The organism is Streptomyces sp. NPDC037290 (assembly GCF_055603245.1).
The window spans coordinates 396804-449337 of the sequence record NZ_JBVJVZ010000006.1; the positions used below are offsets into that span (position 1 = coordinate 396804).

At 70.2% G+C, this 52534-nt stretch carries 48 protein-coding genes and 1 pseudogene; 16 read left to right on the plus strand and 33 right to left on the minus strand.

Translation table 11 applies throughout. The features are described 5' to 3' along the window. Positions 1-129 precede the first annotated feature (129 nt). The gene (locus ACZ7HQ_RS23680) at positions 130-2469 is read right to left on the minus strand and encodes a transglycosylase domain-containing protein (protein ID WP_470993231.1); all 2340 of its coding nucleotides are present in this window, start codon (positions 2467-2469) and stop codon (positions 130-132) included. Between the two features lie 229 nt (positions 2470-2698). Here ACZ7HQ_RS23680 and ACZ7HQ_RS23685 point away from each other — a divergent pair, with 229 nt between their 5' ends. The 5 genes from ACZ7HQ_RS23685 to ACZ7HQ_RS23705 all read left to right on the plus strand — a co-directional run bounded on the left by ACZ7HQ_RS23685 (position 2699) and on the right by ACZ7HQ_RS23705 (position 7575). Then, positions 2699-3634 carry an SPFH domain-containing protein gene (locus ACZ7HQ_RS23685; RefSeq protein WP_470993234.1) on the plus strand — a complete coding sequence of 312 codons (936 nt, stop codon included), beginning with the start codon at positions 2699-2701 and terminating at the stop codon, positions 3632-3634. Continuing rightward, positions 3631-3882, plus strand: a complete 252-nt coding sequence (locus ACZ7HQ_RS23690) for a type II toxin-antitoxin system antitoxin (protein ID WP_470993237.1) — start codon at positions 3631-3633, stop codon at positions 3880-3882. The genes ACZ7HQ_RS23685 and ACZ7HQ_RS23690 overlap by 4 nt, the downstream gene beginning before the upstream one ends. Before the next feature lie 143 nt (positions 3883-4025). Then, a complete protein-coding gene (locus ACZ7HQ_RS23695) occupies positions 4026-4550 on the plus strand; it encodes a PadR family transcriptional regulator (protein WP_470993240.1) in 525 nt (174 codons plus the stop codon). Continuing rightward, positions 4547-5236 (plus strand): ABC transporter ATP-binding protein, encoded by a 690-nt coding sequence (locus ACZ7HQ_RS23700; protein ID WP_470993243.1) that lies wholly within the window; start codon positions 4547-4549, stop codon positions 5234-5236. Before ACZ7HQ_RS23695 ends, ACZ7HQ_RS23700 begins: the two co-directional genes overlap by 4 nt. After that, complete coding sequence (locus tag ACZ7HQ_RS23705) at positions 5233-7575, plus strand: ABC transporter permease (protein WP_470993246.1); 2343 nt, start codon at positions 5233-5235, stop codon at positions 7573-7575. Before ACZ7HQ_RS23700 ends, ACZ7HQ_RS23705 begins: the two co-directional genes overlap by 4 nt. Before the next feature lie 88 nt (positions 7576-7663). Here the strand turns inward: ACZ7HQ_RS23705 and ACZ7HQ_RS23710 are convergent, their stop codons facing one another. Continuing rightward, positions 7664-8611: a LysR substrate-binding domain-containing protein gene (locus tag ACZ7HQ_RS23710; RefSeq protein WP_470993589.1), complete on the minus strand. Its 948-nt coding sequence runs from the start codon at positions 8609-8611 to the stop codon at positions 7664-7666. A 139-nt stretch (positions 8612-8750) separates the two neighbouring features. Between ACZ7HQ_RS23710 and ACZ7HQ_RS23715 the strand changes: the two genes are divergently transcribed. The 3 genes from ACZ7HQ_RS23715 to ACZ7HQ_RS23725 all read left to right on the plus strand — a co-directional run bounded on the left by ACZ7HQ_RS23715 (position 8751) and on the right by ACZ7HQ_RS23725 (position 10411). After that, entirely contained in the window at positions 8751-9305 is a 555-nt protein-coding gene (locus ACZ7HQ_RS23715; protein WP_470993249.1) for a peroxiredoxin, read from the plus strand. Between the two features lie 3 nt (positions 9306-9308). Next, positions 9309-9842: an alkyl hydroperoxide reductase gene (locus ACZ7HQ_RS23720; RefSeq protein WP_363217436.1), complete on the plus strand. Its 534-nt coding sequence runs from the start codon at positions 9309-9311 to the stop codon at positions 9840-9842. 116 nt (positions 9843-9958) lie between these two features. Then, positions 9959-10411, plus strand: a complete 453-nt coding sequence (locus ACZ7HQ_RS23725; protein ID WP_470993252.1) for a hypothetical protein — start codon at positions 9959-9961, stop codon at positions 10409-10411. Between the two features lie 89 nt (positions 10412-10500). On the opposite strand, the gene ACZ7HQ_RS23730 is transcribed toward ACZ7HQ_RS23725, so the two are convergent. The 6 genes and pseudogenes from ACZ7HQ_RS23730 to ACZ7HQ_RS23755 form a co-directional block, all read right to left on the minus strand. Next, complete coding sequence (locus ACZ7HQ_RS23730) at positions 10501-11841, minus strand: AI-2E family transporter (RefSeq protein WP_470993256.1); 1341 nt, start codon at positions 11839-11841, stop codon at positions 10501-10503. 142 nt (positions 11842-11983) lie between these two features. Further along, entirely contained in the window at positions 11984-12685 is a 702-nt protein-coding gene (locus tag ACZ7HQ_RS23735) for an aggregation-promoting factor C-terminal-like domain-containing protein (RefSeq protein ID WP_470993259.1), read from the minus strand. Between the two features lie 399 nt (positions 12686-13084). Next, positions 13085-14410 carry a PhoH family protein gene (locus ACZ7HQ_RS23740; protein ID WP_470993262.1) on the minus strand — a complete coding sequence of 442 codons (1326 nt, stop codon included), beginning with the start codon at positions 14408-14410 and terminating at the stop codon, positions 13085-13087. Between the two features lie 397 nt (positions 14411-14807). Continuing rightward, the gene (locus ACZ7HQ_RS23745) at positions 14808-15581 is read right to left on the minus strand and encodes an isoprenyl transferase (protein WP_470993265.1); all 774 of its coding nucleotides are present in this window, start codon (positions 15579-15581) and stop codon (positions 14808-14810) included. 666 nt (positions 15582-16247) lie between these two features. Further along, a complete protein-coding gene (locus ACZ7HQ_RS23750) occupies positions 16248-17030 on the minus strand; it encodes a methyltransferase domain-containing protein (RefSeq protein WP_470993268.1) in 783 nt (260 codons plus the stop codon). A 29-nt stretch (positions 17031-17059) separates the two neighbouring features. Beyond that, positions 17060-17742: pseudogene (locus ACZ7HQ_RS23755) on the minus strand (LLM class flavin-dependent oxidoreductase). 125 nt (positions 17743-17867) lie between these two features. Between ACZ7HQ_RS23755 and ACZ7HQ_RS23760 the strand changes: the two are divergent. Then, positions 17868-18242, plus strand: a complete 375-nt coding sequence (locus ACZ7HQ_RS23760; protein WP_470993271.1) for a DUF192 domain-containing protein — start codon at positions 17868-17870, stop codon at positions 18240-18242. A 67-nt stretch (positions 18243-18309) separates the two neighbouring features. Here ACZ7HQ_RS23760 and ACZ7HQ_RS23765 read toward each other — a convergent pair whose 3' ends face one another. The 15 genes from ACZ7HQ_RS23765 to ACZ7HQ_RS23835 form a co-directional block, all read right to left on the minus strand. Then, a complete protein-coding gene (locus ACZ7HQ_RS23765) occupies positions 18310-19077 on the minus strand; it encodes an alpha/beta hydrolase family protein (RefSeq protein WP_470993274.1) in 768 nt (255 codons plus the stop codon). Positions 19078-19262: 185 nt separating this feature from the next. Continuing rightward, complete coding sequence (locus ACZ7HQ_RS23770) at positions 19263-19874, minus strand: OmpA family protein (protein ID WP_470993277.1); 612 nt, start codon at positions 19872-19874, stop codon at positions 19263-19265. Between the two features lie 7 nt (positions 19875-19881). Next, positions 19882-20463 carry a hypothetical protein gene (locus ACZ7HQ_RS23775; RefSeq protein ID WP_470993279.1) on the minus strand — a complete coding sequence of 194 codons (582 nt, stop codon included), beginning with the start codon at positions 20461-20463 and terminating at the stop codon, positions 19882-19884. 16 nt (positions 20464-20479) lie between these two features. Further along, the gene (locus ACZ7HQ_RS23780; protein ID WP_470993591.1) at positions 20480-21070 is read right to left on the minus strand and encodes a pilus assembly protein TadG-related protein; all 591 of its coding nucleotides are present in this window, start codon (positions 21068-21070) and stop codon (positions 20480-20482) included. Beyond that, on the minus strand, positions 21067-21264 hold the full coding sequence (locus ACZ7HQ_RS23785) for a Flp family type IVb pilin (protein WP_470993593.1): 198 nt from the start codon (positions 21262-21264) through the stop codon (positions 21067-21069). The genes ACZ7HQ_RS23780 and ACZ7HQ_RS23785 overlap by 4 nt, the downstream gene beginning before the upstream one ends. Positions 21265-21389: 125 nt before the next feature. After that, positions 21390-22142, minus strand: a complete 753-nt coding sequence (locus tag ACZ7HQ_RS23790; protein ID WP_470993282.1) for a response regulator — start codon at positions 22140-22142, stop codon at positions 21390-21392. An 11-nt stretch (positions 22143-22153) separates the two neighbouring features. Then, positions 22154-23539 (minus strand): sensor histidine kinase, encoded by a 1386-nt coding sequence (locus ACZ7HQ_RS23795; protein WP_470993285.1) that lies wholly within the window; start codon positions 23537-23539, stop codon positions 22154-22156. A 13-nt stretch (positions 23540-23552) separates the two neighbouring features. After that, positions 23553-24440 (minus strand): DUF5936 domain-containing protein, encoded by an 888-nt coding sequence (locus ACZ7HQ_RS23800; RefSeq protein WP_470993288.1) that lies wholly within the window; start codon positions 24438-24440, stop codon positions 23553-23555. A gap of 13 nt (positions 24441-24453) precedes the next feature. Continuing rightward, positions 24454-25398 (minus strand): type II secretion system F family protein, encoded by a 945-nt coding sequence (locus ACZ7HQ_RS23805; RefSeq protein ID WP_470993291.1) that lies wholly within the window; start codon positions 25396-25398, stop codon positions 24454-24456. Between the two features lie 5 nt (positions 25399-25403). Next, positions 25404-26741: a CpaF family protein gene (locus tag ACZ7HQ_RS23810; RefSeq protein ID WP_470993294.1), complete on the minus strand. Its 1338-nt coding sequence runs from the start codon at positions 26739-26741 to the stop codon at positions 25404-25406. A gap of 16 nt (positions 26742-26757) precedes the next feature. Then, a complete protein-coding gene (locus ACZ7HQ_RS23815) occupies positions 26758-27099 on the minus strand; it encodes a TadE/TadG family type IV pilus assembly protein (protein ID WP_470993297.1) in 342 nt (113 codons plus the stop codon). A 1-nt stretch (position 27100) separates the two neighbouring features. After that, complete coding sequence (locus tag ACZ7HQ_RS23820) at positions 27101-27481, minus strand: TadE family protein (RefSeq protein WP_470993299.1); 381 nt, start codon at positions 27479-27481, stop codon at positions 27101-27103. Positions 27482-27488: 7 nt separating this feature from the next. After that, the gene (locus tag ACZ7HQ_RS23825) at positions 27489-28721 is read right to left on the minus strand and encodes an AAA family ATPase (protein WP_470993302.1); all 1233 of its coding nucleotides are present in this window, start codon (positions 28719-28721) and stop codon (positions 27489-27491) included. 12 nt (positions 28722-28733) lie between these two features. Then, on the minus strand, positions 28734-29441 hold the full coding sequence (cpaB, locus tag ACZ7HQ_RS23830; protein WP_470993306.1) for a Flp pilus assembly protein CpaB: 708 nt from the start codon (positions 29439-29441) through the stop codon (positions 28734-28736). 59 nt (positions 29442-29500) lie between these two features. Then, on the minus strand, positions 29501-30385 hold the full coding sequence (locus ACZ7HQ_RS23835) for a hypothetical protein (protein ID WP_470993309.1): 885 nt from the start codon (positions 30383-30385) through the stop codon (positions 29501-29503). 323 nt (positions 30386-30708) lie between these two features. On the opposite strand from ACZ7HQ_RS23835, the gene ACZ7HQ_RS23840 reads away from it, so the two are divergent. The 4 genes from ACZ7HQ_RS23840 (at position 30709) to ACZ7HQ_RS23855 (ending at position 39249) form a co-directional block, all read left to right on the plus strand. Further along, positions 30709-32436 (plus strand): chitinase, encoded by a 1728-nt coding sequence (locus tag ACZ7HQ_RS23840; RefSeq protein ID WP_470993311.1) that lies wholly within the window; start codon positions 30709-30711, stop codon positions 32434-32436. A 648-nt stretch (positions 32437-33084) separates the two neighbouring features. Further along, positions 33085-33735 (plus strand): hypothetical protein, encoded by a 651-nt coding sequence (locus tag ACZ7HQ_RS23845; RefSeq protein WP_470993314.1) that lies wholly within the window; start codon positions 33085-33087, stop codon positions 33733-33735. Further along, complete coding sequence (locus tag ACZ7HQ_RS23850; RefSeq protein WP_470993317.1) at positions 33735-38396, plus strand: putative T7SS-secreted protein; 4662 nt, start codon at positions 33735-33737, stop codon at positions 38394-38396. Before ACZ7HQ_RS23845 ends, ACZ7HQ_RS23850 begins: the two co-directional genes overlap by 1 nt. 565 nt (positions 38397-38961) lie before the next feature. Continuing rightward, positions 38962-39249 carry a hypothetical protein gene (locus ACZ7HQ_RS23855; RefSeq protein ID WP_470993320.1) on the plus strand — a complete coding sequence of 96 codons (288 nt, stop codon included), beginning with the start codon at positions 38962-38964 and terminating at the stop codon, positions 39247-39249. A gap of 79 nt (positions 39250-39328) precedes the next feature. Here ACZ7HQ_RS23855 and ACZ7HQ_RS23860 read toward each other — a convergent pair whose 3' ends face one another. After that, on the minus strand, positions 39329-40225 hold the full coding sequence (locus ACZ7HQ_RS23860; RefSeq protein ID WP_470993323.1) for a hypothetical protein: 897 nt from the start codon (positions 40223-40225) through the stop codon (positions 39329-39331). Beyond that, positions 40225-40650 carry an ATP-binding protein gene (locus ACZ7HQ_RS23865; RefSeq protein WP_470993326.1) on the minus strand — a complete coding sequence of 142 codons (426 nt, stop codon included), beginning with the start codon at positions 40648-40650 and terminating at the stop codon, positions 40225-40227. The genes ACZ7HQ_RS23860 and ACZ7HQ_RS23865 overlap by 1 nt, the downstream gene beginning before the upstream one ends. A gap of 170 nt (positions 40651-40820) precedes the next feature. On the opposite strand from ACZ7HQ_RS23865, the gene ACZ7HQ_RS23870 reads away from it, so the two are divergent. Beyond that, a complete protein-coding gene (locus tag ACZ7HQ_RS23870; protein ID WP_470993329.1) occupies positions 40821-41672 on the plus strand; it encodes a helix-turn-helix domain-containing protein in 852 nt (283 codons plus the stop codon). An 8-nt stretch (positions 41673-41680) separates the two neighbouring features. Beyond that, positions 41681-41884: a DUF397 domain-containing protein gene (locus ACZ7HQ_RS23875; protein WP_470993332.1), complete on the plus strand. Its 204-nt coding sequence runs from the start codon at positions 41681-41683 to the stop codon at positions 41882-41884. A gap of 52 nt (positions 41885-41936) precedes the next feature. Here the strand turns inward: ACZ7HQ_RS23875 and ACZ7HQ_RS23880 are convergent, their stop codons facing one another. Then, positions 41937-43463 carry a GMC family oxidoreductase gene (locus tag ACZ7HQ_RS23880; protein ID WP_470993335.1) on the minus strand — a complete coding sequence of 509 codons (1527 nt, stop codon included), beginning with the start codon at positions 43461-43463 and terminating at the stop codon, positions 41937-41939. A gap of 273 nt (positions 43464-43736) precedes the next feature. Continuing rightward, on the minus strand, positions 43737-44996 hold the full coding sequence (locus tag ACZ7HQ_RS23885; protein ID WP_470993338.1) for an MFS transporter: 1260 nt from the start codon (positions 44994-44996) through the stop codon (positions 43737-43739). Between the two features lie 153 nt (positions 44997-45149). Here ACZ7HQ_RS23885 and ACZ7HQ_RS23890 point away from each other — a divergent pair, with 153 nt between their 5' ends. After that, entirely contained in the window at positions 45150-45755 is a 606-nt protein-coding gene (locus ACZ7HQ_RS23890) for a CGNR zinc finger domain-containing protein (protein WP_470993341.1), read from the plus strand. Here ACZ7HQ_RS23890 and ACZ7HQ_RS23895 read toward each other — a convergent pair. The 6 genes from ACZ7HQ_RS23895 to ACZ7HQ_RS23920 all read right to left on the minus strand — a co-directional run bounded on the left by ACZ7HQ_RS23895 (position 45739) and on the right by ACZ7HQ_RS23920 (position 52321). After that, positions 45739-46776: a Gfo/Idh/MocA family protein gene (locus tag ACZ7HQ_RS23895; RefSeq protein ID WP_470993344.1), complete on the minus strand. Its 1038-nt coding sequence runs from the start codon at positions 46774-46776 to the stop codon at positions 45739-45741. The genes ACZ7HQ_RS23890 and ACZ7HQ_RS23895 overlap by 17 nt on opposite strands. Beyond that, positions 46766-47272 carry a flavin reductase family protein gene (locus ACZ7HQ_RS23900; protein WP_470993347.1) on the minus strand — a complete coding sequence of 169 codons (507 nt, stop codon included), beginning with the start codon at positions 47270-47272 and terminating at the stop codon, positions 46766-46768. Before ACZ7HQ_RS23900 ends, ACZ7HQ_RS23895 begins: the two co-directional genes overlap by 11 nt. Positions 47273-47321: 49 nt before the next feature. Beyond that, entirely contained in the window at positions 47322-48245 is a 924-nt protein-coding gene (locus tag ACZ7HQ_RS23905; RefSeq protein WP_470993349.1) for a UTP--glucose-1-phosphate uridylyltransferase, read from the minus strand. 47 nt (positions 48246-48292) lie between these two features. After that, positions 48293-49810 (minus strand): alpha,alpha-trehalose-phosphate synthase (UDP-forming), encoded by a 1518-nt coding sequence (locus ACZ7HQ_RS23910; RefSeq protein ID WP_470993352.1) that lies wholly within the window; start codon positions 49808-49810, stop codon positions 48293-48295. 139 nt (positions 49811-49949) lie between these two features. Further along, the gene (locus tag ACZ7HQ_RS23915) at positions 49950-51041 is read right to left on the minus strand and encodes a zinc-dependent alcohol dehydrogenase (protein WP_470993354.1); all 1092 of its coding nucleotides are present in this window, start codon (positions 51039-51041) and stop codon (positions 49950-49952) included. Positions 51042-51109: 68 nt separating this feature from the next. Then, positions 51110-52321, minus strand: coding sequence for an acyl-CoA dehydrogenase family protein (locus ACZ7HQ_RS23920; protein WP_470993357.1), 1212 nt, complete (start codon positions 52319-52321; stop codon positions 51110-51112). Positions 52322-52534: the final 213 nt, after the last annotated feature.

Genomic DNA, 52534 nt, shown 5'->3' on the forward strand with positions numbered 1-52534 from the left:
TCTCCTCCCCCCCTCCCGACAAACCCCCCCCCCCCCCCCCCCCCCCCCCCCCACCCCCCACCCCCCCCCCCCCCCACAAAAAAGACAAACCCCCCCGCGGCCCCCCCCCCCCCCCTTCGCTTGTGTGCCCTACTGTCCGCCGACGTCCAGCGGGTCCTGCGGGGTGGTGTCGTCGGAGGGTCCGCTCGGGGGCGGCGACGACGACTGGCTCGGCGACGGTGACGACGACGAGTGGCTCGGCGGCGGTGACGAGGACGCGTGGCTCGGCGACGGCGACGACGAGTGGCTCGGCGACGGCGACGACGACTGGCTCGGCGACGGCGACGACGACTGGCTCGGCGACGGCGACGACTGCGTGGGCTGGACGGCCGCGCCCTGTGTGGTGTCCAGCTCGAACTCGGCCTTGTCCGTCACGCCGAAGGTGTACGCGGCCCAGATCTGTGCCGGGTAGCCGCCACCGTTGACGCGGCCGGGGCTGCCGGTCGAGTCGAGCAGGCCTGCCGCGCCGGTCAGGGAGACATGGGCCCTGGTCTTCGGGTCCTCGCCGAACAGGCCGACGGAGGTGACCAGGTCGGGCGTGTAGCCGGTGAACCAGGCGGACCTGTCCTCGTCGGAGGTACCGGTCTTGCCGGCGACCTGCTGGCCGTCGCGCAGCGGGTTGTCGGCCACGTGCTGCTTCGCCGTACCGTCGTCGACCACGCCGGTGAGGACGGAGGTCACCGTGTCGGCGGCGGTCCTGCTGATCACCGAGCCGCCGACCGGGTCGGGCAGCTGCAGCGGACGGCCCTGCCACTCCGCGGACTTGATGATGCTCGGGGTCACCTTGTCGCCGTGGTTGGCCAAGGTGGCGTAGATGCCGGCCATCTCCAGCGGGCTCGCCCCCATGGAGCCCAGCGTCTGGGCGGGCACGGCCTGCATGCCCTTGGTGTCCATGCCCAGCTGCTTGGCCGTGTCCATCACCTTGCTCATCCCGACGTCCATGCCCATCTGCGCGAAGACGGAGTTGACGGAGTTGTTCATCGCCTGCTGGACGGTGATGGGGCCGTAGTTGTGGTGGTCCTCGTTCGGCGGGCCGAAGCCGACCTTGCTGCCGTGGTCGACGACCTGACGGCCGCTGGTGCCGTCGTACATCGTGTTGGCCGTGATCGGCTTGCCGTCCTGGGTGGTCGCGCCGTTCTGCAGCGCGGCGGCCAGGATGACCGGCTTGAACGTCGAGGCCGGCTGGTAGTCCTTGCGGGTGGCGTTGTTGTAGTAGTGCCGGTAGTAGTCCTGGCCGCCGTAGAGCGCGACGATCTTGCCGGTCTTCGGGTCGACCGAGACGGCTCCCCCCTGCACGGCTCCGTCGACCTTGCGCCGCTTCGCGTCGAGCTTGCCGGTCAGCTGGCTCTTGACGGCCTTCTCCAGCGCGGCCTGCTTCTTCCGGTCGATGTTGAGGGTGATCGTCCAGCCCTTGCCGATGACCGCGTTCTCGGCCTCGGACTGGCTCAGGCCCTGCTGCGCCATGAGCTGCTGCTCGAGCTGCTGGTTGGCGAGGTCGACCAGGTAGCCCTTCTGTCCGCCGAGGCCGGCGGCGGCCCTGGGCTCCTTGATCTTGGGGAAGTGCAGGCCGTCGCGCTCGGACTTGGACAGCCAGCCCTCCTGGACCATGTTGTCCAGGACGTAGTTCCAGCGCGCCGTCACCAGCCGCTTGCCGGTGTCGGTGGCGACGGCCCAGTCGTACTGGCTGGGCGCCTGGAGCAGCGCGGCGAGATAGGCGCCCTGCTGGACCGACAGTTTCTCGGCGTCGGTGTGGAAGTACGCCTGGGCCGCGGCCTGGATGCCGTAGGCGTCGCGGCCGTAGTAGCTGGTGTTGATGTAGCCCGCGAGGATGTCGTCCTTGGACTGCTCGCGGTCCACCTTCAGGGAGATGACCAGTTCCTTCAGCTTGCGCGTGACGGTCTGGTCCTGGTTGAGGTAGTAGTTCTTGACGTACTGCTGGGTGATCGTGGAACCACCTTGCTTGCCCTTGCCGGACAGCGTGTTGAGCAGGGCGCGGGCGGTGCCTTTGAAGTCGACGCCGGCGTCGTGGTAGAAGCTCTTGTTCTCCGCGGCGACGAAGGTCAGCTGGACCTTGCGGGGCACCTTGGAGAGGTCCACGATCTCGCGGTTGACGTCGCCCTTGCGGGTCAGGGTCGTCCCGTCGCTGAACTTGTAGACGTTGCTCTGTTTTCCGGCGTCGATGTTGGCCGCGGGGACGTCCACGTACAGGTACAGCCCGATGAAGCCCGCGATCATCAGCAGACAGAACCCGAAGAACGTGCCGAGGATCTTCTTCCAGGTGAAGAGCCGGCGTATGAGGCTCTTCCTGGCGGGGGGTGTGCCACCGGGACCGGTGCCGGCCGCCCCTGCCGTGGGCGCGGAACGGCGGCGCTTGGTCGCCGCGCGGCGGCCACCGCGCTGTCGCGCTCGTCTCTCTTCCGCTCGTCCCATGGGTCCCTACGCTCGCTTCCGTCTCGGGGTCAGCTCCGAAAGCTAACACTCGCCTATATGACAAAGGGCGTCCGATCCGCTCTTTTACGGACGTGAGAATCAGCACCTGCCCCTAGGGAACCGACGGCTGTGGAGGTCACAGGGTTGCTTCGACCGCAAAAAGTGATATCACTTAGCTAGAAGCAAGCTAGGCCCGCCGCAGCGGGCCTCATGAGAAACGGGGACCACCATGTCCGCTCACCACCCGGCCGCCACCGCCGACGTACCCGAGATGCCCGCGCCACGGGTGCGGGAGTTCACCGCCCACAGCATCGGCGGCGGGCTCGCCCTGCTGCTCGGGCTCGCCGGGCTCGGCGCCGGCGCCGCGCTGTTCGCCGCCGCCGCGGCGGTCACCGCCCCCGGCGCCAAGGCCGGGCTCGTCGTCGCCGGCGTCGTCGTCTTCCTCGCCGCCGTCATCGCCATGCGCGGCCTGAACACGGTCGCGCCCGGCGAGGCCCGCGTCGTCCAGCTCTTCGGGCGGTACCGGGGCACGATCCGGCAGGACGGCCTGCGCTGGGTGAACCCCTTCACCTCGCGCACGCGCATCTCCACGCGGGTGCGCAACCACGAGACGGCCGTCCTGAAGGTCAACGACGCCTACGGCAACCCGATCGAGCTGGCCGCGGTCGTCGTCTGGAAGGTCCAGGACACCGCGCAGGCCACCTTCGAGGTGGACGACTTCACCGAGTTCGTGGCCACGCAGACCGAGACGGCCGTACGGCACATCGCGATCGAGTACCCCTACGACGCCCACGACGAGGACGACCTGTCGCTGCGCGGCAACGCCGAGGAGATCACCGAGAAGCTGGCCGTCGAGCTGCAGGTGCGCGTGGAGGCGGCCGGAGTCGAGATCATCGAGTCCCGCTTCACGCATCTCGCGTACGCTCCCGAGATCGCCTCGGCGATGCTCCAGCGGCAGCAGGCGGGCGCGGTCGTGGCCGCGCGGCGCCAGATCGTGGACGGAGCGGTCGGCATGGTGGAGGCGGCGCTCGGCCGGATCGCCGAGGCGGACATCGTGGAACTGGACGAGGAGCGCAAGGCGGCGATGGTGTCCAACCTGATGGTGGTGCTCTGCGGCGACCGTGCCCCGCAGCCGGTCCTCAACACCGGGACCCTCTACCAGTGACGGACCCTTCCGAGGCTCCGAAGCGACGGCCGCAGCAGCGCAAGCAGGTGCTGCTGCGGCTGGACCCGACGGTGTACGAGGCACTGGCCCGCTGGGCCGGTGACGAGCTGCGGTCGGCCAACGCGCAGATCGAGTTCCTCCTCAGGAAGGCGCTGGCCGAGGCGGGACGGCTGCCGAAGGAGACGGGCCCGCTGCCGCGACGGGGCCGGCCGCCCGGGGGCTCCGGCCCCCGGCCCCCGTCGGTCTGACCCGCCCCCTCTCGCAGCCGGAGGGGCCGTCTTCGTTACCGAACCATGACAATGGCCCTCCACCTGCACGGCCGTACCCCCCGCCATGATCCCCACACTCCGTGTATACATCCCGGGTATACACCGTGTGTAGAGTGCTCTGCATGTCCATCGGTCACACCCTCCTGGGACTCCTGGAGTCCGGCCCGCGCCATGGCTACGACCTCAAGCGGGCCTTCGACGAGAAGTTCGGTCACGACCGGCCGCTGCACTACGGCCAGGTCTACTCCACGATGTCCCGGCTGCTGAAGCACGGCCTCGTCGAGGTCGACGGGGTCGAGGCGGGCGACGGCCCCGAGCGGAAGCGGTACGCCATCACCGGCGCGGGCATCACCGACGTCGACCGCTGGCTCGGCACGCCGGAGAAGCCGGAGGAGTACCTGCAGTCGACCCTGTACACCAAGGTCGTCCTCGCCCTCCTCACCCACCGCGACGCCTCCCTCATCCTCGACACCCAGCGCGCCGAGCACCTGCGCAGCATGCGGATCCTCACCGACCGCAAGCGCAAGGGCGACCTCGCGGACCAGCTGATCTGCGACCACGCGCTGTTCCACCTGGAGGCCGACCTGCGCTGGCTGGAACTGACCGCCGCGCGCCTCGACAAGCTCCGCGCGGAGGTGACCAGGTGACCGCTCCCGCCGGCTCCCTCCTCACCGCAGACGACCTGCGCAAGTCCTACGGCCCCACGGTCGCGCTCGACGGCGCCGAGTTCTCCATTCACCCCGGCGAGGTCGTCGCCGTGATGGGTCCCTCCGGCTCGGGCAAGTCGACGCTGCTGCACTGCCTCGCCGGCATCGTGCCGCCCGACTCCGGCTCCATCACGTACGCCGGCCGGGAACTGGCCGGCATGAGCGACACCGAGCGCAGCGCGCTGCGCCGCAGCGAGTTCGGGTTCGTCTTCCAGTTCGGCCAGCTCGTCCCGGAGCTGACCTGCGTGGAGAACGTGGCGCTGCCGCTCCGGCTGAACGGCACCTCCCGCAAGCAGGCCGAGCGGACCGCGCTCACCTGGATGGAACGCCTGGAGGTGCACGACCTCAAGGACAAGCGGCCCGGCGAGGTCTCCGGCGGCCAGGGGCAGCGGGTCGCCGTGGCGCGGGCCCTGGTCACGGCTCCCCGGGTGGTGTTCGCCGACGAGCCGACCGGCGCCCTCGACTCCCTCAACGGCGAGCGTGTGATGGAGCTGCTGACGGACGCGGCCCGCTCCACCAACGCCGCCGTGGTCCTGGTCACGCACGAGGCCCGGGTGGCCGCCTACTCCGACCGCGAGATCGTCGTACGCGACGGCAAGTCCCGCGACATGGAGCGCGCCATATGAACGTCAGGCAGTGGTCCAGGGACCTCGGCATGGGCGTCCGGTTCGCCTTCACCGGCGGGCGCGAGGGCTGGATCCGGGTACTGCTGACGGCGGTCGGCGTGGGGCTGGGCGTGGCCCTGCTGCTGCTGACGACCGCGATCCCGAACGCGCTGACCGTGCGGCAACAGCGCGACGACGCCCGCCAGGACTACACCTACGGCCCGTACCGGCCGAAGGCCGCGAACACCCTGGTGGTCTCCGACATCGACACGTCGTACCGGGGCAGCGACGTGCGCGGCCGGCTGGTGGAGCCGGAGGGGCCGCGGGCACCGCTCGCACCCGGCCTGGCGAAGTACCCGGCTCCGGGCGACATGGTCGTCTCCCCCGCGCTGAAGGAGCTCCTCGGCTCCGACGCCGGCAAGCTGCTGCGCGAGCGGCTGCCGTACCGGATCGTCGGCACGATCGGCGAGTCCGGACTCATCGGCTCGCACGATCTCGCCTACTACGCCGGCGCGAAGGACCTGGCCCCGCACATCAACGGCTGGCAGACGGCCCGTATCACCCACTTCGGACCGCCGCAGGCGGTCCAGCACGACAAGGCGGACCCCGTCCTGCTCCTGCTGGTGCTGGTCGTCTTCGTGGTGCTGCTGACGCCGGTCGCCGTGTTCATCGCCACGGCCGTACGGTTCGGTGGCGAGCGGCGCGACCGCAGGCTGGCCGCACTGCGGCTGGTGGGCTCCGACAGCCGGATGACCCGGCGGATCGCCGCGGGCGAGGCGCTCGCCGGCTCCCTGGTCGGACTGGTCTTCGGCACCTTCTTCTTCCTGCTCGGCCGTCAGCTGGCGGGCTCGGTGGAGATCGTGGGCATCAGCGTGTTCCCCAGCTACCTCAACCCCTCCGTGGCACTGGCCGCCCTGGTCGCGGTCGCCGTTCCGGCGGCGGCGGTGCTGGTCACGCTGTTCGCGTTGCGAGGGGTGGTCATCGAGCCGCTGGGCGTGGTCCGTACGGCCAAGCCCAGGCGCCGCCGGCTGTGGTGGCGGCTGCTGCTGCCGCTGGGCGGACTGGCGTGCCTCGCACCGATGATGGGACAGGGGCGGAACAACGGCGACTTCAACGAGTACCAGGTGGTCGCCGGCATCCTGCTGCTGCTCATCGGTCTGACCGCGCTGCTTCCGTGGGCCGTCGAGGCGGCGGTGGCCCGGCTCGGGCGCGGCGGGGTGGCCTGGCAACTGGCGGTACGACGGCTGCAGTTGAGCAGCGGTTCGGCGGCCCGCATGGTGAACGGCATCGCGGTCGCGGTGGCCGGGGCGATCGCGCTGCAGATGCTGTTCGCGGGCGTCCAGGGTGACTACACCAAGTCCACCGCGCAGGACACCGACCATGTGCAGATGCAGGTCAACCTGCCGCGAGGGCTGCCCTTCATCCCGGCCGCCGAGAAGTTCGGCACGACCAAGGGCGTACGGAAGGTCACGGCGCTGGGCAGCACCGACCTGGGCGACCGGCGCTGGACCTCCGGCAAGGGACCGGAGAACACCGTCGGCCTCACCGTCGGCACCTGCGCCGCGCTGCGTTCGGTGGCCCGGCTGCCCTCCTGTCACGACGGGGACGTCTTCGCGGCGACCGGCGGGGAGCGGGACGCCGACGTGGCGAAGCTCGCCCGGCCGGGCCGCACCCTCCACGTCAACGCGAGCGACGGGCTGTTCGACGGCCCGGATGTCCGGTGGACCGTGCCGGGCGGGCTGAAGCGTGCCCGCGCGATCACCAGCCCGAACGGGATCAAGGAGAGCGGCGTGCTGATGACACCGGGCGCCATGTCCGGCCGGGTCAGCGGCGCGCTGAACGGAGCGCTGTACCTCTCGCTGGACGAGTCGGTGTCCGACGTGCGCGAGTACGTCCGCAACACGGCTGCGGGAATCGACCCGTTCGCGGACTCGATGGTGTACGCGGCCACCGACCGGTCGCCGCAGTTCGACTCCATCCGCACCGGAACGTTCGCGGGCGCCGTCTGTGTGCTGGCGCTGATCGGTGTGAGCCTGCTGGTCTCCCAGCTGGAGCAGCTGCGCGAGCGCAGGAAGCTGCTGTCGGCGCTGGTCGCCTTCGGTACCCGGCGGCGCACCCTTGGCATGTCGGTGTTCTGGCAGACGGCGATCCCGATCACCCTGGGTCTGCTGCTCGCCTCGGCCATCGGGCTGACGCTGGGCGCGGTCCTGCTGCAGATGGCGGGCGTGACGGTGGGCGTGGACTGGCCGAGCGTGCTGTCGATGACGGCCGTCGGCGCGGCGGTGGTCCTCACGGTCACCGTGCTGAGCCTGCCGCCGCTGCTGCGGCTGATGCGGCCGGAGGGCCTGCGGACGGAGTAGGCGGCCCGGCCGCGCGGCCCGGGAACCACCCTTGTCCGGCGGATCAGGCCGGCTCCGGGCATCGGCGCCGGTTCGTAACGAAGCACTACTAGTCGGCGGCGTCCAGGACCCGCACCGGCAGGACCCGCAGGGCGTCCCGCAACGCCACGGCCAGCTCCGCGTACTCCGCGGAGCGCGCCGCGCCCGCCCGCATCGCGAGGGCGACCCGGCGGCTCGGCGCCGGCTCGGCGAAGGACCCGGTGAGGAGCTGACTGCTGCGGGTGGTCTCCAGCTTCAGCGCGGTACGCGGCAGCAGCGTGCAGCCGAGGCCGCCGGCCACCAGCTGGACCAGCGTGGACAGCCCTGCGGCCGTCGTGGTCACCGGGGCGTCCGCGCGGCCGGCCTCCCGGCAGATGTCCAGGGCCTGGTCGCGCAGGCAGTGGCCCTCGTCCAGGAGCAGCAGGTTCAGCTCCTTCAGCGCCTCGCGCGGAATGCCCTCGCGGCCGCCGAGCCAGTGGTCGAGTGGGGTGACGAGCACGAAGTCCTCGTCGAACAGCGGGAGTTCGACCACCCCGGGCACGCCGAGCGGGACCGCCAGCAACAGCAGGTCGAGCCGGCCGGAACCCAGGCCGTCGATGAGGCTCGCGGTCTGCTCCTCGTGGACCTGGAGGTCGAGGTGCGGATAGCGCTCGTGGACGAGCCGCAGCACGGTCGGCAGCAGATACGGCGCGACCGTGGGGATCACCCCGAGGCGCAGCACACCGGTGAAGGGCGCCCGGACCGCCTCGGCCTCCTCCAGCAGCGCCCCGACCGCGTCCAGCACCGCCTTCGCCCGCAGGGCGAGACGCTCGCCGGCGGGCGAGAGCAGTACCTTGCGCGTCGTACGCTCGAGGAGGGTCACGCCGAGGCTCTCCTCCAGCGCCGAGACCGCGCCGGACAGGGCGGGCTGGCTCATGCCGATGGCGGCCGCCGCGTCCCGGAAGTGCAGGTGTTCGGCGACGGCGGCGAAGGCCCGCAGCTGGGCGAGGCTGGGCTGCCTCCGCTTGCCGTTACTCATGGTCACTGATAACTACCTCCGATCAACATGACCGAGTGTAGCTATTTCCCTAATCAATGCACCCTGTGCCAACATCAGATAAGTCCAACCCAAGGGAAACGCCCCCAAAAAGGGCTTTTCTTCGCTGCAAGGAGAGCGTGTGCTCACTGTCGGTGACAAGTTCCCCGAGTTCGAACTGACCGCCTGCGTCTCGCTGGAGAAGGGCAAGGAGTTCGAGCAGATCCACCACAAGTCCTACGAGGGCAAGTGGCTGGTCGTGTTCGCCTGGCCGAAGGACTTCACCTTCGTCTGCCCGACCGAGATCGCCGCGTTCGGGAAGCTGAACGACGAGTTCGCCGACCGCGACGCCCAGATCCTCGGCTTCTCCGGTGACTCCGAGTTCGTCCACCACGCCTGGCGCAAGGACCACCCGGACCTGACCGACCTGCCGTTCCCGATGCTGGCCGACTCCAAGCACGAGCTGATGCGCGACCTGGGCATCGAGGGCGAGGACGGCTTCGCGCAGCGCGCCGTCTTCATCGTCGACCCGAACCACGAGATCCAGTTCACGATGGTCACCGCCGGTTCCGTGGGCCGTAACCCCAAGGAGGTCCTGCGGGTCCTGGACGCCCTGCAGACCGACGAGCTGTGCCCGTGCAACTGGAGCAAGGGCGAGGACACCCTGGACCCGGTCGCGCTGCTGGCTGGTGAGTGACCCATGTCGCTCGACTCGCTGAAGTCCCGCGTCCCGGACTACGCCAAGGACCTGAAGCTCAACCTGGGCTCGGTCATCGGCAACTCCGAGCTGCCCGCGCAGCAGCTGTGGGGCACGGTGCTGGCGACCGCCATCGCCTCCCGTTCCCCGATCGTGCTGCGTGAGCTGGAGCCGGAGGCGAAGGCGAACCTGACGCCGGAGGCGTACACCGCGGCGAAGTCCGCGGCCGCCATCATGGCGATGAACAACGTCTTCTACCGGACGCGCCACCTGCTGTCGGACCACGAGTACGGCACCCTGCGCGCGGGCCTGCGGATGAACGTCATCGGCAACCCGGGTGTGGAGAAGGTCGACTTCGAGCTGTGGTCGTTCGCGGTGTCCGCGATCAACGGCTGTGGCCTGTGCCTGGACTCGCACGAGCAGGTGCTGCGCAAGGCCGGCGTGGAGCGCGAGGTCGTCCAGGAGGCCTTCAAGATCGCCTCGGTGATCCAGGCGGTCGGCGTCACCCTCGACGCAGAGGCCGTGCTGGCCGAGTAGCCCGACGCGGCGCATCGCGACGGCCCCCTGCCCATCCGCCGGGCAGGGGGCCGTCGTCCGTCTTCTGAGTATCCGTACTCAGGTCCTGCGACCCCCGGTTGCGGAAGGCTGCGGGAATGGACACTCCCCGCACGGAACCAGGATCCGTGCTCCCGCGTGTGACGGGCGCGGCCGCCACCGGAGCGCTGCTGGCCACCGGCGCCGACCGCTACCTCTCGTGGGCCATCCACCGCAACGACCTCGAGTGCGAGACGGTGGACACCCTCTGCTTCACCTGGTGGGGCCTGACGGCCGTTCCCCTGGTCCTCGCCGTCTCCGCGGTCGTCCTGAGCGTGGTGTACAAGCGGCTCGGCATCCGGCCACGGAGCATCATCGTCCCGCCCACGATCCTGCTGGGGGTACTCCCCCTCTCGGCAGCCGAGGCGCTCTCCGGCCGGCCGGCCGTCACCCTCACCGGCGGAATGTGGACATGCGCCCTCGCCCTCGCCGCGTGGCGCCGGCACCGCATGCCGGCGTTCGCGGTCTCCGCCGCCCTGCTGCTCGCCGCCATGATCGTTCTCTACGGATGAGCACGCGCCGGGCGCGGCGGCAACCGACGACAACACCGCAGATGGGCGTGCCATGCCCCGCGACTCCGGCATGATCCGCCGGACAGGCCCTACGCGCCCGCGTTCTCGTCCGCGGTGGCCGCACCCGGCTCGCCGGTGGTCTCGTCCACCGGTGCGGCCCCGGTCTTCTGCCGCTGCAGCTCCTCCGAGTACTGCCGCAGATACCCGACCACCGTGTTCGCCACCGCCACCAGCGGTACGGCCACCACCGCGCCGCCGATGCCGGCCACCATACCGCCGGCCGCGACCGTGAGGACCACCGCCAGCGGGTGGACGCGGACGGCCCGGCCCAGGATGAACGGCTGCAGGACATGGCCCTCGATCTGCTGCACCGCGAGGACCACCACCAGGGTCATGACGGCCGTGAAGACGCCCTGGGTCACCAGCGCCACGATCACCGCGAGCGCGCCCGAGGCGACCGCGCCGACCAGCGGGATGAAGGAGAACAGGAAGATGAAGACGGCCAGCGGGACGGCCATCGGCACGTTGAGGAAGTAGATGCCGATACCGATGAAGATGGCGTCTATCAGAGCGACCAGGACCGTGCCGCGGACGTAGGCGGTCAGGGTGAGCCAGGCGCGCGGGCCGGCACCGGCCACGCCCGGGCGGGCCGCGGAGGGCACCAGCTTCAGGAACCACTCCCAGATGCGCTTGCCGTCGTAGAGCAGGAACAGCGTCGAGAAGAACACCAGCAGGATGCCGGTGAGGGCCTCGATGATGACCTGAACGCCCTCCAGGCCCGCGGACGTTATCTGGTCGGCGTTGGCGCCGATCGCCTCGCGGAGGTTCTTGGCGATCTGGTTGATCTGCTTGTCGGTGACGTGGAACGGGCTCTTCAGCAGCCAGTCGCGCAGGTCGTCGATGCCGGACTGGATCTGGTTGGAGAGCGTGTCGATGTTCTCCATGACCTGCCAGGTCACGAACCAGCCCATCAGCCCTATGACGACGAACCCGCTGATCGCGGTGAGCGCCGTGGCCGGGCCGCGCGGCACTCCGCGCCGGGTGAGCCGGGCGACCGTCGGCTGCAGCAGCGCGGTCACGAGCAGGGCGATGACGAAGGCGAACACCACCAGCTGGACGGCGCTGATGACGCGCATCAGGACCCAGACGGTGCCGGCGAGGACCAGCAGCCGCCAGCCGGCCTCGGCGGCGACCCGTACGCCCCAGGGCACGGCCTCGGCGGGGTCGGGGCGGGGGCCGGCCGGGGGCGCGGTCCTGCGGGCGGGCGGTGCGGGGGGCGCGTCGGCTGCGGGGGTGGCGGGTTCCGGCGGGGTGTCCGAGGGATCGGGGGCGTGCTCGCGCTCCACCTCGGCACGGCGCTCGTCCAGGCGCTCGCTCATCTCGGTGAGACCGGCACCGAGCTTGCCGAGCCACCCTGGCACTCGCGACATGATCCGTCCTCTTCCCCCGCGTCCCCGCGTGCTCGCCACCTCTCCTCCCCCTGGAGGCATCCGGATACGACCGTACAGGGCGAAAGCCCCTCCCCTGAGGACGGGGAGGGGCTGCGCAAGGTTGAGTGTGGCCGAGCCGGGCCTAGTACCAGTGGTTGGCCGCCCAGAACGACCAGGCCTGGCAGGGGCTGCCGTACCGGCTGTTCATGTAGTTGAGGCCCCACTTGATCTGGGTGGCCGGGTTGGTCTGCCAGTCGGCGCCGGCCGAGGCGTACTTGCCGGCGGGCAGGGCCTGGAAGAGACCGTAGGCACCGGAGGAGGCGTTGGTCGCCTGGTAGTTCCAGCTGGACTCGTGGTCCACGATGTTGCTGAAGCACTGGAACTGGTCGCCCGCCACCATCTGACGCGCCATCGCCTGGATCTGCGCGACGCTGTAGCTGCTCTGGACGGGGAAGCTGGAGGAGTCGCGGGCGCTGTCGCGGCTGGCCACCTTCTTGGCCTCGGCGCGCTCCTTGGCCTGCTTGGCCGCCTGCTCGGCCGCGGCCTTCTTGGCGATCGCGGTCTCGGCGGCTGCCTTGCGGGCCGCCTCCTCGGCGTCCTTCTTGGCGCTCGCGTCCGCGGCGATGGCCTGGGCGTCGGCCTGCTGCGTCAGGGACGCGGACTGCACCTGGGCCTGCTGGCCCGCGGGTATGTCCGCGAGGAGCGTGGTGTCGGCTGCCGTCGCCTCGGCGTCGTTGTTGTTCTGCTGCGCGACGCTGCCCGAGGCAACTCCGACGACGCTTCCGACGGCGGTGACCGCGGTGGCCGAGGCCACTGCGAATCCCCGGACCGAAATCCGGCTCACACGGTTTCCTTCCAGCATCGCCCGCTTCGGTGACCCTGGCGGACGCAATCGTGCCCCTGACACTGGCCTCCCAACTGCGGGGTCACGGGAGGCGCGGGCCCGGTGGGCAACTCCCCCGAGGGGAGCGCCGCGTGGTGCTCGGGCGGCATACGACGAACTCTATGGAGTTGGTGGTGCTTCTGTGGCGCAGTACCGCTGGGGGTACGGCTGTGTCGTATGCGGGGCCTGACAGGAGTGAGACTCTGCCGTAACCGGACGCCGCGTGGCAATTCTGCGTTGAGTGTGAAAGCTCACACCTCGTTTGCCCCGGGGGATTTCTGGAAAGCTCCACGCGCGAAGGCGCCGCCCGGCTAGGCTCTTGGCCTTTACCGGACGGCGCCAACTTCCGTGCGTGTCAGGTCAGATGTGACCGTCCTCCAGCATTTCGGTCACAAGCGCCGCAATCTGGGACCTCTCGGACCGGGTTAGCGTGACATGCGCGAAGAGCGGGTGTCCCTTCAGCTTCTCCACGACGGCGACCACTCCGTCATAGCGCCCGACGCGCAAATTGTCCCGCTGTGCCACGTCATGGGTGAGAACCACCCGTGAATTCGCGCCGATTCGGGACAGAACGGTGAGAAGGACGTTCCGTTCGAGCGACTGGGCCTCGTCCACGATCACGAACGCGTCGTGCAGCGAGCGGCCGCGGATGTGGGTGAGCGGGAGCACCTCCAGCATCCCGCGCGCGGTGACCTCCTCGATGACCTCGCGGCTGGTGACCGCGGACAGCGTGTCGAAGACGGCCTGCGCCCACGGGCTCATCTTCTCGGCCTCGCTGCCCGGCAGATAGCCCAGCTCCTGCCCGCCGACCGCGTACAGCGGCCGGAAGACCATCACCTTCTGGTGCTGACGGCGCTCCAGGACCGCCTCCAGGCCCGCGCACAGCGCCAGCGCCGACTTGCCGGTGCCGGCCCGGCCGCCCATGGAGACGATCCCGACGTCCGGGTCGAGCAGCAGGTCGAGCGCGATGCGCTGCTCGGCGCTGCGGCCCTTGATGCCGAACGCCTCCCGGTCGCCGCGCACCAGACGGACGTTGCCCTCGGCGGTGATGCGGCCGAGCGCCTTGCCGCGCTCGGACTGGATGGTCAGGCCGGTGTGCACGGGGAGGTCGGAGGCCTCCGGGACGTACACATGGCCTTCCTCGAAGAGGATGTCCACCTGTTCGCCGGAGAGCGTCAGTTCGGACATTCCGGTCCAGCCGGAGTTCTCCGTGATGGCGAGTTCGGCCCGGTACTCCTCGGCGAGGAGACCCACGGAGGACGCCTTGATCCTGAGCGGGAGGTCCTTCGACACGACGGTGACGTCGTACCCCTCGGCCTGCAGGTTGCGGGCGACCGCGAGGATGCGGGAGTCGTTGTCCCCCAGGCGGTAGCCGGTGGGCAGCACGCTGGGGTCCGAGTGGTTGAGCTCGACACGGACGGTCCCGCCCAGCTCCCCGATCGGGATGGGGGCGTCGAGGCGACCGTTCTTCACCCGGTAGTCGTCCAGCAGGCGCAGCGCCTGGCGGGCGAAGTAGCCGAGTTCCGGATGGTGCCGCTTGGCCTCCAGTTCCGTGACCACCACGATGGGGAGCACGACTTCGTGCTCGTCGAAGCGGGTCAGGGCGTTCGGGTCGGCCAGCAGGACGCTGGTGTCGAGAACATAGGTGCGCCGATCAGGCTTGTGGCGCTTTGTGCTGGTCACCACGGAAGGACGTACCCCCTCGGATGAGGTCGGGGAGCGACGGAGTGGAAGCTGGGCCGGGAGAGTGGGGCAGTCCCGGCCCTGGTGGGCGGGAAAGTCCAGGCCGGTCGACGGCCCGTGCGCGCGGCGGGCCGTGAACCGGCCCTCCGCGGCTGCTTCCGTGCAGTGACCGCACGGTCGGGCTGGTGCAAAGGGCCTCCCGGGCGGACGGCCCCGTGCCGTCCGCTGAGATCCGACACCCGTGGTTCGGGCGTCGACCTGCTTGGCTTATGCCCTCGAACATGCACCGCCATGCAAAAGCAGCCACCGGCGTGCCGGTGAACTCCTCGTTACCTCCGCACGAACAGGGGTATTCGCTACGCCCCGCCGGTGTGGCGGCCGACGGGGCGTTCGGTGGGTCTCAGCCGCCGTAACGGCGGTGACGTGCGGCGTAGTCGCGCAGCGCGCGCAGGAAGTCGACCTTGCGGAAGGCCGGCCAGAAGACCTCGCAGAAGTAGTACTCGGAGTGCGCGGTCTGCCACAGCATGAATCCGGACAGCCGCTGTTCGCCGCTGGTGCGGATGACGAGGTCCGGGTCGGGCTGGTCGCCGGTGTAGAGGTGACGGCCGATCATGTCGACGTCCACGGTCTCGGCGAGTTGTTCCATCTGCACGCCCTTGTCGTGGGCATCGAGCAGCATGGAGCGCACGGCGTCGGCGATCTCCTGCCGGCCGCCGTAGCCGATGGCCACGTTGACGAGTATGCCGTCGATGTGGGCGGTGGCCTCCTCGGCCTCCTTCAGGGTGCGCTGCATACCGCCCGGCAGCAGGTCCGTCGTGCCGACGTGGTGCACGCGCCAGCGGCCGTCGGCGGCGAGGGTACGGACGACGTCCTCGATGATGCCGAGCAGCGGGCCGAGCTCGTCCTGGGGCCGGTCGAAGTTGTCCGTGGACAGCAGCCACAGGGTGACGACCTCGACGTCGGTCTCGGTGCACCAGCCGAGGAATTCCTCGATCTTCTCGGCACCGGCCCGGTGGCCGTGGACGGTGGTGGAGCCGGACGCCTTCGCCCAGCGGCGGTTGCCGTCCATGATGACGCCGATGTGCTTGGGCACCTGGTCGTGGTCCAGGTGGCCCTCCACCCGGCGTGCGTAGAGCCTGACGAGCAGGCTGCGCAGGTTTTCGCGCAGGTTCACGTGGCCCTCCGGGGGTTGGCGGCGGGTTCGGGGCGGGAGTCGTCCGAGCCTACCCCGCTGGAGACTTTGGTCCGGCCCCGGGTTTGGGGGGTGGGCAGGCGCCCCTTGGCAGAGACGCTCGTCGCATCCCGGGAGGTTCCGGAAGGATCCGAGGAGCCTGCCGTCGACCGGGAACGAAAAACGGGCCGGTCCGTGGGGGGGAGACGGACCGGCCCGAGGGGGGGTTTCCACCATAACCCTTCGTGAGGGATCGTGGGTGCATCGGCGCGGAACAACTACTCTCCGGAATCGCCCGGCAACGCCGCGATGAGTACGGAATGCTGGATTCAGGGGCGCCGCATGGCCGGTTCGCAGCGGAATCGAAGGGAAAAACGGTCGGACGAGAACCAATCCGAACGGTTTGCGCCATCTTGGGGACATGCCGACGGGTTGGCCGGGGGTCCCCCCGATGGGCTACCCGTCAGCGAACGGTGGCTTGACGGTGCCCCTACGGGGGTGCGGGAGATCTCTCGGTTTTCGGGTACCGCGCAGCCCCCTCCACTGCGCGGTACCGGCCGCGCGGGTTTGCCGACGCGAATTACCTTGGTCTGAACTTATGTGACGCCTGTGGTTGATGTGAACCGGAGCCGATAACGATGTGGAAACCGTTGGCACACCACGACCGAATCAGCCCGGTTTGCGAACGTCGAAGAGGTGCCGGGCGCTGTGCGCGACGAACGGGCCCTCCTCCTCGATCCGCTCGTGCAGGGCGCGCAGTTGGGGCTCATACACCTCCACCGTGAAGCCCGGCACCATCCACACCACCTTGCGCAGGAAATGGACCACGGCGGCGATGTCGTGGAACTCCATCCGCAGCCGCTCCGCCCGCAGCGCCGCCACCTCCAGACCCGCCGCCTCGGCGTCGGCCCGCTCCCGCTCGGGGTCGCGGCCCGAGCGCACCTCCTCCGGCTGGGGCCCGAGGAAGTACTCGACCAGCTCGAAGGCGCTGGCCGGTCCGACGTGCTGGGCGAAGTACGTGCCGCCGGGCCGCAGCACCCGGGCGATCTCGTCCCAGTACGGGCGCACCGGGTGCCGGCTGAGCACCAGGTCGAACGCCTCGTCGGCGAACGGCAGCGGCACGTCGTCCGGGGCGGCGACGACCACCACGCCACGTGGCCGCAGCAGGGCGGTGGCCCTGGCCACGTTCGGCGGCCAGCCCTCCGTCGCGGCGGCCAGCACCGGCCGGGCCGGGGCCGCCGTCGCGAGGGCGAAGTCGAGGACCTCACCGCCGCCGGTCTGGATGTCGAGCACGGCCTCGGCTCCGGCCAGCCGCTCCGCCGCCGACACGGCGTACCCCCACGACGGCCGCTGCTCGCTCGCCCGCCCCTCGAACCAGGAGAAGTCCCACCCCTCGGTCGGCACGTGGACGCCCTCGTCCACGAGGTCTTCGAAGGAACGCCGCACTGCCATACCCTCCATGATCGCAGGACGCCCTGCGGCTACGGCACCAGCGGCCGGACTTCGTCGGCGGTGAACCGCACGAACCCCTCCAGGTCGGGTTCGTCCCCGGTCGGCTGCAGCACGACGGTGTCGGCACCGGCCTCGGCGAACCGCCGTACGGCCGCGGCCCCGGCCGCCGCATCCCTTGCGACCCCGGCACCCGACGCCGGCTCCAGCCCCTCGGCGGCGAGTTCGGCCCGCAGCCGGGCGTCGGCACCGGCTCCCGTGGCGGCGAGCAGATAGACGACGACCGGGTGATGCTCACCGCGTCCCGCCTGCTTCTGCCCCTCCTCGATGAGCTGCCGGGCCCGCCGCACGCCGTCCGGGGAGGTGGCGGCGGTGAGGAGCGTGCCGTCGGCCCTGGCGCCCGAGAGGCGGAGCGTGCGGGTCCGGTGCCGCCGGAGAGGACCGGCACGGCTCGCTGCGGCGGCCAGTCGAGGGCGACGCCGTCTCCATCGCGGTGAGCGCCACGTTCCTGAGGGGCACGGGCAGCAGTCCGGCACCGATGCGCACCCGCTCGGTCCAGGCGAGCGCCGCGGCGGCCGTCGGGATCCCGCCCTCCAGGAAACAGTCCTCCCACAGCCGCAGTTCCTCGAGCCCCCACGTCGTCCGCGACACGGGCGACGGCCCGCAGACGCTCGGGCGGGAACTGGGGGCGGAGGACGACACCGAGTCCGGTCATGGTCCCCTTCCTCATCCGCAGGAGATGGCGTGACAACCGCTTTTCCGCGGTGGAGAGTTGTCGTCGCCGAGGGTCGTCGCCGAGGGTCACGGGACCGGCCGTCGGCCGGGACACTCGGAGGGGACATGGGAAAACGCTGGCGGGACGGGGCCGGGAAGCTGATCGTGCCGGGGCGCGAGGAAGGGCAGGACCCGGTGGTCCTCCCGCTGGAGATCGCGACCTCCTACCGGGCGCGGACGAAGGGGCTCCTGGGCCGGGACTCGGTCGCCGGAGCGCTGCTGCTGTCCCCGGCGAGCGGGGTGCACACCTTCGGCATGCGCATCCCGATCGACGTCGCCTACCTGGACCGCCGCCTCACCGTCCGCGCCGTCCGCACGATGCTCCCCGGCCGCCTGGGCCTGCCCCGGCTGCGCGCCCGGCACGTGCTGGAGGCGGAGGCGGGGGCGATGGCGGGATGGGGGTTGCGGGCCGGGGTGCGGGTGGGGGTGGAGACGTCGTAGGTCCCGCGGAGACCAAGGGCCGGCCGGCGGCGACCGGCCGGGAAGCCGGACGCCGCGACCGCTCGTGTCAGGCCGGCGAGGTGACCGCCCGGCCGAAGTGACGGGCGAAGAACCGCACGGCGCTCTCGGCCTCGAACCTGGGCAGCTCCTTGTGCCTGCCCGAGTTCACGTGCAACGACTTCTCCTTCGATGCGAAGGCGTCGAACAGCGCGAGACCCTCCTCGCGCGAGATGTGCTCGTCGTCCCACTGCATGTCGTACTCGATCGGGATGGTGATCTGCTTCGCCTTCTCGGCCAGGACGTCGGGCCAGTGCTGGCCGAAGACCGCCGCGGTGATCCTGGGTTCGACCGCCACGAACGGTATGCCGATCGCGGTGCCCATGTTGATGCCCCAGAAGCCGACCGGCCCGTCGGTGCCGATCTCCGGGAGTTCCTGGAGGGCGTCCAGGGTCGCCTGGTAGTCGGGCACGGCCTGCCGCGCCAGGTGGTCGTTGTAGCGCACGACGATCGGGCCTTCCGGCTCGCCCGCCGCCCGCGCCCGGAACAGTTCGGCGACCTCCGCCTCGTCATGCGCCGTGCGCGGCCGGTCGCCGTGACCGGGCGCGTCGATGACGGCGACGTGGAAACCGCAGCCGGTCACGAGGAGACGGGCGCGACCTGACATCGCCGGGTGCTTCTTGTGGTTGCCGCCGCCGTGGGCCATCAGGATCAGGGGCGCGCCGTCGGCTGCGCCGGAGGCCGGAGACCAGAGGACGCCGGGGACGTCGCCCAGGGTGAAGTCGCGCTCGAGCACGCCGTTCGACGACGACTCGGTGGTCAACTGAAGAGAGTGCACAGGTGGTGCCTTTCGGGAGTGCCTTGTGGTCGAGGCGCTCCCGGCGGCGACACCTACGTCAGTCGCCGGCCGTGACGGGAAGGGGGAGCACCCACGTCGATACAGCGTTCATGGGTCTCACCTCCTCGGGCGGTGTCACGGTCGACTGAAAACTACCCAACCGATGATCATCCCCACAACCCTTTTCACTCCTGCGTGCGCGGGAACGACACCTCGACGCGGCGGTTCTTCCTCCGGCCCTCCTCGGTCGAGTTGTCGGCGATCGGGTACTGCTCGCCGTAGCCGCGGACCTCGAAGGTGACGTTCGGGTCGTTCAGATCCTGGTCGAGTACGGCCTGTACGGCGTTGGCGCGCTGCTTGGACAGGATGTCGCCGTGGGCGGAGGAGCCGAGGTCGTCGGTGAAGCCGAAGACGCGGACCTGGGTCGCGTTCTGTTTCCTGATCTCCTCGGCGATGGTGGCGATCCGGGACTTCGCTTCGTCACCGAGCTTCGCGCTGTCCTTGCCGAAGAGGACCTCGGCCTGCAGGGCGAAGGTGACGTCCGCGTTGGTGTCCTCCCGCCGCTCGTCCCCGCTCTGGTCCTCCACGACCGACTTGATGTCCAGCACCTTGGGCGCGGCGAGGGTGGCGCCCTCGGGGAGCTTGAGGTCGGGATCGGTGGGGTCGATCTTCACGGGGGCGGTTGCGGAGGGTTCGGTGACGGGGGGCTGACTGGGGTCCGTGTCGTCGGCTCGGGCCGGGGTGGCGAGGAGGAGGGTGACGGTGGTGAGGGTGAGGGCGAGACGGGTGGGGGTCACTTGGGCCTCACCCGGAGATCTTGATGGTGGCGGAGGAGAACGTCGGCAGCTGGAATTCCACCTCGCCCGTGTTCGAGGGGGGCGCCGGGAACTGCATGAACACCGCGAGGGTTTCGCCGGCCTTGAGCGTCGAGAACCCGGTGGTCGTCAGCGGCCGGCCCTCGGTGTCCCGCAGTACGTAGTACCGCTTCTTGCCCTGCGAATCGACCAACGTGGCGCCGCCGAGGGACTTGCCGTTCTTGATGATCTCTGTTTCGTTGCCGCTCAGTGCGGAGGGGACCACGGTGGTCTGCGCCCCGTCGTTCTTCAATGTGCCGTTCACCGTGACGAAGCCCCCGGCGTCGCGTTGAGCGGAGGTGATCTGGAGCAGCAGGCCGTCCGAACCCTTCAACTCGGCCAGCGGCTGATCCTGCTGTCCCTCCTGGGTACTCGGGTTCGAGCCACTGGTCCTCGAGGCGGACGCCGAACTCTCCGGCTTCTTGTCGTCGCCGCCATTTCCCCCGCAACCGGCCACACCGACGGCCAGACCAGCCGCAACGGTCAATGCGACCATCCCCCTGCGGGCCTTCGCAGTGAACCGCATGCTCATCGCTCCGCTTCCTTCGTCATTGGTCGTTCGCCAGATGGACGTCGAAGAGGTCCTGTGGCTTCGGCAGGTCGGTGGGGTCGTCCGGGTTCAGGTCCCATTTCTTGCCCCCGCAGGTGAGTGGGGGCAGGGCCCCTTTGCCGGCATTGCTGTCCGGGGGGTCGAACGTACAGAGTTTCTCGATCACAGCGGTGGCGGACGCCCTCGACTTCATGTGCTCGGTGCCGGGCACAACGGAGTCGCCGACGGGCTTCTTGTTCTGTACGTCGACCACATAGCTCAGCGGCCCGTTGGGCGAGCACTGCGCCGTCGCATCGTTCTGCGTCGCGAGTTGCACGGCTCGCCAACAGAAGTTGCCGCCCCCATCTCCGTTGAAGACGGCTTGCCACTTGCTCGGGTCGCGGATGTCATCCACCCACATTCCCGCAAGTTGATCGCGGGTCTTCTGAGCCGCCGCCAAAGCCGCGGCGTCGGCCGCCGTCTGGGCCCCGCTCCGGTTCACCGACGCCTGGCCGACGGCAAGGTAGGCGAGAGCAAGAAAGAGCAGGCCCGCCACCACCGTGATGTAGATGGGGAAGGCCTGCCCTGCGTCACGGCGTGCAGGAATCAGCCGCCGGTGACCTCGCTGATCTTGCTCGTAATCGCATCGAAGATCGTCTGCCCGATGCTCGTGCCCGTGATCGCCAACACGATCGCCACCACCACCGCGATGATGCCCAGGTACTCCACCGCGGTCTGCCCCCTGTCGCTGCGGGCGACACGTGTCTGCAGGTACGCGACGGTGGTGTTGAACCAGTTGCTCATGGTGGTCCCCTCCGGGTTCGCCTCCGATCCCGGCAACGTACGAGCCGACGCTCCCGGCCCCACAGGGTCCCAGGGCCCAAGGCCGGGCCCATTCGGCGCGCTTGGCACTCCCCTGCGCCCCCATCTCAGGCCACCCCCAACCACTTCGCGGCCGCCTGCGACCGGGTGGTCGTCTGGAGCTTGGCGAAGATGCGGTTGATGTGGTTCTTGACCGTCTTCTCGGAGATGAAGCAGGCGGCGGCGATCTGCTGGTTCGTCATGCCGGACGCGATGAGGTCCATGATCTCCGCCTCCCTCGTGCTCAGCCGGAAACGTGAACGGAACGACTGTCCCATGGGAGGTTGCAGTTGCGAAAGAGTTTGAGGGTCTGTTTCCCCTAAAAAATCCGGGACTTGAGATTGAACATGTGCAGCTGCACTCACCCGCAAGTGCGTCAGCAACGCCTTCGCCGCCCCCGGTGTCACATGCGGACGGCCCTCCCGGACATCCCGCACCGCCCGTACCAACTGCTCCGTCGTGAACTCGCCGTGCACCAGATATCCCCCGGCCCCCAGCCGCAACGCCTCCCGCACGGTCTCCGTCTCGTGGCTGTAGGTGAGCATCATGACCGGCGCCAGCCGCACCAGGTGGGGCAATGCCGAGATTCCGTCGACCTCGGGCATGCGGACGTCGAGGAGGATGACGTCGGGGCGGTGCCGCAGCGCGGCCTCGTACGCCTCGCGGCCGTTCGTCGCCTCCGCCACCACCGTGGTGTCCCCACGGCCCGAGAGCAGCGCCGTCAGGCCCGCCCGGACCACGGGGTTGTCGTCGGCCACCAACAGCCGCAGCGGGGGCGGGGACGGCGCGGGCACATTCGGCCAGGGGTGAGCGTGCTGCATGATGCCTCCTCTCAGGCCTCTTCGGGCTCTACGGGCTCTACGGGACCGTTCAGGGCGGACAGGGGCAGTTCCACGCGGACCTCCGTGCCCCGTTCGTGGCCGCCGCGGCCGATGCGGATCCGGGCGCCCACCTGCGCGGCTCGCTCCACCATGCCGAGCAGGCCGAAGTGGCCGCGGTCCCGGAGCTGTTCGAGTGTGGTATCGGGCGGGAGGCCTCGGCCGTCGTCGTGGATCGTGAGGCGCAGCAGGTCACCGTGCACCGCCGCCCGGACGTCCACCCGGGTCGCAAAGGCGTGGCGGTGGGCGTTCTCCAGCGCTTCCGTGGTGATGGACAGGAGGTGGCGCGCCTGGGGTGCGGGTACCGGGGGGCTGCCGTTCGGCCGGGCGCAGGTGACCGGGAGACCGGTGCGTGTCGTGAAGTCCCGTGCCACCGCCTCCAGTTCGGGCCATATCGCCGTCTCGGTCCCGCCCGGCGGGTCCGGCTGCCGGCCGCGCAGGTCCGCCAGCAGTTCTCTCGACTCCGCCGCCGCCCTGCGTGCCGAGCGGGACACCAGGTCCGCCTGGGCCTTGATGCGGGCCGGATCGGGCGCCTGCGTCGAGGCCGTTGCCGCCAGGCCGTCCGCGGCCAGCGCCACGCCGTAGAGGGTCTTGGCCACCGAGTCGTGCATCTCGCGGGCCAGCCGTGCGCGTTCCGCGCTCACCGCCTCCGCCGCCGCGAGGCGCGCCTGGACCGTCGTCAGGGCGTGGGTCGCCGCGCCGACGCGGAGCATCAGGTTGCGCAGGGTCGAGCCCATGGCGCCGGCGATGACGCACAGGCCGGGCAGGAGAAGCGCCTCGGCCACCGGGGCGTGGCGGTCGGCCTTCAGGGTGGCGTGGACCAGCAGCAGGATCAGGGACTGGAGGGAGGCGAAGAACGCGGCGCCGCGCCAGCTGTAGACCAGCCCGGCCAGGAGCGGGGTGCAGACGCTGACGTAGGCCAGGGTCGTGTCGGGGCCGGCCGAGATCAGGAGGAACGAGCCGAAGAGGGTGTCGGCGGCCAGCAGGCTGGGGTGGCGCAGCAGGAGCGGGCCGAACCGTTCCCAGTCGCGGAAGAGGACGTAGGACACCATGAAGGTGACGACCACGGCCGCGCCCACCAGGCGGACGCCCAGCCCGGGGGCCGCGTGGAGCAGGGCGGCGGGGGCGGCCAGGGCGATCATGGCCAGGCGGAAGCCGAAGACCTGCCGGCACATGGCCTGAAGTGCGCTGACCTGGATCTTCTCCGAGGGTTCGGTGGTGGCGGGCTGCCTGGCGGCCGTCGCCCTCCAACGCCGTACGCACCACTGCGCGACCCCCTTCAACCGGCTCGGCCGGCCCCTGGAGAACGTGCTCCGGCCGCGTCCCGTCAGCCCCGCCACCGTCACCTCCGCCTCACTTCCCCGTGAGGGAGCCGAAATCCACTCCGGAGCCGAGGATCAGGCCCGCGCCCAGGAGCAGCATCGTGGCCGGGACCATGAACGTGGTGATCATCAGCGTGGCCTTGGGCACCGCGCGGGCGGCCTTGCGGCGGGCGTTCTGGGCGTCGGTGCGGCGCATGTCCTTCGCCAGGGAGACGAGCGTGTCGACGATCGGCGCGCCCAGCTCCTCCCCCTGCTGCAGGGCCGTCACGAACATCGCCACCTGCTCCGAGTCGTTCCTCCGCCGCAGCTCCGCGAAGGCCTGGCGGCGGCTCATGCCGAGGTCCATCTGGCGGAGTGTGATGCGCAGTTCGTCGGCCCAGGGGCCCTCGTAGCGGGAGGCCACGCGGTCCAGGGCCTGGCGGAAGCCGAGCCCGGCGCTGACCACCACGGCCAGCACGTCCAGGAAGTCCGGCAGCGTGCGCTCGATGACGTCCTTGCGCACCCGGATCGCCGACCAGATGCCGACCTCCGTCCAGAACGCGCCGAAGAGCAGCAGCAGTACGGCCACGAGCCACTGGCCGCGCAGGAGGAAGACCAGGAAGCCGACCGCGCCCAGCGCGCCGTAGACCGCTCGGCGCGCCGCGTAGCGGTCGATGGTCAGGCCTCCGGGGTTGCCCGCGAGGTCGATCTTGCGCCGGTACTTGGCGACCAGGCGCGGGCCCATCAGGCGCAGTACGGCCGGGGCGTAGCGCATGCCCATGCGGTCGATGACCGAGCCGACCGCGCCGGTGCGGGTGGCGCCGACCTCCAGGGCGAGGGCGAGGTCGCCGGGGAGCTTGGCGTCCGCGCGGTACATGCGTATGCCGGTGAAGGCGCCCCAGACGCCGAGGCCCATCAGCAGCGCGAGAAGGAATGCCACGACAGGGAGCCCCTCACACGTCGATCCGGCTCAGGCGCCGGATGAGGACGAATCCGACGGCGTACATGGCGAACGCGACGATCACGCAGATCTGGCCGACCGGTGAGCCGGTCATACGGGCCAGCGCGCCGTCCTTGACGCCGTTCATGAGGAAGAGCGCTCCGACGCCGAGGACGGGGACGGCGTACGACGTCATGGTCACCTGGGAGAGCTGGGTGCGGATCTCACGCCGGGTCTCCTTGCGTTCCTCCAGTGTCTCGGTCAGGTTCCGCAGGGCGGACACGACCTGGCCGCCCGCCCGGTTCGACAGCACCAGGGTCGTGACCAGGACGACCAGTTCACGGGACGGGAGACGGTCGGCCAGCTCGCCGAGCGCGTCGTCCAGGGACTGGCCGATGGCCAACTGGTCGGCGACCTTGCCCAGTTCCTGGCCCGCCGGGGCCTCCAGTTCCGCCGCCGCCATGCCGATCGCGGTGCGCAGGGCCAGGCCGGCCTGGGTGGCGTTGGCCAGGATGCGGGCCAGTTCGGGAAGCTGGTTGATGAAGCGCTCGATGCGTTTCTGGCGCTGCCAGTTGAGGAACTGGACCGCCGCCCAGACGCCGAGGAGGCCGGCGAGCGGGCCGAAGAAGGGCGCCAGGGTGGCCTGGCCGATCAGCCAGAGCGCGGCGACCGCCGCGAGCATGCAGACGAAGAACTCACCCGGGGTGACGTCGAGGCCGGTGGCCGCGAGACGCAGTTCCAGCCAGCGGCCGAGGCGGGTACGGCGCAGCCGCCGGTCCAGGTCGCGGAACCGGCGCCTGCGCCCGGCCGCCGCGACGGGACCGGTGTGCGTGAGGCGGTCCACGAGGGCCGCGCGCTGGGCCCGGCCGGAGGCGTAGGCGTGCACGCCGGCCACCGCCAGGACGCAGGTCAGCAGCGTCACACCGGTGGTGAGCTGAACGAGGGTGTGCAGTTCCATGGGGCCTACCTGGCTTCTCGGGTGGCGAGCTGGTCCGCGGAGTGGGCGACTCCGAAGGCCGGCGGGACGGGCTGGCTCGCCATGTAGAGACGGTCGGCGGTACGGCGGGGCAGCGGGAAGTACTGGAAGGTGCCGTACACGCGGCCGTCGGGGGTCATGGGCCGGGCGTCGAACCGGGCCGCGGTCGCGAGCCGGTACGGCTCCCCGCCGTGGCTGTCGAGCAGCGCGATCTCGGTGATCCGGCGGGCGCCGTCGGCGAACCGGGTGAGCTGGACGAGGACGTCGACCGCGCTGTTGATCTGGTCGTGCAGCGCTACGAAGGGGACCTCCACGTCGGACATCGACGCCAGGGTCTGCAGCCTCGTCAGCGCGTCCTCGGCGCTGTTCGCATGCACGGTCGCCAGCGATCCGTCGTGGCCGGTGGACATCGCCTGCAACATGTCCAGGGACTCGCCCCCGCGGACCTCGCCGACCACGATCCGGTCGGGCCGCATGCGCAGCGAGTTGCGGACCAGGTCGCGGATGGTGACCTGGCCCTTGCCCTCGACGTTCGGCGGCCGGGACTCCAGACGGACCACGTGCGTCTGCTGGAGCTGGAGTTCGGCGGAGTCCTCGATGGTGATGATGCGCTCGTGGGACGGGATCAGCCCGGACAGGGCGTTCAGCAGGGTGGTCTTTCCGGTGCCCGTCGCCCCCGAGACGATGATGTTGAACTTCGCCTGCACCAGGCCTGCCAGCAGGTACACCATCTGCTCGTCCAGCGAGCCGAAGGAGATCAGCTCCTGGAGGGTGAAGGAGCGCGGGAAGCGCCGGATGGTCAGGATCGGGCCGGTCAGCGACAGCGGCGGAATGATGACGTTGACGCGCTCGCCGGAGGGCAGTCGGGCGTCCACCATCGGGTTCGACTCGTCGACCCTGCGGTTGACCGTGGAGACGATCCGCTCGATGGTCTGCATCAGCTGGTCCGAGGAGGCGAACCGCAGGGGCAACTGCTCGACGCGGCCGCCGCGTTCCACGAAGATCGCGTCCGGTCCGTTCACCATGATCTCGGTGATCGACGCGTCCTCCAGCAACGGCTCCAGGATGCCGAGGCCGAGCGCCTCGTCCACCACCCGGCGGATCAGCTGCGCGCGCTCCACCGTCGACAGCACGGGGCCCTCGCGGCTGATGATGTGCCCGAGCACCCGCTCCAGCCGTGCCCGGCGTTCGGCGGTGGCCAGCGAGCTCATCTCCGCGAGGTCGATCTCCTCCAGCAGCTTGGCCCGGTAGGAGGCGACCAGATGCCCGTCCTCGCCCCGGGTGCCCTGCTCCTCCGGAGTGCTGATGCGTGCCCGCAGGCTCATGTCGGCATCTCCTCGCCTAGTGGTCGAGCGGCATGGTGGCGGTCTTGGTGGCCTCGCCGAAGTCCCAGATGATCTTGGGGATCTTCACGGTGGCCGTGACGGTCACAGAGCCGTCACCGTCTTTCGGGTCGCACGTCACGGTGAGCGGGCCGCTGACGGCTCCGGAACACGCCTGCCCCACGTCCTGCCGCAACGAGGCCGCCCGCGCCCCGGCCCGCGCCGCCGTACTCGCCTGCTCGGCGGCGTAGGCGATGGCCCCGATCTGGATGCCCGCCATGGCCACGATCAGCAGGACCGGAATGAACCCGAGGTACTCGATGGCCACCTGGCCCCGGTCGCTTCTACGGAGGTACGACATCTCAGCGCTTCGCCTCCTCGACGGCGCCGGCGTGTCCGTGCACGGTGGCGGGGAAGTCGATCAGGCCGGGGAAGAGAACCGGGACCTTCAGCGACACGTCCGCCGTGACGTAGCCGGTCCCACCGCACCGGTCCACCTTCGCACCCCCTTGCCAGGCCCCCGACAGATGCTTAAGGGCCGCCTGCTCGCACACCGCGTACCGCTCCCCCGGGTGCGCCGCCGTTCCTGCCCGCACCCCCTCGTCGGCAGCATTCCCGGCAAGCATGAAGGTGTATCCCACCAGCACGGCCTGCCACACGAGCACCAGGGTCAGAATGATCAGCGGGGTCATGCCCAGGAACTCGATGCTCACCTGTCCCCGGTCCCCACCCGGCCTCCTCATGGAGCGGTCACTCCTTCCGCCGCCGGAATCCGACCGGGCCCCGCGCGCTTCCGCGGTGCGTGCCCTCGGCCGCCCTCACCAGCCCCAGCTCTCCCGCGAGCGCCCACAACGCCTGCTTCACGGAACTCCTGCTGTCCAGTTCGTGCAACCGTCCCGCGTCCACCACGCCCTGCAGTTCCTTGAAGTTGGCGGGGACGGCCGTACGTGCCAGCGCGGTCCCGGTGATGCGCTGCACCAGCGCGGGCTGGATCTCCGTACTGCGCGTATGCCGGTTGATGACGGCCGTGGTCTCCTCGGCCTTGCGGATCTGCAGCCGGTCCCACATCCGTACGGTCCGCTTGGCCGCGCGGACGGCGATGACGTCCGGCGTGGTGACCAGCAGCGCGGTGTCGGCCATCTCCACCGCCACGGCCCCCGCACCGCTCAGCTGGGCGCCGCAGTCGACGACGACCACCTCGTAGCGGGAGCGCAGCGCGCTGACGATCTGGCGGGAGGCGCGGTCGGTGACCTCCTCGCCGCGTTCGCCCTCGGCGGGGGCGAGGAGCAGGGCGAGCCCGGTGTCGTGGCGGAAGACGGCGTCGGCGAGGACGCGGGGTGAGATGTCGGTGATGGCGGCGAGGTCGACCACGGACCGGCGGAACTGGATGTCCAGGTAGGAGGCGATGTCACCGGTCTGCAGATCGAGGTCGACCAGGGCCGTCGGACGTCCGGAGGCCTGTGCGGCGAGGGCCAGTTGGATGGCCGTCAGGGTGGCGCCCACGCCGCCCTTGGCGCCGCTGACCGTGACGACCGTACCGCCGGCTCCGCCGAGGACGTCGGCGCCGTGGCCGAGATGGCGCCGTACCCCCGTCGACCACTGGGCGACGACCTGGACGCGGCTGGCGAGTTCCTCGTAGGACAGCGGCAGCGCGACCAGGCCGCGGGCGCCGGAGTCCATGGCGGCGGAGAACAGGCCGGGGCTCGCGTCGGTGGTGACGAGGATGACGCCGACGGCGGGGAAGCGCAGTGCGACCTCGCGGATGAGTTCGAGCGCCGGGACGGGCCCGATGCGTTCGTGGACGACCACGACCTCGGGCAGTTCGTCCACCGACTCGGCGGCGAGGCGGGCGAGGGTGTCGACCAGCTGGGTGGAGTCACCGGCCGGTGGCTGTGGTTCGGCGTCGGGGAGCTGGCTGAGCAGGGTGACCAGGGAGCGGACGGCGTCCGGGTCCGCGCCGGCCGGGAGGATCCTGGTGGGCATGCGGGCGGCCTCTCACTTGTCCGTCGCGAGTTCGTAGGTGCGGTCCTTGTCCGGGACGCCGGTCTCGCCGCCGGGGGCGACCAGCGCCAGCCGGACGCGCTGGGCGAAGGACTCGGCGTAGGTGATGCGCTGGGCGTCGAGGGTGGACAGCGCGAACGTGATGGGGACGGCCTCGGTGGGCTGCTGCTGGTTCTTGCTGCTGTCGGGGTCGAGTGCGGTGATCCGGCCGACGTCGAGGACCCGGGCGTTGGTCACGATGATCTTCGACTGATCGGGGTCGCCGTCCTTCTTTCCCTCGAAGGTGGCATAGACGTTGACCCGCGAGCCAGGGGTGATCTTCCCCGCCACACCGGTCGCCGCGTCGATCATGATGGCGACCTCCTGCTGTCCGGGCTGGAGGGCGGGCTGGTCGACGATCATGTCGGTCTGCAGCAGTGAGCCCTTGCGCAGGGTGGTGACGGCGATCTTGCCCTGGATCTGCCGGAGGTCGGTGACGGCGTTGTCGGACAGCCAGCGCTTCGGCATCGTGGTCTTCTCGAACTGGCTCGCGTCCAGAGCGGTGTACGGCTGCACGTCGGACCGGACCCGGTAGGCCGTGACCTCGGGTCCGACCTTGGAATTCACGTCGTGGACGACGGAGAGCACGCCGGCGAACGCGCCGAGAGCGCACAGGACCGAGAGGATCAGGAGTATCACGCCGCGGCGCTGACGGGAGTTCATGAACCGTGCAACCTCATTGGGGGAATCGGTCGAGCGGGATGTGAGTCGGGTGCGTGCGGTCAGGCGGGCGTGCGCTGTTCCAGGGCGCGGGGCGCGGCGGGTTCACGGGCGGGCGGGGTGGCGGAGCAGAAGACGCAGCGGTCGCCGATGACGTCCATGCCGCACCAGTGGCAGCCGGTCTGCCGCACCGACGTGACCAGTTGGTACAGAACGGACAGGTCGGCGAGGTAGCTGCAGAACTCGGTCATCCGGCCCGTGCCCCACCACACCGGGGACTCGGCGGGCAGCGGGACCTCGCGCAGACCGTGCACGCTCCACTGCCCGGCGAGCCCGGCGACCCAGTCCCCCTGGGTCTGCTGCCCCTTGGCGACGAGCATCCAGGTGTTGAACTCGGGCCCCTTGAGGGTGGCGCCGGGTCCCACGCGCACGAGCTGCGGCTCCGGATGGGCGAGTACGGCGAACTGGCTGCCGGGCATCCAGGACTTGGCGTGCGCCTTCAGCCCGACCGGCACCCGGTCCAGCTTGGCGACCGAGCCGAGGACGGCCCCCGCGTGGATGTAGTGGGTGAGCAGCCGCCCGGCGGAGGCGAGTACTCCCGGGCTCAGGTCGCAGGAGGCGAGCTGCCGCAGCTGCCGGGCGAGCACGGCGATGCCGAGGGGCGGCAGGCCGGGCCGGAAGACGGCGATGCGGTCGCTCTCCAGCAGCGAGCGCAGGGTGTGCAGGCGGCGTACGACGGGTTCCGGGGTGGCGGCCGAGCAGACGACGACCACATGGCCGTACTGCTCGGTCAGGGTGTGGAGTTCGGTGAGCGCCTGTTCCAGGGGCCGCTGGTCGAGGCCGCTCAGTACGACGGCCGGCATGGTCCGTTCGTCCTGCGCCGGCAGTGCCATGTCGGCACTGGTGACGGCAATGGCAGTGGGCACGCGCAGCTCCCCGCTCTTCACACCCGCCGGCCCACCGGAGTAACTCCCGTGCGCCGGGACGACTTCACTGCGTGACTACCTGAGCACTGTATCCACGGCCGTATGGCCGGAGAACAGCGTTTGTGAAGCCGGTGTGGAACTCTCTCGGTGCAAGTCCCGCCAAAACCGGACAGTTTGAGCGGCCCACGGTGTACGGACTTGGTCTGGACCTCTTGACACCCGGATTGGTCTGGACCAACTTGTAGGCCAGCGATGGCCATCACCATCCCTCTCCCCTCCTCCCTCCCCGCGAACGCGCTCCCCTGCTTCGCCTCTCCCGCCGCATACCCCACCGGAGGCCCCCCGTGGACCATGCACCAGGCATACCCAGACCCCGTCGCCGCCGAATCACCCTGTGGTCCGCGGCCACCGCCCTGGCCCTCTCGGTCGCGGGCCTCACCGCGGCCGCCGGCCCGGCCTCGGCGGCGGACGTCAACAACGTCAAGAACGCCGGCTTCGAGTCGGGCCTGTCCGACTGGACGTGCACGGCGGGCAGCGGCACGACGGTCTCCACCCCCGTGCACGGCGGATCGGCCGCGCTGAAGGCGACCCCGGCCGGCCAGGACGACGCCCAGTGCACCCAGTCGGTCGCGGTCAAGCCCAACTCGACGTACACGCTGAGCGCGTGGGTGCAGGGCGGCTACTCCTACCTGGGCGTGACCGGCACCGGCAGCACGGACGTGTCCACGTGGACGCCGGACACCTCCGCCTGGAAGCAGCTGTCCACCACGTTCACCACGGGCGCGTCGACGACCTCGGTCACGGTCTACACGCACGGCTGGTACGGCCAGGCGGCCTACTACGCCGACGACGTCTCGGTCTACGGCCCCGACGGCGGCGGAGGCGGCTACCCGGCCCCCACGGTCCCGGCGGCACCGTCCGGCCTGTCGGTCTCCGGCACCACCTCGTCGTCGGTGTCGCTGTCCTGGACCGGGGCCTCGGGCGCCACGGGCTACAACGTCTACCGCGACGGCACGAAGGTCACGGCGGTGACGGGCACGTCGGCGACGGTGACCGGCCTTACGGCCTCGACCTCCTACTCCTTCCAGGTGACGGCGACGAACGCGGCCGGCGAGTCGGCGAAGTCGGCGTCGGTGACGGCCACGACGGCCTCCGGCGGCAGCAGCGGTGGTGGCGGCGGCGGATCCCTGCCCAAGCACGCGGTGACCGGCTACTGGCAGAACTTCAACAACGGCGCGACGGTCCAGAAGCTGTCGGACGTCCCGTCGTCGTACGACATCATCGCGGTGGCCTTCGCGGACGCGACGTCGACGCCGGGAGCGGTGACCTTCAACCTGGACTCGTCCGGTCTGGGCGGCTACACGGTCGACCGGTTCAAGGCGGACATCAAGGCCAAGCAGGCGGCCGGCAAGAAGGTCGTCATCTCGATCGGCGGCCAGAACGGCACGGTGTCGGTGAGCGACTCGGCATCGGCGACGAACTTCGCCGACTCGGTCTACGCGCTGATGCAGACGTACGGCTTCGACGGCGTCGACATCGACCTGGAGAACGGCCTGAACGCCACGTACATGACGCAGGCCCTGCGCACCCTGTCGGCAAAGGCGGGCGCCTCCCTCGTCATCACGATGGCCCCCCAGACGATCGACATGCAGTCGACCTCGAACACGTACTTCCAGACCGCCCTGAACATCAAGGACATCCTCACGGTGGTCAACATGCAGTACTACAACAGCGGTTCCATGCTGGGCTGCGACGGCAAGGTCTACAGCCAGGGTTCCGTCGACTTCCTGACGGCCCTGGCCTGCATCCAACTGCAGGGCGGCCTGTCCCCGTCCCAGGTGGGCCTGGGCCTTCCCGCCTCGACGAGCGCGGCAGGCAGCGGCTACGTGTCCCCCACGGTGGTCGACAACGCCCTGGACTGCCTGACGGCCGGCACCAACTGCGGCACCTTCAAGCCGTCCAGGACCTACCCCGACCTGCGCGGCGCGATGACCTGGTCCACGAACTGGGACGCGTCGACGGGGAACGCCTGGTCGAGTGCGGTGGGGGCGCATGTGCACGCACTGCCGTGACGTGAGACCGGCACGGTGAGACGACGACGCCCGGACCCTTTCGGTCCGGGCGTCGTCGCGTGTACCCGGGGACGGCATCCGGCCACATTCGAGCGAAAGGGGGCGGAGTGCGTTGCAGGCGGCAAACGGCCGGTGTGATGATCCGGCGCATGGCCGAATACGGGGGCGAAGCCGACTCGGTGATACAAACACCCAGGTCACGGCTCTATGACTACGTGGACCGGGCTGGCGCCGACCACGGGGACACGATCGCGTCGGATGCCGCTGAACGTGGGCGCCGTCAGTTCGCTGTGTTGTTGGGTGTGTTCCGTCGTTGTGCGGTGTTGGTGCCGGTGGATGGGGACGAGGCGCCTTTGACGGGTGACTTGGGCGGGGTCCGCTGGGTGTACGCGTTCTCGAGCGAGGCGGCTCTGGTGCGTTTCGCGCTGGCGCGGGGTGAGGGCGGGCGGGAGTGGCCCTACCGGCGGGTTCTCGGGGCGCGGTTGCTGGATGTGGGTGTGCCGGCGGCCGGGGTGCCGTGCGGGGTGGCTGTGGATGTGGGCAGCGAGGGCGGGGGCGTGCTGTTTCCGCCGGTGGTGGGGATCGTGCCGGATGCGGCGGTCGTTGACCGGGCCGCCGTCGACCAGCGGAGAGGGGAGAGGGGCCGTTATGGGCGGGGACGGGGGTGGCGGCAAGGACATCAAGGCCGCCGGGCTGGACCTGATCGCGCAGGGCATCACCCAGACGCTGGCTGAGTTGGCGGACCTGGGCATGGTCGGCGAGGCGGGTGCCGGGCGGGGTTTCTCGCAGCTGGAGCTGTCCGGGATGGATCTGGGCCATGAGGATGTGACGGCGAAGTTCGCGTCGTTCTGCGAGCGCTGGGAGTGGGGGGTTCGCGCGCTGGTGGCGCAGGGCAACGCGTTCGCGGCCGAGGTGGGTCTGGCCGCGGGCACGCTGTATGAGACGGATCAGTACGTCGGTGGCACGTTGCGGGTGGGTGCGAACGCGCTGGTGGGCAATCCGTACGCCTCCGAGGCCGACGTGGAGAAGATGAGCTGGAGCCGGTGGGCGGACGGCACCGCCGACGCCTACCTGCACCCGGACTACAGCAAGGAGTCCTTCCAGGAGGCGGGGCAGAACATCAGGCAGGGCTGGACGGACGCCTCCCGTGACTTGATGACCTCGCAGGCCGGGGCCAACCTGGGCCTGAAGCCCAGTGACATGTCGGACGAGGAGTACAACAGGTTCCTCGACGAGGCCTTCGGTCCTTCCCCCGAGGCCCGTGCCAGGGCCGCCGGGCAGCAGGGCGGTGCGGGCTGATGGGTCTGGGGGACGTGACCAACTCGCTGTTGGGGGAGGGCGAGCACCTCTACGACTCGGGTAAGAAGCTGCTCGGCAAGGGCATCGAGAAGGGGGCCGATCTCACCGGTGACCTTTTGGACCACGTCGGGGCGCACAGGTACGCGGATCTCGTCAGGCTCACGGGTGACTGTGCCGGTTCCCTGCTGGGGGCGACGCCGGGTGAGAAACAGCTCGGCGAAACCGACCTGTCCTGCGAGCTGATCCACGGCAGCGTTGACACCATCCGGGCCTCGGCCGCCCATCTGAAGGACTTCCACACCGCCTTCGACAACGTCGGGCAGGGCATGCGGAAGCTGGACTCCTCGTCCTGGCAGGGTGAGGCGGCCGAGGCGTTCCGCAAGAAGTTCGCCCTGCACCCGGTGAAGTGGCTGCAGGCGGCGGACGCCTGCCGCGCCGCCGCCACGGCGCTGGACGCGTATGCCGAGACCGTCGAGTGGGCGCAGAAACAGGCCAAACAGGCCATCGACCTGTACGAGAAGGGCACGCAGGCCTCGAAGGAGGCGGCGAAGGCCTACAACACGAAGGTCGACGCCTACAACGCGGCCGTGACAGCGGGCGGCGATCCCGGCCCGCGTCCGGGCCCGTTCCACGACCCGGGCACCGCCGACGTCCAGCACGCCCAGGAAGTCCTCCACGAGGCCCGCAGACAGCGCAACCGCGCCGCCGAGGGTGCGGCCACAGCGGTGGACAAGGCCCTGGCGCACGCCCCCGCCGAGCCGCCCCCACTCGCCCGGTGGAAGGCGGACGCCATGGACGGCGCCCGCGCCGTGAACACCGAGGCCCTGCACTTCGTGGGCGGCGTCGTCAAAGGCACCGCCGGGCTGATCAGCTTCGCCCGCGGCCTGGACCCCTCCGACCCCTACAACGTCACCCACCCGGCCCAGTACCTGCAAAACGTCAACATGACCCTCGCCGGCCTGATCTCCACCGGAACGCACCCCGACCGGGCCCTGAAGAACATGTGGACCCAATTCCGCGAGGACCCCTCCGAGTTCAGCGGCCGCGCACTCCCCCAGCTGTTCCTCGGCGACGGCGCCGGAATGGAGATCGGCCTGGCCAAAGACGCCGCGGAAACAGGCCTGGTACGCCAAGCAGCGGAAGACGCGGCACGGCGCGAGGCACGGGCCGGCGCGGAGGGCGCGGCCGGCGGCTCGGCCCGGGAAACAGTCGCCCACGACCCGCAGCAGCCCGCCCGGACCGGCGACGCGGTGGAGAGCAAGGGCACCGACCCCATCGACCTCGCCACCGGCAGGATGTACCTGCCGCAGACCGACGTCACCCTCCCCGGTGCCCTGCCCCTGGTGCTCGGGCGTCGCGTCGAGTCGGGCTACCACCTCGGCCGCTGGTTCGGCCCCTCCTGGTCCTCCACCCTCGACCAGCGCCTGGAGATCGACGCGGAGGGAGTCGTCCTCGTCACCGAAGACGGCCTGCTCCTCTCGTACCCCCACCCCGCACCCGGCGTACCGACCCTTTCCAGCCACGGGCCACGCCTCCCCCTGGACCGGGTGGACGGCGGCTACACGATCACCGACCCGCGCTCCGGCCGGGTACGGCACTTCACCGACCGCGGCCCGGCCCTGGCGGTCCTGGAACAGATCGACGACCGCAACGGCAACTGGATCACCTTCGAATACGACACCGAGGGCGCCCCGCTGGCCGTCCACACGAGCGCCGGCCAGGGCGTTCGCATCACCACGGACTCGGGCCGCGTCACGGCGTACCACCTGTCGGCGACCGGCGAGGAACTGAAGCGCTTCGCCTACACGGACGGCGACCTCACAGAAGTCATCAACTCCTCAGGCCTGCCCCTCCGCTTCACCTACGACGACCGGGGCCGCGTCACGTCCTGGACGGACACCAACGACCGCGGCTACACGTACGAGTACGACGACCAGGACCGCTGCACAGCCGAGAGCGGCGCGGCAGGCCACATGGCCCTGAGCCTGACGTACGAGCATCCGGACCCGGCAACGGGCCTGCGCACCACGACGGCGACGACGGGCGAAGGCCACACCCGCCGCTACCTGGTCAACACGGCGTGGCAGGTGGTCGCCGAGACCGATCCACTGGGCGCAACGACTCATTACGTCCGCGACCGCTACAACCGCCTGCTCTCCACGACGGACCCACTGGGCCACACGACGACGTTCCAGTACGACGCCGCAGGCAACCTCACTTCGGTGACCCGCCCGGACGGGCGCGAGGCGAGGGCGGAGTACAACGACCTGTGCCTGCCGGTGAAGGTGGTGAACCCGGACGGAACGGTGGTCCGCCAGACCTACGACGAACGGGGCAACCGCACCTCGCTGACGGACCCGGCGGGCCAGACCACCCGGTTCGCGTACGGCGAGGCCGGCCACCTGACGTCGGTGACGGATCCGCTGGGCAACACGACGAGGGTGGTCTGCGACCGCGCGGGTCTCCCGGTGGAGGTGACGAACCCCCTGGGAGCGGTCACCCGCTACGAACGAAACGCCGTGGGCCGCCCAACCGCCATCACGGAGCCGACCGGCGCTACGACGCGGCTGGAATGGTCGATCGAGGGCCTCCTGACCCGCCGCACGGCCCCCGACGGCACGACGGAGACGTGGACGTACGACGGCGAGGGCAACTGCACCAGCCACACCGACCCAGTTGGCGGCGTCTCCCGCTTCGAATACACCCACTTCGACCTGTTGAGCGCTCGCACGGGCCCCGACGGCATCCGCTACGAGTTCGCCCACGACACGGAACTACGCCTGACCGCGGTCACGAACCCGCAAGGCCTGACATGGCAGTACGAGTACGACGCGGCCGGCCGCCTGGCAACGGAGACGGACTTCGACGATCGCACGCTGACGTACGGGTACGACCCGGCAGGCCGCCTCGTCTCGCGCCGGAACGCGCTCGGCGAGGTCGTGTCCTTCGAGCGCAACGAGCTGGGCCAGGTGCTCCGCAAGGACGCGTCCGGCCAGGTCACGACCTACGCGTACGACCTGACCGACCAACTCGCCCAGGCGACGGGCCCGGACGGCGCGACACTGACGTTGCTGCGCGACCGCCTCGGCCGCCTGCGCTCCGAAACGGTCAACGGCCGGACGATCACCTACACGTACGACACCCTGGGCCGCCGCACCGGCCGCACCACGCCAACGGGCGCCGTCTCCACGTGGTCGTACGACGCGGCGGGCCGCCGCACCGGCATGGTGGCGTCGGGCCGATCCATCGACTTCACGTACGACGAGGCAGGCCGCGAACTGACCCGCCGCTTAGGCGAAACCGTCACGCTTGACCACACCTTCGACGCGATGGGCCGCCTGACCACCCAGTCCGTAACCGGCGCCGCAGGCCACAGGGTCCAGCACCGGTCCTACACCTACCGATCCGACGGCAACGTCATCGGCATCGACGACCAGCTGTCCGGCACCCGCCGCTTCGACCTGGACGCGACGGGCAGGGTAAGGGCGGTCCACGCGCCGAACTGGACGGAGCGGTACGCCTACGACGAGGCGGGCAACCAGACCCAGGCCTCCTGGCCGACGGACCACCCGGGCGGCGAGGCAACAGGCCCGCGCTCCTACACGGGCACCCGCATCACCCGCGCCGGCAACGTCCGCTACGAACACGACGCCCTCGGCCGCATCACCCTCCGCCAGAAAACCCGCCTGTCCAGGAAACCGGACACCTGGCGCTACGAATGGGACACCGAAGACCGCCTGACCTCGGTAGTCACCCCGGACGGCACCCGCTGGCGCTACACCTACGACCCCCTGGGCCGCCGCACCGCAAAACTCCGCCTGGCGGAGGACAACGAAACGGTCCTGGAACGGGTGGACTTCACCTGGGACGGCACCACCCTCTGCGAACAGACAACCACGTCTGCGGATCTCCCCAACCCGGTCACCCTCACCTGGGACCACCAGGGCCTACGCCCCCTCACCCAAACGGAGCGCATCACCGCGGCCGACGCCCCACAGGAGGAGATCGACTCCCGCTTCTTCGCGATGGTCACCGACCTCGTCGGCACACCGAACGAACTCATTGACGAGCAGGGCGAGATTGCCTGGCGCACCAGAAGCACATTGTGGGGAACAACTGCGTGGACGACGGACAGCACCGCGTACACGCCGCTACGCTTCCCGGGCCAGTACTACGACCCGGAAACCGGCCTGCACTACAACTTCTTCCGCCTTTACGACCCCGAAACCGCCCGCTACCTCAGTTCGGACCCGCTGGGGCTCGCAGCAGCGCCGAATCCCTCAATATACGTCACCAACCCATACACGTTCACGGATCACTTAGGACTGGCACCGGATTGCCCCCCAAGCAACTCACGCCGAACCCCGTCGACCAAGAATGGACCTTTCGTGGTGATCGGCAGACAACCGGATACCGAAATTGCCATATCCTGGGATGGGCATGAAGTGCTGAATATTCCCGACTGGAAGGAAGAGAAAAACGACGCCTGGATGCAGGGGATCATTGACGAGCACAGAGACGTGTACCTGGCGTCACCCAAGGCCGACAACCTCGAAAACGATGCCGGAAGGCCTACCGTATTCTCACGAGAGCTTAAGCAACTCGAAAAGGCTGGATACTATCAGGTCGGAGATTACTTGTTAGCACCTGACCCGAGATAAGTTCTCTCACTAAGACTGGCACCGAACAATCGAAACAGGGTGAAAATGGATCTGACACCTCGAATTAAACGTCGAATCAGCAGGGACTACGCGGAAGGCGACCAAGAAGCTGTCACGAGCATCCTGCTCGAGCTTTCGGTCGAACTAAGCCAATACCGAAATGTCCAACTGGAAAGGATCCTAGCCGCGACCCTAATCCACGGGCAGGCCGATGTAGACAAGCTCCTTACCTCCGTGCAAGTGGCCCGGTCAGACTGGCGAGACATCTTGATGGGATCCGGCTTGGAGAGTGGGGAATGGCGCGATCGACTGGATTCTGAATTTGGAGTGGACCCCTAACCGGAAAAGTAATTTCCAGGTGTGCGCAGGGTCGCCGGGCGTACCATCCCGCATAAAACCCGAATACCCGCAGCCGACATGCTCGGCGAGCAGCAACACACCACGCACATCGGAAGCCGGAACCTCGCGCTTTCCTCGAAGATGGCGCACTGGCGGCCAGTGAGCCGTTTCGCGGTACCGGTAGAGGTCCAATCCGCCGCCACCCTCAAAAGAGGAAGTAACATTCATGAAACTGTCCAACCGAATCAAACGAAGGATCACCAAGGACTACACCCAGGAAGATCGCCAAGCTGTCGAGGAATTACTCCTTGAGTTAATGGACGACCTAGAAAAGAGAAGGAGGTTCGAGACGGAAAGAATTATCGCGGCCGCCCTTATCCATGCCGCTGGAAATACAGACCGGCTTCTCGATTGCATTGATGTGGCGTGTATTGATTTCCGGGACGTCTTGATGGGATCAGGCCTCGAACACGCCGATTGGCCCGATCGCCTGGATGCCGAATTCGGAACCTGACCTTACGGGCCGCCCGCCCGCCCCTTCCTCGCGGAAGCGCGACTCTGATCGAGAAGCGAGCGGCCCCGCAGTCGCTTGCTCACTCCATGTCGAACAACTCCGCCGGCTCGGTAGCGCGCACGGCTCGCTGGGCCCAGGCCTCCAACTGGTCCAGGTCCGTACAGGCCTCGACCCGCTGGCGGACTGCGTCTGACACGGGGATGCCGCGCCACTCCAGGATGCGGAGTGTCATCTCCTGGCGGTCTTGAATCCGGCCTTGCTCCAGGCCTTGCTCCCGTCCTTCCTCGCGTACCTGTTCGGCGAGGGGGTGTCGCCAGAAGTACTGGATCGCCGTCATCAAATCCCTCCACATCTGCTTCGCCTGGGGGTCGGCCAGGCAGGAGTCGACGAACTGCACGAAGACTGCGGCACTGTCGGGGTCGATGGTCCGCAGGGCGGCGGCCAGGGATTCCAGTATGGCCGGAGCCTTCGGTCCACGCCCGTGTGTCATGGCCGAGAGCACCGCAAGGGGGACGTCCTTCTCGGCCTGCCGCTCGTCCGCGATCACCGGCACGTTGTCCGGACCCAGCACCAACGGACGCACCGTCAACGAGTCCCAGCCGGCGAAGCCGAACCGGATCGGGCGCGAGGCCCACTGGGCGGTCCTGCTGCTCTGGGTGATGACGATCAGCACCGGCTCGCAGCGGTACTTCTCATACAAGTAGGACAGGTAGTACGGCCAGCTGCCCCGCTTGCGCTCGTCCACCTTCCCCTGCGACTCCACCACCAGCAGATACGTGCCCTCGTCCGTCTCCGCCCGCAGCAGCGTGTCCACCCGGCGCTCGACCGGTTCGATCTCGGTCAGGTCCACGTTCAGCGCCGCGATCTCCCTCGGTTCGGGAAACGGCACATGCAGCACCCTCTGTAACGCCTTCGTCAGCAGCGTCGGGTCCTTCTGGAAGATCCGGTGCAACGCCTCATGCGACGAGCCCACCATCACGCGGCCCCCAGCTCACACCACACGTACTTCCCCCGGTCACCGAACCGTGCCGTCGGCTGCCACCCCCAGTACTCCGCGCACGCCTTCACCAACCCCAGCCCCCGCCCGTCCTCCCACTCCAGCTCCGCCACCTGCCCCAGCGGGCGCGGCGGGTCCGGTGGGGCCGGGTCGGTGTCCCACGCCCCGATCCACACCGTGCCCTCCGGGGTGCGGCGAGCCCCCAGCGCGGCCGGCCCCTTCGTGTGGCGCACGGCGTTCGACATCAGCTCCGCCGCCAGCAGCTCCGCCGTGTCTACGATGCCGATCAGACCGTGCAGGGTCAGGATCAGGCGCAGGGTGCGGCGGCACACCGTGACCGCTCTGACGTCGTTCGGGATGTAGAGCGTGTAGTCCCAGGACTCGATGGGCTCGATTTCGGGCATGCGTCGTCAACTCCGGTCAGTGAGAGGGGATTTCGCAGGCGTCGTGTTTCCGCTGCGTGTGTGTTTCGTCACTGACGGTAGGACATAAATTTCATTCGCTGCAAGCGGGTCGCATAACCTGGCACCCGAACGAGTCGCCTCACCAAGGCCGTTGAGGAAGGAAGGACTCCGTGCCAGCACGACGGCACCCCACCGCACGCCAGGTCCGCCTTGGCACCGAGCTGCGCAGACTGCGAGAGGCCGCCGGGCTCAAAGCGACCGAGGCTGCGAGCCTGCTGGGGACGAACTCCGTCCAGATGAGTCAGATCGAGTCCGGGATCGCAGGTGTGAGCGAGCAGCGCGTACGCCGACTTGCCGCCAATTACGCGTGCGCCGACGGCGAGTTGATCGATGCACTCGTCGGCATGGCTACCGACCGTACCCGTGGGTGGTGGGAGGAATACCGGGGTGTCCTCCCCGCCGCCTACCAGGACCTCGCCGAATTGGACCATCATGCGAGGTTCCGTAAGGACGTGGCGGTCATCCACGCACCGGGGCTCCTGCAGACGCGGGACTACGCCCGGGCCCTCTTCGCCTACATGAACCCCGAGTTCCCGGACAGCGAGGTGGACCTCCGGGTGGAGCACCGGATGAAGCGAGGCGTCGTCATCGACGGACCCGGGGCCGTCTCGTACGAGACCGTGATCCATGAGGCGGCGCTGCGCATCCGGGTGGCCGGGCGGCAGGCCTCCAGGGCGCAGTTGAGCCGCATCCTGGAAGTGTCCGAAGCCGATCACGTCACCGTGCGGGTCATTCCCTTCGCCTTGGACGACTTCGCGGGAGCCGGAAGCACCATGGTGCACCTGGGTGGAGCGGTCCCCCGGCTGGACACCGTCGTACGCGACGCTCCGCACGGCACGGTCTTCGTCGACTCCGAGGCGCAACTGAAGCACTTTCGAACGCTCTTCCGTAAGGTGAAGGAGCAGGCGCTGTCGCCCGAGCAGTCGCGTGACCTCATCCACCAGTTGGCGAAGGAGCTGTGAGGACCAGCATGATCATCCCCACCTCGTGGAAGAAGTCGTCCTTCTCCGGCGGAGGCGAGGGGAACGACTGCGTCGAAGTCGCCGACCAGGACACCCACATAGCCGTCCGCGACTCGAAGGCCCCCGCCAGGGCCACCCTCCGTTTCCCCAAGTCCGCCTTCGGGGCTTTTCTCGGGGGTCTGCGGGACGGGGAGCGGGCCGTGGGGAGCTGACGCGTGCGTGCCCCGACCAGCCGGGGGATTGCTGGTCGGGGCATTCTCGGGGTCAGGAGCGGAGCAGTACGTCCGCTGCGCGTTCGGCCAGCATCGTGACGGGGGCGTGGGTGTGCGCCCGTACGAGGCTCGGCATCGCGGAGGCGTCCACCACCCGTAGACCCGTCAGGCCCCGCACCCGGAACTCGGGGTCGACCACCGCGTGCTCGTCCGTGCCCATCCGGCAGGTGCTCACCAGGTGGTGGATGCTGCCGCCCGTGGCCCGGACGTAGGCCACGATGTCGTCGAGGTCGTCGGACAGCGCGCCGTCCGTGAGCGGCTTGCCCAGCCACTGGGCGAGGTCCGGCTGCTGGAGGATCCGCTGTGCGGCACGTATGCCGTTCACCAGGGTCGCCAGGTCGTCTCCCGCCTCGTCGGACAGATAGCGGGGGTCGATCAGCGGGGCGTCGTGCGGGTCCGCGCTGCGCAGACTGATCGTGCCGCGGCTGCGCGGGCGCAGGAGGATGACGCCCAGCGCCATACCGTGTGCCGCCGGCCGCTCGTGCTCGCCCAGCGGCACCACCAGGTGGACCACCTCGATGTCCGGGGCGTCGAGTTCCTCGCGGGTGCGCAGGAACAGCAGCGCCTCGGAGATGATCGAGTCCAGCGTTCCGCTGCGGTCCCGCAGGTACTGGTCGACCTGTTCGGGCGAGGCGACCGCCCCGGGTGACTGGAAGCCCAAGGCCTCGAAGGCGAGCGGTACGAGCAGGTGGTCCGTCAGTTCGCGGCCCACCGAGGGCAGGTCGTGCACCAGCGGCACCCCGTGCCGGGCCAGTTCGTCCGCCGGCCCCACACCGGACAGCAGCAACAGGTGCGGGCTGCCCACGGAACCGGCCGAGAGGATGACCTCGCGCGAAGCGTGGAGGCGCTCGGCTCCCGACTCGTTCTCCACCTCGACGCCCGTGGCGCGCGTGCCCTCGAACAGCACGCGGCGCACCAGCGTGTCCGCCAGCACCGTGAGGTTCGGCCGCTCCCGGGCCGGGCCCAGGTAGGCGTCCGCCGAACTGTGCCGCAGGCCGTCCCGGTGGGTCGCACGGGCCAGGGCGTAGCCCTCCGGGGCCTCGGCCGCCGGGGCGTAGCCCAGCCGCGCGCAGGCGTTGACGAACGCCGGGGTCACCGGCAGCGGATAGCGCAGTCCGGCCAGGCTGATCCGCTGCTCGGCCCGGTCGAAGTAGGGCTGCAGGTCGTCGTGGCTCCAGCCGGTCAGGCCCGCCTCCGCCCAGCCGTCGTAGTCCGCGCGGTGCCCTCGGGTCCACAGCTGGGCGTTGATCACCGAGGAGCCGCCGACCGCCTTGCCCCGCGGGATCGGGATCGAGCGGTCGGCCAGGCCCGGCTGCGGGGTCGTCGCGAAGTTCCAGTCGAGGTCGCCGCCGAAGAGGCGCGGGAACAGGATCGGCACCCGCACCTCGGGGCGGGTCTCCGGGTTCCCGGTGCCGGCCTCGATCAGGAGCACCTGCGTCGTGCCGTCGGCGCTGAGCCGGTCGGCGAGCACGCATCCGGCCGAGCCCGCCCCGACGATGACGTAGTCCCACCGGCTCACCTGACGACCGCCTCTCGGGCCAGGGCGGTGGGCCCCGGGGGCGGCGGCACGCTCACTCCCCAGGTGGTGCTCTTCCGGCTGAGTCTCTCGGCCATGACAGCTCCTTGCTGCGTCCGTGAACTGCGTCCGTGAACTGTGTGCGGTGGTCTTTGGGCGGTGATCTGTGTGCAGTCGTCTGTATGCAGTTGTCTATGTGCGGTCGTCTGCGCGCGGTCGTCTGCGTGCGGTCGTCTGCGCGCGGCTGATCCGTGGCCGGCCGTGGCGTGACGTGGCTCAGCGGCCTGCCGGTACGCCGTCCGTGCCCGCAGGTGTCGTGACCGGCACCTCGGCGGGTGTGGCCGGTCGGCCGCGCAGGGCGTGGCGGAGCAGGGCGAGGCCCGCCAGGAGGGCGACCAGGCCGCACACGCCGTTCCAGCCGAAGGCGGAGTAGGCGCGCACGCCCAGCCAGGATCCGGCGCTGCCGCCTAGGAACGCGCAGGTCATGTACGCCGTGTTCAGGCGTGCGCGGGCCTCCGGGCGCAGGGCGAAGATACGGGCCTGGTTGGCGACCTGGCCCGACTGCATGGCCACGTCGAGCAGCAGCATCCCCGCGCCCAGGCCGATCAGGCCGGCGGCGCCGCCCAGGCGACCGGTCAGCAGTACGGCCGCGGCGGCGATCGCACCGATCATGCAGACCAGGTTCACGGCGTCGGGGCCGCTCCGGTCCGTGCGCCGGCCGGCGATCGGCGTGGCGAACATGCTCGCCGCGCCCACCAGGGCCAGCACACCCACGGCGGGAGTGCCCAGGTCGTATTCGGGACCGGTGATGTACAGGGCGAGCGCGGTCCAGGCGGCGCTGAACGCGGCGAACACCAGGACCTGGTACTGGCAGGAGCGCCGCAGCAGCGGTTCGGTGCGCAGCAGGTGCAGCGTGGCGCCCAGGAGTGCCGGGTAGCGCTGGTCGGTGCTGGGCGTCGTACGCGGGAGCGCGGCGGCCATGGCCAGGATCAGGACGAGCGCCAGACCCGCTGCCACGAGGTACGGGGCGCGCCAGCCCAGCCACTCGCCCAGGGTGCCGGAGAAGGTGCGGGCCAGCAGGATGCCGCCGATCAGGCCCGAGAGCAACGTACCGGTGACGGCGCCGCGGCGCTCCGGTGCGGTCAGGCCCGCCGCCATCGGGATGAGGATCTGGGGCACCACCGTGGTCAGACCGACCAGGGCACTTGCGACGGCGAGGACGGGCAGGGACGAGGCCGTCCCCGCGAGCACGAGCCCGGCGGAGGTGATCAGCAGCAGGGTGGTGATCAGGCCGCGGTGGCGGAGCCGGTCACCGAGGGGGACCAGCAGGAAGATGCCGGCGGCGTAACCGAGTTGGGCGCAGGTGACCACGACGGCCGCGGAGGCCGCCCGCACGTGCAGGTCCTTGGCGATCAGCGGACTGATCGCCTGCGGGAAGTAGATGTTGGCCACCGCGACGCCGCAGGCGACGGAGAGCAGCAGGATCAGGCGCCGGCTCAGCGTCGGCGAGGCGGAGGAAGGAGGGCCAGCGGGCACGACACACACCTCGTCAAGGAAAGAGGGTCAAGGAAAGGGAGGCAGGGAGAGGGGGGCGGAAACGGGACGGTGGCGGCAGAGGGCCACCTAGAACCGGTTTAACCGGTTCCTCGAAGGTACCAGTAAAACCGGTTCCGGAGTAGGGTGGTTTTCATGGCCCTCTCCCCCGCGCCCACGGCAGCCCGCTTCCGCAGCGGTGCCGGGCGGCTCTGCCTCGACTTCATGCGCACGCTCCGGCTGCGCGGCATGGACGGCGCCACCGAGGAACTTCCGACGCCGGGGGCGCTGGCCGACTGGGTCGCCCAACTGGGCCCGTACCCTGCCGACTTGACCGTTCCGGAGCCGACGCAGGACGTGCTGGACCAGGCGCGGCAGCTGCGGGAGGCGGTGTTCGCACTGCTGACGGCGGCCCGCGGCGACAGCGGGCCCGCCGGCTGTCCGCCGGACGATCGCGCCCTGCTGAACCGCGCCGCCGCGGGGGCACCTCCCGTGCCGGTGCTCGACGAGGACGGCTCGGTGACGTACACCGCCGCCGATCCGGTGCGCGCCGTCCTCACCGCCGTCGCCCGCGACGCGCTCGACCTCGCGACCTCCCCGGCGCTGGAACGGGTACGGGCCTGCGCCGGACCGCGCTGCGCCGCGTGGTTCCTCGACACCTCCCGCCCGGGCAACCGCCGCTGGTGCTCGATGGGCGCATGCGGCAACCAGGCCAAGAAGAGCGCCTGGCGCACCAAGCACGCTCCTACGGCGGCCGGCTGACGGGGCGTCGTACGGCGGCCTCGGCGATCGCCTCCAGCACGCGCGCGCTCGCCACGGCGTCGTCCGGGGACGCGGGCTCCCGGGGGTCGGCCAGGAAGACGGTCGTCGCGTCGCCCGCCGCCGGGGGGCGGTGGGACTCCGCCAGGCTCGCCCGCGCCGTCGTCAGCGTGAGGTCACCGCCGTCGACGTGCAGCGTTCCCCGCGTCCCCTCGAGATACAGGCGGATCCCTCCGGGGTACGACGTCCACCCCGCGTGCAGGGTGGCCGGGACCGAGCCCCACTCCAGCAGGGCCGTGCCGCCGGCGTCCCCGGGCCCGCCCGCAGGGAGGGAGGACAGGACGGCGGAACGTACCCGCAGCGGGGCGTCGGGCCGCAGCCAGTGCAGCAGGTCCACGAGGTGCACACCGAGGTCGGCGAAGGCGCCACGGGCGCCCCACGCGGGGCTGAGCAGCCACGCCGCCGCGGGCCGGGCGAAGCGCCCGTCCAGCAGGCCGGGGTGGGTGAACCGGGCGTCGCACGCCACCAGCCTGCCGAGCCGGCCGTCGGCCAGGAGCTGCCTGGCCCGGCGCAGCGCGGGAGCGTGGCGCAGGAACATCGCCACCGCCACCGGGATACCGGCCGCCGTGAGCCTTCCGGCCAGTTCCTCGGTCTCGCCGGCGGTGGCCGCGAGGGGCTTCTCCACCAGGACCGGCAGACCGGCCCGCGCCACGACCTCGACCAGCCCGGGATGTTCGGCGGTGGTGGAGCAGATCAGGGCCAGGTCCGCCCGGGCAAGCGCACCCACCGGCTCACCCACCACGGCCACCCCGGCCGGCTCGGCCACCCCGGCTACGCCTGCCACCCCGCCCGCCTCCGGCAACCCGGGCGGCGTGGCCGCTCCGTAGCGCCCCGGGTACACGGCACACACCTCCGCCTGGCCGGCGAGCGCGCGCAGGTGGTCGGTGAGATGGGGGTGTGCCGTGCCCAGGATCGCGACCCTCGGCCGGTGCGGGCCCTCGGCCGCGGGGTGCTCAGTGGGCACGGGCGACGTCCGGTGCCGTGGTGCGGGTGAAGCCTCGGTCGACGTAGACCAGCGCCTCCCGGCCGGCCGAGGTGACACAGTCCAGGACCCGGCCGACCAGGATGCTGTGGTCGCCGCCGTCCACGACGTCGTGCATGCGGCACACGAGCCGGACCACCGCCTGCGGGACGCCCGGCAGTCCTCGCTCCAGGGCGACGGTGTCTCCCCCGGCGAACCGGTCGATGCCGGAGGTCGCGAAGCGCCGGGCGATGTCCGGCTGGTCGTGGGCGAGGACGTTGACCATGAAGTGGTCGGCGACGGTGAAGGCGGCGTGCGTACTGGCCTTCTTGCCCAGGCTGACCGTCACCAGGGGCGGGGCCAGGGACAGGGAGACGAAGGAACTCGCGGTGAAACCCCAGCGGCGACCGCTCTCGTCGACCGTCGTGGTGACGACCACGGGGCCGGGGACACGGGCCATGGCGCGAGTGAAGTCGAGTTCTTCGGCAGCGACGGACATGGGATACGACGCCTCCTCGGGCGTGACTCGGTAAGGGGTCGGGGCCGGCTCAGGCGGCGAGTTCCCGCGCGGTGAACGTCCGCAGCCAGGCGCGGAACTCGGGGCCGATGTCCTCGCGCGCACAGGCGAGGCGGACGGTGGCGCGCAGGTACTCGCCGCGGTCACCGGTGTCGTAGCGGTGGCCGGTGAAGACCACCGCGTGGACCGGGCCGGCGATCGCGGGATCGCGGGCCAGGGTGCGCAGGGCGTCGGTGAGCTGGATCTCGCCACCGCGCCCGGGTTCCGTCTTGGCCAGCACCTCGAAGACGCCGGGATCGAGGACGTAACGCCCGATGACCCCGAGGGTGCTGGGCGCCCGGCCCGCCGCCGGCTTCTCGACCAGGTCGGTCACCCGTACGACACCGTCCGGGCCGCCGGGCTCGACCGCGGCGCAGCCGTAGCGGTGGATGTGCTCGGCGCCGACGTCCATCAGCGCGATCACGCTGCCGCCCAGTTCCTCCCGCAGACCGGTCAGACGTGTCAGGAGGGGCTCGGCCGGGTCGATCAGGTCGTCGCCGAGGAGCACGGCGAACGGCTCGTCGCCGACGTGCGGTGCGGCGCACAGCACCGCGTGCCCGAGGCCCCTGGGGTCGCCCTGGCGCACGTAGTGGACGGTGGCGAGATCGGTCGCGGCACGTACCAGGTCGAGCCGGGCCGTGTCGCCCTTGCCGGTGAGGACCGTCTCCAGCTCGGCGTTGCGGTCGAAGTGGTCCTCCAGGGCGCGTTTGCCGCGGCCGGTGACCATGAGGACGTCGTCCAGACCGGCGGCGACGGCCTCCTCCACCACGTACTGGATGGCGGGCTTGTCGACGAGGGGCAGCATCTCCTTCGGGGTGGCCTTGGTCGCGGGCAGGAAGCGCGTGCCCAGCCCGGCGGCCGGGATGACGGCCTTGCGGACACGCGGGGACGGCGAGGGCGAAGGCGTGGCGGGCATGGGAGGTCTCCGCATCGTTGGAGTGGTGTGCCGGGGGGCGACGGCTGTTACGCGACGATCGCCGCCTGCGGCTGGTCGCCGGAGTCGGAGGGCACCGTGCCGCCGCCGGTGCGCAGCACCGTGAGGAAGGAGCGGGCCCAGTGGTGGACATCCCGTTCCCGGACGTGGTGCCGCAGTTCCCGCATACGTCGGCGCCCTTCCGTCGCGTCCTGGTCCAGCGCGGCGGCCATGACGTCCTGGAGTTCGGCGGGATGGTGCGGGTTGACCAGCAGCGCCCGGGTCAGTTCGTGTGCGGCGCCGGCGAACTCGCTGAGCACCAGTGCCCCGCCCAGGTCGGGGCGGGCGGCGACGAACTCCTTGGCGACCAGGTTCATTCCGTCGCGCAGCGGTGTCACCAGCATGACGTCGGCGGCGCCGTAGAGAGCGGCGAGTTCGGCGCGGTCGACCGTGGTGTGCAGATAGTGCACCGGGACCTGGCCGACCTCCCCGAACGTGCCGTTGATCTGCCCGACGAGGGCCTCGATCCGGGCGCGGTGGCGCCGGTAGTGCTCGACCCGTTCCCGGCTCGGAGTGGCGATCTGCACCAGGACGGTGTCCCGGGCACTGGCCCGGCCGTCGGCCAGGAGCCCCTGGAAGGCACCGAGCCGCTGGTCGATGCCCTTGGTGTAGTCGAGCCGGTCGACCCCCAGCATGATCCTTCGGTGCCCGCCCAGTTGCCGGCGGATCTGCCGCGCCCGTTCCCGTACGGCCTCGCTGCGGGCCAGCTCCTCCAGGCCCGCCGAGTCGACCGATATCGGGAAGGCGCCGACGCGGACCTCCCGGCCCCGCACGAGCACACTGCCCAGCAGGGACGAGCGGGGGGCGCGACTCACGCTCTCGCCCCGGTGCAGCCGGCGCACCAGCTGCAGGAAGTTCTGGGCGCCGCCGGGCAGTTGGAAGCCGATCAGGTCGGCGCCGAGCAGACCGTCCACGATCTGGCTGCGCCAGGGGAGCTGGAGGAAGAGCTCCGGCGGCGGGAAGGGGATGTGCAGGAAGAAGCCGATGCGCACGTCGGGGCGCAGGGCCCGCAGCAGTGCCGGGACCAGCATCAGCTGGTAGTCCTGGACCCAGACGGTGGCCCCGGGTGCGGCCAGCTCGGCGGTGTGCTGGGCGAACCGCTGGTTGACCCGGAGATAGCTGTGCCACCACGCCTGGTCGAAGTCGGGCGGCACCACGACGTCGTGGAACAGCGGCCACAGGGTGGTGTTCGAGAAACCCTCGTAGTAGTCCCGGTACTCGTCCTCGGCGAGGGGCACCGGGTGCAGCCGGATGTCCTGGTCCGGCAGGGCGGGGCGGGTGTCACCGGTGACGGTTCCGGCCCACCCGGCCCACGCGCCCCGCCGGGTCCGCAGGATCGGTTCGAGCGCGCTGACCAGTCCGCCCGGGCTGCGCCGCCAGCGCGGTGCGCCCGGGTCGCTCGTGTCCAGATGGACGGGGAGACGATTGGCCACGACGACGAAGTCCGCGTCGGGCGCCGCGGCCTTCCGGGGATCGTCCGCGGTGCGAGGGGGCCTTGGGGTGTCCACGTCCTGCTTCCCTTCTCCAGGGGCCGGACCCGGCGGACACGGCGGGGGCAGGGGTGCCCGCCGGGCTCGGCAGCATGTGCGGTGGGCTGGGCCAGGGCCTGTCCGGCGGATCAGGGCGGCTCCAGGCAACGGCGTCGTATCAGCGATCCCGGCGTGATCCGCCGGACAGACCCTGGGCGGCGCGGAAGTCGACGATCGTCTTCAGATCGGTGGTGCTGCGGTAGTTCTTGAAGATCTCGACGAGACCGTCGTAGTCGTCGAATCTGTGCACGGTGGAGAGCAGACGCCTGCCGTCGACGATGCCCGACAGCAGCATCTGCATGGCCGCCTGGATCACGTTCGCGGAGTGGTGCATCGGGAACGCGGTGACGTCGAAGGGCGAGGCGCTGATGTTGATGCCCTTGGCGAGCATCAGCCAGGTGTCGAACTTCTGCATCTCCTGGGAGGCCCCGTACAGCACGTACCGGCCCTTGGGCTTCAGCCGGCGCATGGCCACCCGCCGGGGGTCCTTCTCCTCGTCGTCGACCCGGACCGTGGGCAGCGCGTCGAAGACGTAGTCGAAGGTGTTCTCCTCGACCTCGGCGATGAGTTCCTCGGGCAGGTAGGCACGCTCGGAGAAGTGCTCCTCGGCGTGCTGGTTGCGCACCGGGTTGGCGTCGACGGACACCACCCGGTTCGGGGCGAGCAGGCGCTTGATGACGCTGCCGGCGATGATGCCGATGGGACCGGTGCCCATGATGAGGACCTTGTCACCGATCTTCGGCGGGTTGGCGAGTATGGAGCGCAGCGCGCCGGTGGTGGGTTCGATGAAGGACGCCTGCAGGTCGTCGAGCGCGTCGGGAACCTTGACGGCGGCGGCCCGCAGGTCGTCGTGGAAGTTCCGGTCGGCCCAGAACACGTCTTCCTTGGTCTCCCCGGAGAAGACCGGGCGCAGCGAGCGGTACTCGGCGAAGCCGCCGAAGTCGGTCTGCCCCCAGTACACGACCCGGTCGCCGATCCCGATGTCGGACCGGGTGAACTCCGGTCCTTTCTCAACGACTTCGCCGAGGTACTCGTGCCCGAGGATGATCGGGTACTCGGAGGGGAAGAGGTGCCCTTCGAAGAAGGAGATGTCGGTCGAGCAGATCGACACGCAGCGGGTGCGCAGCAGCAGTCCGTCGGCGGGCACGGCCGGGCGCGGCACCTCGGCGAGGACGGTCTGGCGCGGGGCTACGAGCTGAAAGGCCTTCATGGTCGGCATGGTTGTCCTTCCGGGCTGATCGCGGTTTCTACAGGAGCGGGGCCGGGGCGTGGGCCGGGTCAGCGGCGCATGCTGAGGCCGCCCCCGAGGAGGTACTGGCCTGTCATCTCGACGTTGGTCGGCGACAGGGTGATGTGCTTGGCGGCCGAGTGCGCGTCACGGAAGTAGCGTTCGAGCATGCTGCTCGCGTACAGCGACGAGGTGCCCGCCACGGTGAACAGGCCGGCGATTGCCGTGCAGCTGAGGTCGGCGACGGTCGCCGCGGTCAGCCGGACGGTGGCGCTCAGCGCGTCCCCGCCGCTCTCGCCGAACCGTTCGGCGTGCCAGGCCGCGTCCGCCAGCAGCAGCCGGGCGGCCCGCACCTGTGCCTCGGCCCGGGCGAACCGCTCCTGCGCGGTGTGGCTCGCCGCCAGCGTGGTCGTGCCGGCCATCGGCTTCTTCGCGGCGGCGAGCCGCTGGAACTCACGCAGCGCTCCCCGGGCCGCGCCCAGGACGGTCGACGACGACCCGAACAGGCCGAAGTCGTAGTAGCTGATGCCGTAGCCACGTGACGGGCGGGCCGGGGGCGGGGCGAACATGGCGTGCTGGTCCACCGTGTACCGCTCGGCGACGAAGACGCCGTCGACCTCGTAGTCCTCGCTGCCCGTGCCGCGCAGCCCGAGGGTGTGCCAGTTGTCCAGCATCCGTACGGCGGACTTCGGGACGAACAGCATCCGGATCTCCGGGCCGTGTTCGGTGGTCCGCGGTGCGCCGTCGACGGTGATCCGGGCCGCGCACACCAGCCAGGCGGCGTGGGCCGAACCGCTGGCGAAGCCCCAGCGCCCGGAGAGGCGGTAACCGCCGTCGACGACCTCGGCCGTGCCCGTGGGGTTGACCGAGCCGACCACCAACGCGTCCTGGTCCAGGAAGAGTTCGCGTGCGGCCGGCTCGGGCAGGTAGTCCGAGAGCCGGCCGATGGCGGCCTGCACCCCCATCTGCCAGGCGACGGCCGGATCGATGCGGGCCAGCGCCTGCAGCACGTGTGAGCCGGTCTCCAGCGGGACCTGTGAGCCGCCGAGGTCACGGGAGACCAGCATGCGGTGGATGCCCGCCCCCTGGAGCGCCTCGAAGACCGGGAGCGGCGAGAAGCGCTGCCGCTCGCCCTCCTCGCGCCACTTCTCGATGACGGGGGCGATCTCGTCGACGCGGGAGAGCCACTGTGCCGTCTGTGCCGACACGGGCTTCTCGTCGATCAGGGCGAGAGGCTGCTCGCCGTCGTGGTTGTGTGCCATGCCCACCTCCTCGGGTCGCTGGGAGCGTAGGCAGCGGGCAGGCCTGTTCAATACGGGAAGTTCCGTGCGGGAGACCGGCGTCGCAAGGACCCCGTACAGCAGGAGCGGGGGGGGGGGGGGGGGGGGGGGGGGGCGGGGGGGGGAGGGGGGGGGGTCAACTTCGTGGGGAGAGGGGAAGGGGAGAGGGAAAAAGAGCGGAGTGGGGTAGGAGCG

Excerpts from the sequence above, each read along its gene's own strand:
- ACZ7HQ_RS23750 (WP_470993268.1), bottom strand. The coding sequence starts at position 17,030 with ATGGCAGTGCGGCGTTCCTTCGAAGACCTCGTGGACGAGGGCGTCCAC.
- ACZ7HQ_RS23685 (WP_470993234.1), top strand. The coding sequence starts at position 2,699 with ATGTCCGCTCACCACCCGGCCGCCACCGCCGACGTACCCGAGATGCCC.
- ACZ7HQ_RS23785 (WP_470993593.1), bottom strand. The coding sequence starts at position 21,264 with ATGAGCAACTGGTTCAACACCACCGTCGCGTACCTGCAGACACGTGTC.
- ACZ7HQ_RS23915 (WP_470993354.1), bottom strand. The coding sequence starts at position 51,041 with ATGAAGGCCTTTCAGCTCGTAGCCCCGCGCCAGACCGTCCTCGCCGAG.
- ACZ7HQ_RS23845 (WP_470993314.1), top strand. The coding sequence starts at position 33,085 with ATGGGCGGGGACGGGGGTGGCGGCAAGGACATCAAGGCCGCCGGGCTG.
- ACZ7HQ_RS23855 (WP_470993320.1), top strand. The coding sequence starts at position 38,962 with ATGAAACTGTCCAACCGAATCAAACGAAGGATCACCAAGGACTACACC.
- ACZ7HQ_RS23865 (WP_470993326.1), bottom strand. The coding sequence starts at position 40,650 with ATGCCCGAAATCGAGCCCATCGAGTCCTGGGACTACACGCTCTACATC.
- ACZ7HQ_RS23875 (WP_470993332.1), top strand. The coding sequence starts at position 41,681 with ATGATCATCCCCACCTCGTGGAAGAAGTCGTCCTTCTCCGGCGGAGGC.
- ACZ7HQ_RS23705 (WP_470993246.1), top strand. The coding sequence starts at position 5,233 with ATGAACGTCAGGCAGTGGTCCAGGGACCTCGGCATGGGCGTCCGGTTC.
- ACZ7HQ_RS23815 (WP_470993297.1), bottom strand. The coding sequence starts at position 27,099 with ATGTCGTACCTCCGTAGAAGCGACCGGGGCCAGGTGGCCATCGAGTAC.
- ACZ7HQ_RS23905 (WP_470993349.1), bottom strand. The coding sequence starts at position 48,245 with ATGCCCGCCACGCCTTCGCCCTCGCCGTCCCCGCGTGTCCGCAAGGCC.
- ACZ7HQ_RS23775 (WP_470993279.1), bottom strand. The coding sequence starts at position 20,463 with ATGAGCATGCGGTTCACTGCGAAGGCCCGCAGGGGGATGGTCGCATTG.
- cpaB (WP_470993306.1), bottom strand. The coding sequence starts at position 29,441 with ATGAACTCCCGTCAGCGCCGCGGCGTGATACTCCTGATCCTCTCGGTC.
- ACZ7HQ_RS23850 (WP_470993317.1), top strand. The coding sequence starts at position 33,735 with ATGGGTCTGGGGGACGTGACCAACTCGCTGTTGGGGGAGGGCGAGCAC.
- ACZ7HQ_RS23725 (WP_470993252.1), top strand. The coding sequence starts at position 9,959 with ATGGACACTCCCCGCACGGAACCAGGATCCGTGCTCCCGCGTGTGACG.
- ACZ7HQ_RS23790 (WP_470993282.1), bottom strand. The coding sequence starts at position 22,142 with ATGCAGCACGCTCACCCCTGGCCGAATGTGCCCGCGCCGTCCCCGCCC.
- ACZ7HQ_RS23760 (WP_470993271.1), top strand. The coding sequence starts at position 17,868 with ATGGGAAAACGCTGGCGGGACGGGGCCGGGAAGCTGATCGTGCCGGGG.
- ACZ7HQ_RS23825 (WP_470993302.1), bottom strand. The coding sequence starts at position 28,721 with ATGCCCACCAGGATCCTCCCGGCCGGCGCGGACCCGGACGCCGTCCGC.
- ACZ7HQ_RS23900 (WP_470993347.1), bottom strand. The coding sequence starts at position 47,272 with ATGTCCGTCGCTGCCGAAGAACTCGACTTCACTCGCGCCATGGCCCGT.
- ACZ7HQ_RS23920 (WP_470993357.1), bottom strand. The coding sequence starts at position 52,321 with ATGGCACACAACCACGACGGCGAGCAGCCTCTCGCCCTGATCGACGAG.
- ACZ7HQ_RS23695 (WP_470993240.1), top strand. The coding sequence starts at position 4,026 with ATGTCCATCGGTCACACCCTCCTGGGACTCCTGGAGTCCGGCCCGCGC.
- ACZ7HQ_RS23710 (WP_470993589.1), bottom strand. The coding sequence starts at position 8,611 with ATGAGTAACGGCAAGCGGAGGCAGCCCAGCCTCGCCCAGCTGCGGGCC.
- ACZ7HQ_RS23810 (WP_470993294.1), bottom strand. The coding sequence starts at position 26,741 with ATGAGCCTGCGGGCACGCATCAGCACTCCGGAGGAGCAGGGCACCCGG.
- ACZ7HQ_RS23890 (WP_470993341.1), top strand. The coding sequence starts at position 45,150 with ATGGCCCTCTCCCCCGCGCCCACGGCAGCCCGCTTCCGCAGCGGTGCC.
- ACZ7HQ_RS23820 (WP_470993299.1), bottom strand. The coding sequence starts at position 27,481 with ATGAGGAGGCCGGGTGGGGACCGGGGACAGGTGAGCATCGAGTTCCTG.
- ACZ7HQ_RS23680 (WP_470993231.1), bottom strand. The coding sequence starts at position 2,469 with ATGGGACGAGCGGAAGAGAGACGAGCGCGACAGCGCGGTGGCCGCCGC.
- ACZ7HQ_RS23805 (WP_470993291.1), bottom strand. The coding sequence starts at position 25,398 with ATGGAACTGCACACCCTCGTTCAGCTCACCACCGGTGTGACGCTGCTG.
- ACZ7HQ_RS23860 (WP_470993323.1), bottom strand. The coding sequence starts at position 40,225 with ATGGTGGGCTCGTCGCATGAGGCGTTGCACCGGATCTTCCAGAAGGAC.
- ACZ7HQ_RS23720 (WP_363217436.1), top strand. The coding sequence starts at position 9,309 with ATGTCGCTCGACTCGCTGAAGTCCCGCGTCCCGGACTACGCCAAGGAC.
- ACZ7HQ_RS23730 (WP_470993256.1), bottom strand. The coding sequence starts at position 11,841 with ATGTCGCGAGTGCCAGGGTGGCTCGGCAAGCTCGGTGCCGGTCTCACC.